This is a genomic window from Dulcicalothrix desertica PCC 7102 (assembly GCF_003991905.1).
GTDB lineage: Bacteria > Cyanobacteriota > Cyanobacteriia > Cyanobacteriales > Nostocaceae > Dulcicalothrix > Dulcicalothrix desertica.
In genome coordinates this window covers 1-57,671 of sequence record NZ_RSCL01000007.1, presented here as the reverse complement: position 1 = coordinate 57,671, position 57,671 = coordinate 1, and the positions used below count along the sequence as shown (strand labels likewise).

Genomic DNA, 57,671 nt, shown 5'->3' with positions numbered 1-57,671 from the left:
AATTATTCCATCTATATAAGATGTAGATTTACCTGAAACTCGGCTAATTAGATTCTGAATATCTAAAGAATTATCAAAAAAAGCTGTGGCGCCAGTTGGAACTGAGAAAGAACCAAAACTATGATATAAATTGGCGCCTGCCGTTGTTCCAGCTTCGATAACTGTTACATTCCCCTGCTGACGAACAGTATTTCTGATTAGGGTTTCATCTGCCGCAATTTGTGCGATTGTTGGATTGGAAGAAAGCAGCGACAATAGATTGCTACCAGCTAGCCAAAATCCAAGAACATGCGATTTCATTGACAAATAGACACCTTAGTATTTATTCTTCAAGAGGTTTGTATATATTTTATTGTACCTACATTATAATCATTTAAAACTTAAGTAAAGTCTAATATTTACAAACCTCTTGTAGCACAGGCATCCTTGCCTGTGGCTTTAAGTTATAATAACTTACAACATCTGAACAATTTCACGGATTTTAGTAATCAAAAAATTCGTTTCTTCCAAATGATGCTTCTCTAGCTCTTTATACCTCTCTTCCCAAGATTTAGTCTCATCATCTTTATAACGCTTGACTTTTATCCAAGTATAGGTATCTAAAATTTCTTGCTTCTGTTCTGGTGTCATACTTATGTTAACTAAAATTTATCATCAGCTAGTTTACATATACTCACACTCATTTCGTCTATAAAACTAATTGCTTCGTTTACGTCATTAGTTGGGTTCATATATTGATTTAAAGCTTTTTCAGCTTGCAATTTATACTGAAAATTGAAAATAAATTTAAAATTAGTATAATTCTCTTAATAAAATTTTAGATTTTGTTCCTGAAATGCACGTTGGCAGGTTCTGTCCAACAGTTAGTAATTAATCGACTCAGTATTTTCTAGCATTTACTTATACATTAAGGTAGGTTATAAATTAAAAATGCGGTATTTAAAAGGAGCTTTTGAAAGAATAATAATTATCGATGTGTAGTCCAGACTTTTGTCTTCTGATGCGTACCTTTTGTAACTGTTAAAATATTAATAATTAACATGAATCAAGAAGCCAAAGAAGAAATTACACTTTTAACGAGTTCTATTACGTTTGAGCAAACTCCATTCATACTATAAAATACTATGTGAGGAAAATTGGTACACTCAACGGCAATAAACCAAAAACCGTTTTCTGTTCAACCATCGGCAAATGCAGCAAATTTTAGTCCGTAAGTATTATTATTGCTAATCTCAAATTTTTCGCTAACTTTGGCATTAAATAATTTTTGGCGCCATTGATAATCCTCGCTTACTTTATAAAGTAGTTCGTGAGCAATATCCTCGGCAATATCCTTAAGAGCAGTACCGAATGTTTCAATTATGATTGTAAGATATTCACTATTGTAGTAATAACCTCGTTAAGTTTTTCTGGTTTCACTTGACCTACTTTTGAAATAATAATTTGTCTATCTGCTGTAAATAATCGATTTGGTCTAATATGGCTACTTTGTTTTAAATTACCTAAACTAAAATCATCGGATTCAAGAGAAATTGCATAATCATCTGCGATTAAGCGGCTAGTTATTTGACAGAGTATAAGGTCACTTCCCTGTAATGTCCCTATTATCAAGGCAGGTCGTCTTTTTGTTTGTGTTAAGTCTGAAAAAGGAAAAGGAACAATAACGACATCACCTTTTACAAGTCTTTCCATGCTTCATCCTCTTCTGGCTTTAACCAATCTTTTGCAAGCGACGATTCACTCATTATAGTTATCTCAATTTTTTCTTGTAAGTGTTTATTTTTGACAAATTGAACGAAATCGAGAATTTCTGTTAACAAATACTCTGGTGTTTGGTCTATTTCTTTAAGTAAAAGGTCTTTTGTACTCATTTTAAAACAAGGATAGTTATTTCTCAAATTATACTATAATGAAATAATTCTGCCAATCACTGTAATTACTATGTTTGAGGAATTGACTTTTGAGTAATTTTAATTAGAAAGCGTAAAGCTTCGTTAACTGCTACAGAGTCGGAAAATATTTCTGCAACATCTGGTTCTAATTCGATTGTTACCTTATTTGGATGTTTTCGTCCTGGTCCTCTTGCGACTACTGGTATACTGTTAAAATCATATTCGTCGCGTAATTCGTCTTCAAATTCGGAGTTATACTTCTGATTCATAAACTTTACGTTCAAACGCGAGTTGCTGTTCTTGCACTAATCAACCGGGTAATTTGACCACGTTCTGTATAAGATACAACCAATAATTGGTTTTGCGTTGATTACCCATTATAATAAAACGTTTTTCGCCAATTGAATGGTCTGGGTCTGGGAAAATTAGATAGAGTGGGTCATCAAACGCAGTTTTTGCTTCATCAAAGGAAACTGCATGTTTTTCTTGGTTCCGTTTCGCTTTGTTTTCATCCCATTCAAACTCCATAATTTGAGCTATCTTAAAAAAATATTACAACTTTATAATGTTTGTAAGTAAGAGAATATTGGAGATGCTACCCTACCCTTCGGATAACGGGAAAACTCCGTTTACGTTTACGTTCACGACTCATGATATTTTATCAATAACACAAATAATAAAGTTTTTTAGCCTGCGTAGGCAGGCTTCGTTCGTATAGTCTCACCCTTCTAGGGTGTATGTACAACATATTTATTAATGATAGTTAAAGATGCTTCGTACCTCAGCATGACAATTTGGAGATGCTACCCTTCGGGAAAACTGCGTTAACGTTCCTCAGCATGACAGTTGAGAGATGCTTCGTACCTCAGCATGACAATATTAAATTAAAATCCTAAGTCGGCTTTTGCTAGTTCTGCTGCTGCGAATACTTCTTCGTCGTCTTTTTCTTCCCAAATTGGATCTCCTATTTCGCGGTAGAATTGTTCATCGTATGGACGTGTACGCACGACTACTGGCATTGGTACTGCGTGACCTAGAATTAATGCTTGTTGTTTTGAGTCTAGTTTTGCTAGTACTGAGCGTAATGCGGTACCACCTGATACTCCGGTAAAGATTGCTTCGATGTCTTTTTCGTCGTTTAGTAATGCAGTAACGCGCGTCCCTATTTGAGACATAACTTCATTATCAATTCCTGATGGTCGCTGGTCTACTACCAATAAAGTTACGAAATATTTCCGCATTTCACGCGCGATGGTTCCAAAGATGGTACTGGCAACAATAGCAGGGTCGAGGAAACGGTGTGCTTCTTCAATCGTAATTACTAGTTGAGTCGGTTTATCTGCCACATTACCTGATTGGAGAAATTTCTCGGCTTTGGCTACATAATGTTGGTGAATACGACGTGTAATCATGTTTGTCACCAGCATGTACGATAACATGTCCGACTGCGAACCAAATTCAATTACTATGTTTTTGCCAGCTTCAAGAGTTTTTAAAATTTGGTTGACATAATTCTGTGGACATGCCGACCGCATGTATTTTAGGTTCTCCATGCGTAACAGTTTGCGCTGTAATGCGGTGATGGAACCTTGGTGTCCGCGTTTTTCTTCGCAAAATGTCTTGATTTCTTCGTTGGTCATGTTGATTAATTGAAGAATCCAAGATTTTCCAAATTCTGCAAAGAGTATATTCGCGTTATCTAGACTTGCTTCCGAAAGTCCAAGGTCACGACTACAAAGACGAATATCTTCTACTTCGATTTGGTCGTAGCTAAGGTATAATTCTTGAGCGTTTTGTACACCTCGACGTTTTGTAGAGGCTGGGTCAAGGGTATATACTTCGACTTTATCAGGGAATAATTGCTTTAACCCTTTTACTGTACTGTATTGTTTTCCTTCGCAAACAGCTTGCCAACCATATTCTGAGTGCATATCAAATATAAGGTTAACCCCGGCATTTTTGCGAACTATCCCAGCTAATAGTAAGCGAGTTAAGAAAGATTTTCCGGTACCTGATTTACCAAATACACCGTTACTGCGTTCAACAAATCTATCTAAGTCGATACATACCGGAACATCCATATCTAATGGTTTGCCAATAGAAAAATTCTTACGATGAATGTCGTCTTCCCAACCAAAAACGCGACGAAAATCTTCTTCGGATGCTTCGTAAACTTGGCTAAAGTGACTGGGAATCGTTTTTACTGGTAACAATTCCATTGTCGTGCTGGTTTGCGGTTCAAATGATGCTAAACCTTTAAGTCCATTTGGGACTTCACGATTTGCAGATTTTCCATTTGTGAATGTTGGTCTCTCCTCAGCTTCGGGGGTAAACATTAACATCGGCGCCAGATTAATAGTGCCATAAGTACCACTACCTGCCAACACTTCACGTAAAAAACTATCTTCCCAATTTGGAGGATTTGCAATAATTCGCTGATTTGCAATACCAAGTGCAACATCAGTCAACATACAAAAGAAACGCGACCGCATCCCCTGCACTACTAAAAATTTCCCGACCCGCATATCTTCAACTGAAATATCGGGGTGCAAACGAACTTCTAGTCCACCTGTAAGCGAACCTTGAGTAATTGAACCTAACGGCTGTCCCAACTGCATGTTAATAAGCACATAATGTTCTCGATATATATTAAATCGAATTTTAATATAAATGTTAAAAAATCAAGAAAAAATGTACTACAACAGAAAAAAGGGGTAAAGGATAAGAAAAAAATGCTCTTTTCGCTCTCCCCCTTCAGTTTGTTTAATCGATTTGAATTGAAGTTGGGGCGCCACCACCAGATATAACTGAGGTGTATGCTAAAGGTTTACGGTAGCGTGCGTACAAATTATCACGCCAAGTGAAAAAGCGTTCATAAGTTAGGCTATTTGCTAATTCGGGTACACCTTTGCCTCTTACACCAATTGGCAAATCTAAATAGTCACCTTCAGGAAATTTTAACAATATAGATAAACCTGCCACGGCAAAGTCGGCTAAAGTCGGCTCATCCCCTGTTAAATATGGACTATCCTGCAATATTAAACATAATGCTTCTAAATCTTGCTTTAAGTCTTCGATTGCACTCTTAATCGCGTCCTGGCTATAACCAACACCTATACCCAAAGCTTTAACAAAATCACTTGGTACCCCCTCTACCAAAGTTCTTAAAATATCTGGTGTCGTTGTTGGTAGTAATGACTTACGCAAATACTGGTCTTGGCTAATGGCGCCAAAAAGTGCCTTTCTTCCTTTTATACCAATCGACTCGTCAGCCCATTCCTCCATCATTAACGTTAAACCCCGACGCTTAGTATCCAATGGTATTAATGGACGGTCGGGATATACTGAATCAAGATATTTTGCAATCTCAGTAGAATCCACAATATATCTACTCCCGTCTTTAAGTACAGGCACTTGCCTTTGTCCAGTTAAGCGAAATAGGTCAACTTGCCCAATACCAGGTGTAACTTCGATTTTGCGGTAATCTAACCCTTTGTAATCGAGAATCAATCGCACCTTTTCTGAGTATTGCGAAAGTTCAAATTGGTACAATTCTAGCATTTTGTATTTCCTACTACTAGTTGACTGGTCGATTGTACAATTTTATCTTTAATATGTGTTAGTCCAATTGACTATTATACTTTGCACTTATTTTTACAGTACAACTATCAAGCGATATATTTACCTTAATTGCAAGCATTTAAGGAGGATAGATTATTACTGAGTTTATACACCAAAATACTAAATTTACAACAATTATCGCCTGAAAAACACTTATACAAGCAATATTTTTCTTAAAAATTAAAATTTGAGGAACAATTTCACACTTGCATCCGTCCTGTACAGTTCTTAATAGTTCAATACTATTTATGAACGTTATCCATGTATCAAAAATGCTTATTCTATGTATTATAGTTTACATATATACTAGGATTTATAATGTGTTATTGACCTATAAGACAAGCGTAGCATTGCTTTGAGAGCTTGGACAAATAAAAAATAAATTACTTGTATAGAATATTACTTTAAAATGTATTGATTAATGCTTTATATTTTTTCGTGGTAGCGAAAAATGTGAGGGGTAGAAATGACGTATTATGGTTTGGCATTGGATATAAGGGGTCAATTGGTTATATAATAAGCCTTGAGCTTCTTGGATTGCTTTTCAATCAATACACGTACATCAAGTAAAAATATTGGTGCCTAAAATTTGTAGATTATGAATACAAGGCGTTTATGAGTAAAAATATTATTCTCGCTCGTTAGATTTTGTGCGTAAAAAAATGTTATAAGTTTCCTATGTAATGTGTGGAAATCTAAGCCAAATATAGATTTATGAAGGTTAATAACAGCAATTTGCTGCCCTTTTTGGCTGGCGTAGTGGGAGTAACGGGCATTGGTCTCTTGATTAACTTGCCAGCAGGCGCCCAAAATAAACTCAATCCAGAACCCAGTATTTTTGCGGAGACAACCTACAACCGCAGTCAGCGTGTACTGACAAACACACAGTATGTACCGAGCGAACCAACGGTCGATACAGAAAAGCAAAATTCCAAGAAAAAGAAGAAAGTAAGCCCAACTGCTCAGAATACAACTCCTGGACCTAAATTAAATCCAGCCCCTAGTATTTTACAGGAGTGCCCTTACAACCGTAGTGCTTGTCCAGGTGGCGGCGCCTCTAGTCCAACTACACCACCCGCACCTGGTGGTGAAGCAAACCCAGAAACTTTACCAGCACCAGTACCAACTGAACCGAGTGTTACACCAACACCACCAGAAACAACACCAAGTCCAGGTACTACACCAACACCACCAGAAACAACACCAGGTACAAAACCAGGAAGTCAAACCGACTCTAATAAAAATATTGTTGCAGTAGCTCAAGCAAACGGTTCATTCAAAACTTTAACCAAAGCACTCCAAGCTGCTGGACTAACTGAAACTTTACAGGGTAAGGGTCCCTTCACTGTTTTTGCACCAACAGACGCAGCATTTGCTGAGTTGCCACAAGATGCAGTTAGAGACTTGTTAAAACCAGAAAATAAAGAAGTATTGGTGAAAATTTTGACCTACCACGTAGTATCAGGTCAAGTACTTTCCAGCGACTTAAAATCTGGCGAAGTCAAGAGTCTGCAAGGTGGACCCATCGGCGTTAAAGTAGACCCATCTACTGGTGTAACTGTAAACGACGCTAAAGTTGTTCAACCTGACGTAAAAGCTAGCAATGGTGTTATCCACGTCATCAACAAAGTGATTTTACCCCCTGATTTGTAAATCGTAGTAAATCGTAGGTTGGGTGGAGCTAAGAGCGCGTAACCTAACATCTTAACAATCCCGGTATCATAAAAGTTACCGGGATTTTTAATTTAGATTTAAGGGACGGGCAAGGATGCGAATGCCACAAGATAATAATAAAAACTTATCTACCCTTACGAGTATTTATGTTGGGTTGCGCCTACGGCATACTACGTAAGAGGATGTTTGAAAAGTCTAGTAAGCTATAAATTGTCATTCTGAGTGGAGCGTAGCGGAACGAAGAATCTAGGGTTTGAAACTATATACTGAGATGCTACCCTGCGGGAAAACTGCGCCCTTCGTTCCTCAGCATGACATAGAATGACACTTTTCAAACAACCTCTAAGCGCAAGCTCCACCCAAGCTACGATTATGATGCATTATAAGTCAAAAGCACCAAGTGTTTTCAGAGTAGCTTTTTGTGCTACAGTTAAACCTGTTATACTTGTGATATTCATGCCTTCATAAGGACGAGGCGCCTGTAAAATATTTTTACACTCTCCTGTATTTATATTCCAAAGTCGAATATTTTGGTCTTGACTAGCACTAGCTAATATTGGTTGTTTAGGGTGGAAGTCTATTCCTAAAATCCAATGTTTATGTCCTACAAGTGTTTTTAGATAATTTCCTGTATAACTCCAAATTTTAATAGTTTGGTCACGACTACAGCTAGCAAATGTATTTCCATCAGGACTACATTTGATATTGGTTATCATATTTGTATGTGCTTGTGGAATTAACTTCGAGTTACCTGTTTTGATATCCCATACTCTCAAACTTAAATCAGTTCCACCACTAACTAATATTTGACTATCTGGACTAATAGCAATGGAGTAAACCCAACTTTGATGTCCTTTTAGAGTGTTGAGACATTCCCAAGTTTTAGTATTCCATAGTTTGATAATACCGTCTCTGCCACTAGCTGCAAAAATTTCCCCGTCAGGACTCCAAACAACAGAAAAAACCCAACCAATTTGTGGGTCTATAGTTTTAAAACATTCTCCTGTCTCAATATCCCATAGCTTAACCGTACTATCTGCACTACCACTAGCTAAAATCCGACCGTTTGGACTACAAGATACAGAAAATACAAAACCTACGTGTCCTTTTATTGTAGAGACGCGATATATCGCGTCTTTGGTGAATGCATTTTTATTATTTGTAAGCAGGCGCCCATGAGCATCTATATTAGTAGTATCCCAAATTCTGATTGTTTGGTCGTAGCTACTGCTAGCGAGTTTTCCATTGTTAGTAAAAGTTAGCGCGCAAACCTCACAGGTGTGACCGTGGAAAGTTTGAAAGCACTTATTATTAGATAAATTCCAAAGTCTAACGGTGTTGTCTGTACCACTGGCTAAAAATTGACCATCTTGACTAAAAGCTACCGTCCAAACTCGACCTGTGTAACCTTGTAAGGTTTTCAAGCATTTCCCTGTGGCAACATCCCATAGTCTTACAGTTTGGTCTCTACTCACACTGGCAAGAATATTTCCTTGAGGGTTAGAAGTAACTGACCAGACACGTCTTGTATGTCCACCGAAAGTTTGCAAACATTGTCCAGTTTCAATATTCCACAAACTAATAACAGATGCTTCACCCCCAGTAACTAAGTCTCCATTGGGACTAAAGGCAACTGTAACAACTGTATCAAGCTGATTACCTTGTAGTGTTTTCCAACATTCCCCTGTATCTAGGCGCCATAATTTTACAGTTTTATCTGCACTTCCGGTAGCGAGAAGGCGCCCCGAAGGACTAAAAGCAAGTGAAAGAACTGCATCAGTATGTTCTGTAAATGTATATAGACATTCAGCGTCCTTAGTATTCCATAATTTTATAGTATGGTCATCGCTTCCACTGGCAATGAATAACCCCGAAGGACTAAAAGCTACCACACGTAAAAGCTTTGTATGTCCATTAAGTATATTTACGCATTGCCAAGTCTTGACATCCCAAATTTTGATAGTTCCATCAACTCCACCACTTGCTAATATTTTTCCATCGGGGCTAAAACTAACCGATGCACATCGTATCGAATAAGCTTGTATAACGTGCAAGCATTCACCACTGCTTATATTCCAGACTCTGATAGTACCATCTTCACCACTACTAACAAGTGTTCCATCAGGACTGAATTTAATAGACCACACCCAACCAACATGACCATGTAAAGACGTTACATGTTTAGTCTCTACATTTAACGTGTGTATGTTACCCACATCCCACAAACAAATATCCCCATTAGCATCACCTGTAGCAAGAAGCTTTCCATCAGAGCTAAAATCTACCGAAAGAATATTTGCTAATGCTTGGCTAAAATTCGATTTACTAATATTGGTATTGGAGAAATTACAGTCATGTAAACAGGCACCTTGTAAGTCAGCTTGCCAAATTGTTAAACCCGAAAAATCATACCCTGTTAAATCAACTTTTAGTTGGCGTAACAAATTAATCAAATTTCCACCACAGTATCCTGGTAGATTTGGGAATTTATCACGTAGGTTGTAAAGATTATTTTTAAGTTTTTGTTCAATTTCAGATTGTAATTTTAAGTCAGATTGTAAATGAGCTAATATTGGTGATAAAATTACGCGAATTTGACTAAAGCGAATATAATCTTTTGCATTAGTCTTGATTAAAGCGTATTTATTTAATAATTCAATCTTACCTGTTTTTATCTCCTCAACGGCGCCTGTAACCAATCGCTCAGTCATATATTCCATGATTACAGGTTGCTGTGTAAATGTGGAAACGTGATTAGTGGAGACGTGATTAATCACGTCTCTACTTTTTTCAATTAAAGAACGCCAAGTTAAAGATTCTAATGATTCTAATATATTCCCTTTCGACACTGCTGGCACAATATCCGTTTGTAATTGACCCACTTGTATGGGTTCGCGATTAATACAAGTCCAGTACATTATATCTTTTTCTTCTTGTGACAACCTCTGAAATTGTCTGTCTAAAAGGTTACGAACACCGTTAAAAACAGTCGTACCTTTGTGTAAAAAGCCAGCAACACTACCATTAAATAAATCAAAAATTGAAGTTGCTGCTATTTTCAGTGCTAGTGGGTTCCCTGCATAACACTTGATTAATTTCTCAATCTCATCCACAGACCCAGTAAGACCCTTCGCAGCTAGAATACCTTGTGCATCATTATTATTCAATCCCGATAACTGCAAAGAACGAACCGGAAGAAATTCTCCAGAGTAAGCAGCTACTTCCGCTGGTTTCTCACGCGAAGTTAATACCAAACAACTAGTATGTGGTATTTCAGAAAGCCTTTGCAGCAGTTCCCCATAATCTTCATGACCTAAGCGATAATTACCCGCGCGCTTACCGCTTGATAGCACAGCATCAAAGTTATCCAGTACTATCAAGCAACGTGAATTACGTAAATATTCAATTAAACGCGAGAGGGAGGCGCCGACTGTTTGCGGTAAGTTAGTTTCCTGCTGGGATGAGAAAAATTTGATTAATGTATCCAATAATTCTTCTATGGTCGGAGCATCGCGGAGACTACGCCATATTACAAAGTCAAATTCCTCTTGTACTAGTTGCGCTAATTTGACTGATAAGGCAGTTTTACCAATTCCACCCATGCCTAAAAGTGCAACCAGACGACATTTGTCTTGTTTTATCCACTGTTGTAGCGTCGTGAGTTCAGATTGGCGCCCGTAGAATATAGATACATCTATCGCTTCTCCCCAATCAATATAATTTTGTTTTCCTGCGGAACACTGCGTGAACACAGCCTGATGGATTGTAGAGACGTTACATGTAACGTCTCTACATTTGATATAACGTAGCAATACGCCCTTGATGTTCAGCTTTGTTACCTTCTCACCGAACAGTTCTGACAGTAATTGCCACAGCTTCGAGCCAGTGTCTTTTATATAGCCATAATCATAGTCGTAAGTCTTAGCAATTTCATTGTAAGACTGACCAGCCCAGGAACAGCGGAAAACAATTTGCTGAACTTTATTTAAATGTCCCTGTGGTAATACCTGCTCAACAACGGCTAATCCTTCTTCAACCGTTAACAATTCCATTATCTCCTTTTGTGTGGGTGATATGACGTATTCATGCTACTTAGCAATACAAAAATATCTAGGCATACCAAAACCCACCTGTATTTCAGGAAATAAAATCCGTAATTACACAAATTAATCAAATGGACACATTAAACAGCATTATTGGAGTGGGAGTCGTACATAAACCGACGACATACTACAAATTTACATGCTTATAAGCGCAAATACTAGCGTACCATTTCCAGTTTTTAAACTAGGTACTGTGCGGTTGTAAGCATATAAGGTTGCTTTTTAGTATAAAGTATGACTTTTTTATGACTTTATCATGACCTTTTATTAGCTGTCAAATAATATACGTCCTGTTAAAGTATTGAGTGACTAATAAATATCTGTCTTAATGTAGATGGCAATATTGGTCTATGACCCATTCAAGTTACTGGGTCAATCTACGCTCCCATCATGCGTGGAGCGGGCATCCCTGCCCGCCTCTGTCCACTTTCACTTAATACAAATAAGCTCACCAAATATTTAAACTCGAAAAATCATATCCAGTCAAGTCAACTTTGAGTTGGCATAAAAGATTAATTAAATTAATATTCCTATATCCTGGCTGATTTGATAATTTATCATCCAGGTTGTAAAGAATGTTTTTAATTTTCTGCTCAACTTGTGATTGAAGTTTTAAATCAGACTGTAAATTAGCTAATATCGGTTCTAAAATCATACGAATCTGGCTTGCTCGAATATAATCTTTAGAGTTAGCCTTAATTAAAGCATATTTATTTAATAACTCAATATTACCTGTCTTTATCTCCTCAGTGGCGCCTGCAACAAGACGTTCAGTCATATATTCCATAATTACAGGTTGTTGCGTAAATGTAGAGATGGGATATATCACGTCTCTGTTTTTTTCAATTAAAGAACGCCAAGTTAAAGATTCTAACGATTCTAATACATTTCCTTTTGATACTGCTGGCAGAATATCTGCTTGTAATTGTGCGACTTGTACAGGTTCGCGATTAATACAAGTCCAATACATTACATCTTCTTCTAAAGGTGATAATCGCTGAAATTGACGGTCTAAAAGATTACGAACACCATTAAAAACAGTCGTTTCTTCGTGTAAAAAGTCAGCAATACTGCCATCAAACAAATCAAATATCGAAGTTGCTGCAATTTTTAGTGCTAATGGGTTCCCTCCATAACACTCGATTAATTTTTCAATCTCTTCCTCCGACCCAGTAAGACCTTTCGCTGCTAAAATTCCTTGTGCATCATCATTATTCAATCCAGACAACTGTAAAGTGCGAACTGGTAGAAATTCTCCTGAGTAAGCTGCCACTTCCGTAGGTTTCTCGCGCGAAGTTAGTACCAAACAACTTTGGTGCGCTGTTTCAGAGAGTCTTTGTAGCAGTTCTCCGTAGTCTTCATATCCAGAGCGATAATTACCCGCGCGCTTACCGCTTGATAGCACAGCATCAAAGTTATCTAGCACTATCAAGCAACGTGCATTACGTAGATATTCAATTAAACGTGAAATTTTGGCGCCGACTGTTTGCGGTAAATTAGTTTCCTGTTGGCATGAGAAAAATTTGATTAATGTATCTAACAGTTCTTCTATGGGAGGAGCATCACGAAGACTACGCCAAATTACAAAGTCAAATTCTTCTTGTACCAGTTGTGCTAACTTTACTGATAAGGCAGTTTTTCCTATTCCACCCATACCTAATAGGGCAACCAGACGACATTTGTCTTGTTTTAGCCAATGTTGTAGGGTGGTGAGTTCAGTGTGGCGCCCGTAGAATATAGATACATCTATCGCTTCTCCCCAATCAACGTGATTTTCAATTGTAGAGACTAAACATGTAACGTCTCTACGATTCGCGGTAACGTTTGTACCTATACTGTGGAATTTATATCCTTTCTTTTCTAATTCTTTGGAAACGTTGCTCCAATTTTTAATGCGGGCGCCTGTTAAACTCTCAATATATCTATATAAACCTCTAGAAAGCTCCACCCGTAAACCATTTGGTTCGCGGTTGAGTTCCCAAGCTATTTCAGTTGGACTGTAACCACGAATCAAGCCTCGTAAACAAGCTTTTTCTGTTGGAGTAAGTTGTTTACGATAAAGTTGCTTCTCTTGCTGCTTGGCAAAAGTAATATCTTTATACAGTTGCTCCAGGTTCCAAGACTCATTCGCTTCAACAAACTTCTGTGCGAACTCTTCGCTCCGTGGTGATGAATGTAATAGCATTACAGTTTTATTATAAAGTTTTTAACTTCAATATCTTAGTCTAAGTGTTAATGTTTATACAAAAAATCACAATTAATTTACAATCCACTATAATTATTGATTAGCAATAGTTATAGACTAAGTGAGTTTAGCAATAAAACGCTGTTTTATTTAATATATTGTTATAAGATATACATAAATTTACGAATATTTACACAGGCAATTAACATAAAAGTTGCACTGTAAGCACAAACTTACACTTGCTTGCTTCGGCAAAGCGTGCGAACTCCTTACCTGGTGAATAAGTGTGTAATGCCATTAAGTAGATAGTTGGAATAACTTTTGATAACTAGTATCTTAAATCACATACACTAAATTTGCTTAAAGCTATACAAAAATTAAATTATTGCCTGTAAAGTTTACCTGGTAATGGTTTTGCTTTTATATCTCGAATGAAGCTGTATGTATTTTTTGGATAAAGATGTTACTTGCTGCACTATAGGTAGTGTGAGCATAGTAGTTAATGCGGCTGTACGTAAAAGCTTCATTTACAAATCTCCTTCTTGAATACGGTATGATTTTGTCTGAACCGAGTTCAACCTAGACTCTTGACTCTGCCAGACCTAATTTATATATTGAGAATACGGAAGTTGTATAAATAAAGCACTACCGAAAACTGTAAACTTGGTTTAGAAAAGTGGAACACGCACTCTACTTTTAATACATACTTACTGCCACTCACCCTGAAGCACAAAAGCAGCCCAATAATAAGGAGAACTCCAGCGTGGGAGAAGAGACATTTCTACTTGTGCTTGTCTCAAAGCAGCCGCAGGCGCCAACTTGTCCTGTAACATCCCTCGATAAAATCGCTTCATTAACTCTGCTGTCGCTTGGTCGTCAACTTTCCACAAACTCACCAGCACGCGCGCGGCGCCTGCGTACATAAACCCTCGCGTTAGTCCAATAATTCCTTCCCCTTTAACTTCCTGACCTTGACCTGTTTGACACGCACTCAAGACAACTAACTCTGCGGGTAAATGCAAATTAAAAATATCGCGCAGTCGCAAAAAACCATTCTGAGGTATTCCTTGCTCATCTACTAACGACATGACAACCCCTGATAACTCTGGACGTACAGTATTGAGAATGCCGTGAGTAGCGAAATGAACGATGCGATACTGAGCTAAATCTGGATTAGTTGCACTGGTTTTACTTGCCTGAAAATCAAAAAACTGAGTTCTTTCTCTATTAGGGACTAAAGCCATAATTGCCTCCGCTTCCGTGCGCGTTCCCAAAAGTCGCGTTAGTTTTATACCTGCATTTCGGAGAGAATCTTTTAATTCTACTTCTGTAATTGGCACATTTTCTAAATTGGGTATTGTGCCATTACTTGAATTAGCTGTATTGTTTTTAAACCGTCCATCGTTTTTACCAAATACGGGGTCTGCAAGTACAGCTATAGTCTTAGGTGCAAGTTGGCGCCCTTTTATTTGATTTCTTAATACAGCTAATGTAGATGCTGAAGGTAAATTAACAATTTCATGATGCATCATCAATGCTACAGAGCTATTTTGATGTTGCGATTTCCCTGAAATTACTAAAGCGCTAAAGGGTATCGTTTGTAACCGACCATCAGCAACAATGACTAATCTTTTATTCCCTAGTTGTTTAGCAACAGGTTTCAGCAAAATTTGACTAAGAGTATCTACTGCTGAAATGCCTTGGGTAGGGCGCCTTCTAATTGGTACTAATTCTTCTTGCTGAAAACTTTGCACAGCTTTTTCGATATCTGCCTGTTTAGGCAATTCATATGTATTGATACTTGTTTTTGTCACTGCCCAAAGATAGCTGCGCTCTTCTCCTAATGAGTATTCTAAAAGCAGTGTGTTATCATCAAGTATAGTCGATTGAATTTCTGATAAAGTTAGAGGTTGCGGTTGAGTGATAGCAGCATAATTAGGACTGGTAGCTTTAATCTTTGCTTTGATTTCTTCACGTTGTTGATGAAGTTGAAAAAGCTCGGTTTCTAAAACAGTTGCTTGTTCAGGAGTATATTGACTATTTAACAGTTCAACTTGACGTTTTTCTAGTTGATCAATTTGCTTGCTAATCATGCTTTCTTGTTGTAGCAACTCTGTGTTAGCACTATTACGAAGGTCTGCTTTTGCTTCAGCAAGTAATTCTATGAGACTGCGCGCGCGCGAACGTTCGCTGGCGTGAAGCGCTTTTGCATCATACCCTGCTGATGTATTGACTTTATGTAACCTCATTAATAAATCTATATAAAAGTCGTATCTATCCCGCCTTATAGAAAAGAAAGAGGTACGAAGCTGCTGACTATAAACGCTGGTTCGCAAATCCTCAGTAATTTTAATAGAAGCCTCCATTTTTATTAGGGCTTCTGCAAGATTATTTCGCTCACTCTCAACACGAGCCATCTGATAAAGTGCATCAGCTTCTCCAAAGCGGTCGCGTGTTGCCTTCTTGATTAATAATGATTGATTTAAAGTATCTAACGCTTTTTGACGTTCACCAATGCGATTGTATAATACACCTAAATCCCATAAAATATTTCCTTCGTCAATCTTTTCGCCTAATTCCCGGTAAGCTAACACTGATTTTTTATAAAATTCAGTTGCTTTTTTAGATTCGTCAAATGACCCATATACTTCTCCAAAATGGCGATACACTCTAGCTAATTCTGAACGATTTCCTAATTCATGATAAAGCTTTTGCGCTTTCATTAGCGCATCTAACGCTAGTTGTTTTTCACCCAAACTTTCATAAACTTGACTAATATGAATAGAAGCACGAGCTTCTCCAGCTTTATAACCTGCTCGCTTTGCAACTTCTATAGCTTGCTTATAGTAATATATCGCTTTTTGATTATCACCATTACCGTCATCATAATAACCCCAGGCTATTTGAACTAAAGTATTAGATTCACCGATGCGATCACCTGCTTTTTGATAAACTTTTAGCGACTGTTCATATAATTCCATTCCTTTTTTTTTAGCACCTAAAAAGAAATAGTGAATCCAGCCCATATTAGAGAAAGTTCGCCCAATTCCAGCTACATCACCTACTTGCTGATAAAGTCTTTGTGCTGCCTCTAAATTATCTAAAACTTTCTGTCTTTCTCCAAAAACGTTATAAAGCATACCCAACTCATGCAAAGTTTTAGCCTGTAAGAGAACTTCGCCTAATTCTGTAAAAATTGGTAGCGCTTGGTTGTAGTATGTTAATGCTTGTTCTGAATCTCCCAAAATTTGATACAGTTTACCAATGCTTCTCATAATTGTCGCCGACTGTAAACGAACCTCTGACGCCGAAGCTTGAGTAGGTGGTATTTTCAAAGCTTGAAGTGCCTCTAGATATTTCTCAATTGCCTGTCGTTTCGATACTGCCGTTCCTTGCTGCGAGAGTTTTTCCGCTTCTGCAACAGCTTTATCTGCTGTGATATGATTACTGTTAGCTTGAGTAATTACTGGTTGTTGAGGAATAGCAAATAGTGGCTCTGATAACGAGAAAACACTTAAAAACACAGTTAACCAAAGCTTGAAAGTTCTCATGTTGAAAAATTTTTAAAAGGATGTTTTAAAAGCCGAATAAACTATAAATTGTCATTCTGAGTGGAGCGCAGCGGAACGTAATGCGAAGCATTTGCCGCAGGCTAGAATCTGGAGTTTGGGATATATATTGAGATGCTTCACTGCGGGACTCATGACACTTTTAATAAATTTTTTAAGGTGTTGATGTAGTTTGTGATTCTGTTGTTTCTAATGCAGTAAGATTTTTTAATAACCCATGAATTACATCTTTCTGTCCTAGTCGCATAGCTTTGCCCAGTGCATCGTACCATAAACCCGCTTCCGCCAAAATATCTACATTGGCTCGGTCATCGCGTTGCATACGCACCTGAGCAGGCATTTTTACCACATCTATTTCTGCCATCGCAACTAAATTATTAGCTGGTTGGTCTGAGTCACACAAAATTACTACCTGCCACAAATACCTTTTACCTACCTTAAGACTTGGCTTATTCTTGGGTAGGGATAAACTCATAATTCCATATTTACTCTGCATTAGAAACTGGTGTTGCAGTTGAGGTTCGCCTTTATCATCATATATATATAGCCTAAATTCTATTGGTAAGGGTTTGGAGTCGGGGACAAACCAAGCGAAGGTAGGATAAATAGAAGCGGTTTGTCCAACGTGCTTTTGAGGAGCTAGTAGCTTTAAAGGTGTCTGTGCATTAGTTTCACATCCTCCTCTACTACCTGTAGTTGTTGTCCGACCACTTGGTGGACGCTGACCGCGCGGGGGTTTATATTCAGCAAGAACAATTGTTGTTGAAGTTAAAAGTAAGCTAGTAATACCAATGGTAACTAGCTGGCGAACTATATAGTTGTTGCTCATAATCTGCTTGAATTTTTTATCTTCAGATAAGTTCTAATATACACTTAAATTCTTAAGTGTTTAGTAAGCGATAATATTTTCTGATATTGAGTTGTAGAAGTATACATATTTACCACAGAGACGCAGAGGGCGCAGAGGAAAGAGTTTATTTGTAGCTTAAGTCATTAATTCTAGGCGGTTGGCGCCAATCTCAACCCCCTCTGTGTACTCTGTGCCACTGTGGTAATAATATTTACCTCTACAACTACTCCCTTCACGCTCAAAGAATATTGAAATAATCGAACCGTAAAGTACGCAAAGTACGCAAAGAAAGAGGGAGAGTTTATAAATAATCTTTTACTTGGAAGGGAGTAGTGACATGAACCAGATTATCTTCTCTTAGATACAGGCCAAGTTAACTCACAGACTGTACCTCTGATAGGTAAAGGCGCCCGCGTAAATTTTCCTTTCAGTTTTCGAGCTAAATTTCTAGATAGCTGTGTTCCTCTACCTTCTAATAAAGAGTCAACACCTTGTCCATTATCTGTAATCCTGAGTGTGTACCAGCCTTCTTCACAAGTGCAAGTGACTTTTAAGCGAGTTACTCCCTTAGCATGTTTTCCAACATTACACAAGGCTTCTTCTAGAAATCGACATAATCCCCGCTTTTGCTCAATAGTTAGGTGTTGGAGGTCTATGGGTTCAAAGCTAGGGACTTTCACCTTGAGAGTTTTAAAGCAGGGGAAGTCTCGCTCTAAGGTTTTATTGTAAACTTCATAGAGAAGCTCATGGATTGGTACTTGTAAGTCAATTTCTATACCTTGTCCTAGATAGAGAATTTCTCTTTGAGTTAAGGTTTCCCGCTTCATCGACTCATAAACCGCGCGTAATTCTTGGTTAAGGTGTTCGAGTTCTGAGACAAGTTGATTGGATGGTAAATCGCTTTCTCTCGCATTTCTCATCAGTTGAGATAGAGTTTGCAACGGGCCATTATGAATAGTATCGAACGCGCGTTCTATAATCAGTTGATGTTCTTTAATTTGAGACTTTAAATTTCGGTCGTATTGATAAAAAGCAGCTAGCCCAACTCCATTTAAAACTAAGATAAATAAAGCTGGTACTACTGGTATCCACCATCCCCATAATATAGATAAATAACTAACTCCAATTAATCCAATACTAGCAACACTAATACTCAAAATATTTTTTAAAGGAGAATGAATCAACCTTCCAAAACCCATCCCTATCATTCCCCAAACGAATATCCACAAGTATTCCCAAGCATCTGTCCAGGTTTGCAAAAGGGGTCGTTTTTCTTTGACTGCACTAATGATTTGGCTAACAGCATGAGCCTGAATTTCTACGCCATAAACTTGACCTGAGCCAGGATTTTCAGATGGGATAGCAGATGTATTGATAATATCTTTAGCACTAATGGCAGTCATACCAATAATCACAATGCGATTCCGCAACCAATTAGGATTAAATTTGCCAGTTTTAATGTCATTAAGACTCAGAGTGCGAAATCGTGCTTGACCACTGCGATAATTGATTAGTACTTGTACTCCACCAGCATCGGCGCCTACATATCCACCAGAATTTGCTAAAAATTGAGGTAGTTCAGTATCACCAAACCTCATTGCTTCTGGATTTTTTATGCCATTTTCGAGGGTAATATCTTCGTTAGCTAAATAAGCTGCGGCTAAACGTATAGACAAAGAAAGTTTGTAGTCATTATTAATTGGCGTTGAAAGTAAGCTGCGCCTAAGACGGTTATCTGCATCTAACATCACATCAGCAAAACCCACTTGTTCAGGTGGTAATGTTGGTGGTGGTGCAATTCTTTCTGGTAATGCTTTCTCAATGGCAATAAGGTTTTTAACACTTTGAAACGCAGCTACCAGTTCAGGATAACCAGGCGCCACTGCTATATCCCTAATGATATCAAGACCAATAACTCTTGGCTCGTATGTTTTTAATTTTATGAGCAATTCTGCTAAATATTTATCTCCTATTGGATAGCCTGCACTTTTGATATCTGTTTCATCAATACCAATAATCACAATTCTTTCATCAATGGGTTCAGATGGGCGTAGGCGGAGAAAACTATCTAAAGCTTGCCATTCTAGATACTGAAGCGAGCCAGTTATACGAGCTAAAATGATAATTATAATCATGGCAATTCCTGGCAGTGTCCCTACACGCCAATTAGCTATTTCTGCTTTAATTCGTTGCCAATTTTTAATTACCAATTCCTATTTCCCTAATCTATTAATCCTTCTTCTCTAGCTCGCATTTCGGTTTGAATGCGGATATTCTTTCCTTCTTCAGGATAAACCTCTAAAACGTCTTGTACCTTAGTCCAATAGTGACGTACCATGCGTTCGGATACGTACATCCGTTCTGCAATCGCCTTGTCTTGCAATCCTTGTTCAAAAGCTAAAGTCAATACTGTGAGCCACTCTGGTTTAACTTCCAATCCAGGTTGCACCGCTTTAATATCCTTAGTATAACTCAATCCCCGTAGTACCCAGTCCACACGGTTTAAAATTTCTTTGCTAGAAAGACTTTTATCAGCCACAGCAAAGGCGCCTTGATGAGCATAAATATTAGCTCTAATCCTAACTAAAGCTTTAATATAAGTACTTTGCACCATCAAATTGAGGGTAGGATAGTTCTTGAGCAAAGTCCTCAGTAGTTGAATACCTGTATCAGTTTTAGCAGAGTCTCCAGGTTTTTCTGGAATAGAAAGATCCATAACAACAAGGTCTGGTTTGGCTTTCTCCACTTGCTCAATAGCCATCTGCGCCGTTTGTGCCGTGAAGATTTCCGCTTCTGGATACTGGCGCCTTAACATACTAAGCGTTCCGTCTAAGAGTAGTTCATGGTCATCAATGACAACAAATTTCAGCTTGGCAGGTGCAGGTGAATCTTGGCTCATTACAGGTTACAGATAAAAGGCAAGCAATCTTTAGGTATTATCGAATACTTATACCAAATTCAAAAAGCTTTGCGACACTTGCCTTACTCCTTCCTGACTATTGCTATATAAAACAAGCTTTTTAGACTTGTGTATACACAGTTGGCAAATTGTATTATAAGTTACAAATAATGCGGTTTTCTTGTCTTGGCAAAAACTTTGCGATTTACTGACTTTTGTAACGCGGTTAGTTCATTTGCACGCTCACACCATTACAAAAAATTGCTAATGATGTTGCTAACGCACATAAGGTGATTTGGCGAGTAACAGAAAACTAATATTAAGTAACGCTCGCTCGGTGAGCTAACTGGGGTGCAAAAGAACGTAACAACTTTAGATCAAAACATTAATACTACTAATAATAGGTGTAACATGAAAAAAATCATCACTCAGCTTTTGGCTACCCAGTTTCAATACTCCATAATCTGATCGCAGGCGCCTTCCCTGCAACTGCTATGTTCTTTCCGTCAGCGCTAAACACAACCGACCAAACAAAGTCAATTAGTTGGCCTTGTAAAGTTCTCCAGCATTTTCCGGTGTTGATATTCCAATATAGTAATTTCAATATTAATACTAGTACAAAAATGATTTTTATATGATGGTGCGATAGAAAAAGCAAACCTTGATTGTCTTGACCCTCTAACTCCAAACTAAGTATACATTTTTGTATAGGTAACTACTGGCGCCAGATACTAATGAAATTGCTAATGCATATTAGGTAATTTTTGCAAGTACTATATTTTAAATTTTATTTAGATGAATCGATCTCTCTCCCGCTCACCAAGGAGTGGATTTTTGTAAGGAACGCTCAGTAAAGTGCTAACGATCAGTATTCTTAGTGCTGCTCTGCCTCTACTTGTGAAAATACAGCCTTCAGCTGCCCAAACGTGCAACGCCTTTGGCTGCTCACAACCGGGCGCAAGTGCCTGTAATCCCTTTGGTTGCCCGTGAGTACATCTCCGAGTTAATTGTAACTCGCCACGTAAATCTACATCTTTGAGCAAAAGGAATTTATGGTTTCTACGACATCATTACTAGAACAGGTTGTTTTGTTTACTAAAGACTTGCTGAAAACCTTGGCTAAGGGTGACGATTTCTCAAACGTGCTTGAGGAATCGTTTGGAGATCGCTTTAGCTGGGAGAAGGCAGAAGCAATCAGGCAAGCTTGGGCAGCAGGAGACTTTACCCAACTGCCTGCAATCCAAATTGAAAGTGGCAGCGTTCTACAAAGAGCGAATGGAGCTTATGCTGCTCAGACTAATAGAATTTATCTCTCACAGAATTTTTTAGAGGTAAACATTGGGAAGCCCAAAGCAATCGCTAATGTGCTTTTAGAAGAAATTGGTCACTTCGTTGATGTACAAATAAATAGTGTGGATTCTTCAGGGGATGAGGGAGCAATTTTTTCAGCGTTGGTGCGGGGTGAAAGCCTAAGTACTGAGCAACTGACATTTTTGCAAGCTGAGGACGACACCTTAACGCTAGCTGATGGAACTGAAATTGAAGCGGCAGCGACTTTGATAGTTGATACGCTTATTGATGAAAGTGACGGCAATTTTAGTGCTGGAGATTTATCGCTCAGAGAAGCGATCGCGCTAGCTACACCTGGAGATACCATTACCTTTGCCAATAGTGGAACGATTACACTAACCCTTGGCGAATTAAACATCAACAAAGCCCTAACGATCAACGGCGATAATGACGGTAACGGTACGCCTGATATTACTGTTAGCGGTAATAATGCCTCTCGCGTGTTTAACATTGATGATGGCAATTTTGGTAATAAGATCGCAGTCAATATTTCTGGATTAAATATTACAAGAGGTAGAAGTAAATTCGGAGGAGGGATTTTAAATCAAGAACTATTGACTATAACCAACAGTAGGATCAGCCATAACTCTGCATTTGAATTCGGCGGTGGTGGTGGAATTATTAATTCTGGTACATTCAACCTGATTAATAGCATTCTTAGTAATAATTTCTCCGCAGATATTGGTGGGGGTATTTGGAACAGCTACTTTCAGGGCATAGTAAACATAAGCAATAGCACTCTGAGTGGTAATATCTCTGAAGTTAGTGGTGGCGGAATTGCAAGTGTAGGTAAGTTAAACCTAACAAACAGTACGCTCATGAACAACTTCGCTAAAAAGTATGGTGGCGGAATAGCCGGTGGTGGCTCGTCCAGCATATTCAACTTGACAAACATTACTCTCAGTAATAACTCTGCTGAAGTTGGTGGTGGTATTTGGAGTAGTGGTACGTTAAACCTGAACAACAGTACTCTTAGCAGTAACTCTGCGGCAGTTGGTGGTGGTATTTGGTATGAAGGTATTGCTGCTACTTTAGCAAACTCAATTATTAGCGGAAGCTCAGGTGGTGGACAAGACTTTTCTGGTAGTGTACCTACACTAAACGGAAATAACTTAATTTCAGATGCCAGTATCAAAGGGGTAGGCGTTATCAACGCTAATCCTCACCTTGGTCTTTTACAGAATAATGGCGGTTCAACTTTTACTCATCAACTTCTAACTGGTTCACCGGCGATTGATGCTGGTGATGATACAGTAGCTCAAGACACCCTTGATATTGATAATGATGGAGATACTATTGAGCTACTTCCATTCGACCAAAGGGGTAAAGAACGCTTTTTTGGAGGAAAAATTGATTTGGGAGCATTTGAAGTTACTCCCTCAGATCAGCTTGTTAGCCTAACAGTTCAGAATCCTTTCGGCTCAACTTATGCATATGAAGCCAAAGATAATTTAGGACAACAAGCAATTTTCACCATTGCTCGTAATACACGCGCAGGAGATTTAGATGTCACTATTAAAGTTAGTGGTGATGCAAGTTTTAATCAGGATTATCAGTTTATTGGTGATAATAATCAACCGATAGTAGTTAGCGAAGATCATTTAAGGATTAAAATTCCGAATGGCTCATACCAAACTTCAGTTGCATTTAAAGCTCTAGACGATAGATTTGTCGAGAACCCCGAAACAATAGTGCTAGATCTAGCAGAAAACTCAACTGGTGAGGTGGCTTATAAAGCCGAGACAGGGAAAGATAGAATAGTACTTAGTATTGAAGATAATGAACCCTCACTTTATGTTGAGGAGTTTGAAAACGGCGCGGAAGATGGTAATAAAAGCGGCAAATTTTTTATTAATTTAACTGAAAGAGCTTCTCAAGATTTCAAGCTATTTTACGACATTAGTGGCAAGGCAACAGAAGTAGAAGATTATACTGTTAATGCTTTAATTAAAATTCAAGAAAAAGATACGGAGCCAGTCTTTGAAAAAGAGATTATAAATTTGACGGGGAACTCACTTGATATACCCGCAAATACCATTTCTGTTGAAATTTCAATAAATGTTGAAGATGATGCCATAGATGAGGATGATGAAACTGTCACATTGGAATTAAAAGAATTGCGAGACCAAGACGGTAGGGTGCTTAACTATGGCGTTCTCGGAAGATACGTTCCAGGAGGAGGTACAGATTATACTTCAACTATTTTGATTAGGGACGATGATAATGCTGGTATTTTAATTAAGCCGATATCTGGTTCTGCGGCTGAAGGTGGGGATGAAGCAAAATTTAATATTAGTCTTACTACTAGACCTCTAGAAAATGTTGTTCTTCTATTTAAGAACTCAAATCCTTCTCAAGGAAGCTTGTCAATTGATTCTTTAACGTTTACTCCTGATAATTTTGATAATAAAGTTGAAAAAACAATTATAATTGAAGCTTTAGATGATGATCTCGTTGAGGGTATTGGCGAATATAAAATCAAGGTAGACGTTAATAGCGAAGACCCAAAATATGATGTATTAGAAGATGAATTTACATATACTATCCAAGATAATGATATTCCTGGCATCAAACTCAATATTCAAGACCAAGAAACTAGCGAGGTAGGTGATACTGCTACCTTTACTGTTGTCCTAGATACTCAATCCACTGATACAGTAAAGATTGATATTTTAGGAGTAGATAATAGCGAAGGAAGACTATCTACTTCGTCATTAACTTTTGATAGCAGTAATTGGAATATCCCTCAAACTGTGACTATCACTGGCGTAGATGACTTGATTGACGATGACGATCAAACCTACACAATTTCGTTTGATGCTTCCAAGAGTTCGGATACTAACTACGCCAAGCTAACTCAACAAAACTTAGACCAGCTTGGCAAAAAAGTTGAGATTAAGAATTTAGATAACGATACAGCAGGTGTCACTCTTTCTCCCATTACTGTTAACGTCAAAGAAGATGGCGGTACGGCAACTTTTACAGTTCAACTAAATAGCCAACCTCTTAAAGAGGTCAAGATTCAGATAATCAGCAGTGATGAGACTGAAGGAACTATTTCTCCTGCTTTTTTAATCTTTAACAATAACAACTTCTCTACACCACAGACGGTAACAATAACGGGAGTTGATGATGGATTGATCGATGGCAATCAACCCTTCACGATTCGCAGCACTATTATCAGTGATGATGAAAAGTACAAAAATCTCAAAGTTGCTGAATTTAACGTTGTCAATATTGATAACGATGTAGTTCCGACTGCAAGTATCAATGCTGGCGAGAACATTACTGAGGGAAATCCAGGAACCTTTACAATTTTTCTGGATCGACCTGCTTTAGAGGGAGGCGCAACGGTACAAGTCGCTATATCTGGTACAGCAACACTGGGCAAGGACTTTAACCTCATCGAAACGATTCAATTGAGCGAAGGTGAAACTGAAAAAACGCTTACCTTAGCAACTATCAATGACCAAATTGCAGAAAATTTAGAAACCATTACGCTCACTTTACTAAGCGTCAATGACGACCGCCAATACATCCCCAGTAGCACTAACAGCACGGCAACCTTAACCCTTAGTGATAATGATGTTGCTGGAGTCAACATAACCACAAGAAATAACAACACCAGCGAATTAGGTGGAAAAAGCGAAATTGAGGTAGTTCTAACTAGCCAATCGGAGTCAAGCGTTGAGATCAACCTGGTTTCCTCTAAACCTAATGAAGGCACACTTTCAGTTTCAAAGCTCACCTTTAAGCCTGAAGAATGGAATAAAGCTCAAATTGTCACAGTAATGGGTGTGGATGACAATATTGCTGATGGTTCCACAACGTTCCAAATTGAAGCTAAGGCTACTAGTTCTGATCCTAAATACAACAATATTACAATTAACCCACTTCAACTCATCAATCAGGACAATGAAAGTTTTGGGGTCTTGATTTTGCCGAGTGACGGTAATGTTGTTGTCAGTGAAGGAGGAACCACAGATACTTACCAGATTGTTTTAACTCAATCTCCAACAGGGACGGTTCAAATAACCGCAACAGCGGATTCGGAAACTGAAATTAGTTTAGATGGAGTTAACTTCGCCCCAACCCAAACCATCTCTCTAAAAGACACAACGCCTCACACCATCACTGTGCGCGCCTTAGCTGATGGAGAAGTGACAGGCGATCGCGCCAGTACCATTGTCCACCGCATTACTGCCAGTAGCGACCCCAATTACCCTACTGATTTAGTGGTAGATGCCCTTCGTGCTGGCGTTAAAGACCAAGACCTACCTACAGTTAGTATTCTTTCCACTGCCAACGGAAGCGAGGAAAGCACGGTTGCAGGTCAATTCAATCTGCTCCTAAGTGCAGCAGCACCGACTGGGGGCATTACGATTAAGTATCAAGTTGAAGCGACTAGCACAGCCACAGCCAGTAACGACGAACCCTTTGAGCTTGGGGAACCAGACTACTTTATTCTCCCTGGCAGTATTTTTATCCCTGAAGGAGCGACGGGAGCAACGATTGAGGTTCTACCCACGCCAGATGATAAAGTGACTGAGCCGTTAGAAACTGCCAATATTACCCTCATTGCTGGCTCCGGTTATCTTATTGATACTGCTAAGGCAAATAATACCGTTTCTATCAGTGACGATGATATTGCTGGGGTTCGTATTACGGAAAGTGGCAACCAGACCAGAGGTTTAGAAGGTACTAGCGATGACTATACTGTTCGTCTAACCAGCCAACCTCGGAGCAATGTAGAGGTTGTGATTGCTACAGACAAAAATAGTGAAACCATTGATAAGCTCACCTTTACCCCAAATAACTGGAATATTCCTCAAACCGTTACTGCTAAATTTATTGATGACGGTATCGTGACTGGCGATCGCGTTAGCGTCATTACTCACCAGGTTAAGAGTGGCGATCCCGACTACCAAAACATTGAAGTTCGTAATGTCGAAGCAACAATTTTGGAAGATGAGGTTGCTTCCGTTACAATCTCGCCAACCACTCAGCTTAAAGAAGGAGAACGGGCAGTTGTTGCCTACACACTGGTTCTCGATACTAAGCCAACTGCCAACGTAACAATTAATTTTAGTCCAGACAGTTTGTTTGAGGCGATCGCACCGATTACTTTTACCCCAGACGACTGGAACAAACCTCAAAACGTTGTAGTGAGTCCGGTTGATGATAATCGGGTAACGGGCAATCGAACAGGGACAATTATTCAAAAAGTTGTAAGTGATGACCCAGCTTTTAACAACCTAGCCATTAAAAATGCTTCGGTCAGCGTGCTGGATAATGACACAGCTAACATTGTTGTCACAGTCAGCGACGGCAATACCCAAGTCAGGGAAGGAAGCCAGACTGACAAATTTACAATTGCCCTCAGTAGTCAACCTGCCAGCGATGTCAAAATAGAGTTTCTAACCACTAGCCCCATAAGCTCGCTCGCCCCCGTTATCTTCACCCCAAAAAATTGGAGTGAACCTCAGACAATTAATGTTGTAGCGGTTAATAATGGTATTTCCCAAGGAAGTATCAGAGAAAAAACTCCCATTCGCCTAAGTGTAACCACTAATGACGCAGGTTATAATGGCTTAAAGTTAAATGATATTCCTGTTGATATAGCAGATGTAGCTGGAGTCACGGTCACTAAAACTTCTCTTCAAGTAGGTGAAGGCGAACGACCAAACACCTATCAAATTCGTCTCAACAGCGAACCTTATAGTGATGTCACAATTAACTTTGCCTCAGCAGGGGGACTACTGGAGGCAATGGCGCCCCTTACTTTTACACGAGGCAATTGGAATCAGCTTCAAACAGTAACCGTTAAAGGTGTTGAAGGTGCGCTTGCTACAGCCGATTTGGTTTCCGGCGCCATTCGCCAAACCATCACTAGTGCCGATCCCGGTTATAACAACTTAAACTTATCTGATGTCAGTGTTAGTGTTCTAAGTGATAACACCTTCCTAACTTGGGAGGAGCTTGTTGCTGCGGTAGGCAAACGGGTTGGCTCTGTGCCGAGTGGGTTAAAATCAACCCTCGAAACTCGATTAGGTAGTCTGTTCTTACCTGTGACTTTAAAGGGGATCGAAGCTGATCGGCTTCTACTATCCTACCCTGAGAATTTAAACACGAATAACCTACTGCAAAAACTACCAAATCTTGCGACCATTGCTACAAATCTGAAGTTAGCAAATTTGCTAGGAACAATTACTAAACCACAGATTGAGGTAGAAGGATTTGATGCTAAACAACCTGAGTTTAACCTTATTGTTCCGGCTCTCGGCGCCGAAAGCATTCGTGGACTGCTAACGAATTTAAAGCCAATACCCGTGGATGAACTGGTTGCTAACGTCCCAGCACTAGATTTACAGGTGGAGCGCGATCGCCTGCGTTTAGGGTATCTCAACAACCAGTCTTTGAACAACTTGTTAGGTAAGACTCCAGGGGTCAAGGATTTAGCCGACACCCTCAAGCTTCCTAACCTGACGGTAGCCACGCCTAGCATCACCATAATCAACCCAGCAACTAATCCACGCTACGAGTTGACCGTTACTTCCATACCCGTCAATAGCCTTCAATCTTGGCTAACGACCCAAATTGACGCTTTAGATTCTGCATTACCTGACGCTGTGCAGAACGCAATTAAAGCTCTAGCAAATACAGCCCAGGATCTCGATTTAGTCTTAAGTGACAATGCAGTCCAAGTTACTTACGGTGGTAATCTGAATATCAGAGGGATTATTAACCAGCTTGCGGATAAACTTGGTTTGAGTAATCCCCTGCCCGCAGAACTTGGGATCGCGAATCCCGCTTTAAAAATTCTTAATCCCGGTGACGATCCTAGCTTTGAATTTATTGTGCCTCGCCTTTCGATTGCTAGCCTTCAGACTTGGCTCACAAGTCAAGTAAATTCTATCCTTCCCAGTGAAATTCAAAAAAATCTAACCAACGAAGCGCAAAACTTAGACCTCATCCTTGCCGAAGACCAATTACGCCTTACCTATTTGGGAGACATTAATGTCGGTTCAGCCCTAAACAAACTAACAGAAACCCTTGGGTTGGATCGTCCCTTTAATAACACACTTGCAGTTAACAATCCTGAAGTCGCAATTGAGAAAAATGATAGCGGTGATTTCACTTATGCCTTTAGTATTCCCCGTCTTGCTATAGCGGATGCAGGAAGTTTACTCAGTGGACTCAATGCACCTAACTTTATTAATAGTATCCTTTCTGAAATTTCTAACCTGGGATTAACTTTTGGCAAAGACAAATTAGAACTTACTTACAATGGTGATTTTGATCTTCGTACTCCGATTAACCAGCTTGCTAACGCATTAGACTTGGGGACACCAATTTCTTTACCTTTGAAGGTCAGTAACCCCAGCATCCGTATTGAAGGTACTGGTAATAAGCGGAGTTTTGAGCTTGCTGTTTCTCGGCTGCCTTTCGATCAATCCCTAAATTTAATGGAGGATGTCTTTGGGCGTAAGTTACCTGATGAGGTGACGGATTCGCTGCGATCAATTGGTAACAAACTGGATAATTTAGAGTTTGTTCTATCACAAAAGCCTCAAGACAAAGAGAATACCTCATCACAATACAGCATTACCCTAAAATATCAGGATGAACTAGATTTTACCGTAGATGTCAACGATATTTTAAAAAATCCCCCCTCTTTTATTGAGAAAGCAATTAAAGCCGCTAACAAAGCATTTTTTGGCTCAGAAGACCTTAAGCTGAAGCTTGCAAACCCCGAATTAAGTGTTGCAACAGGACCAGAGTTAGGATTTGGTGCTGAACTTAACGGAAAGGAATTTGACATTATCTACGATAAAGATGGAGACTTCCAGTTAAGCTACGAATTACCAGACATTATTGACTTTTCCTCCTTTGCAAAAGGGGTACCGATACTAGATTTATTTAAGGTATCAGACCCTGAACTAATTATTTCTAGTGCAGCGAAACGAATTGAAGACCCCAGATTAAGTACAATTACCCTTGTTGAAGGATTTAATTTCATTGGCACTATTGACTTTGAATCTGCTCAGGATGACATTTCAAAATTCATCAACAAACAGTTAGGGATTAAAAGTTTAGGTGTACTAACTGGTTTGGGTTCAGAGGGAGCTAGTCTAGCCGCCGTTGTTCCCCTTAATGCTACCCTTTTCCCTTTGCCTGGTATGCCTTCTGTGGGTGACCTGAAGGCTATACTTAAAAACTTAAAACTGGTTTTAGATGCTAAGTCGGAAACCCAAATAGACTTCGGTTTTGAAAGCAACCTTGAATTATCAGGATACGATCCTTTTCAAGACAATGAGCCAACTCTATTACTTTCTGGTAGCCTAAAGCTAAGTCCTCTTCCAGTAACAACACTAACGGCAGGTTTCGCTTTACAAACTAATAGTCGTTCGTGGGTCAACCCATTCGGCATTCCTGATTCAGAAATTCGCAACCTAGCTTTTGAAGTAGGTGGAACGTATACGCCTCCTTTCATTAATAATATTGGCTTTTTAGGCGATGCCCGTTTCGGAAACTACGATCTTGAAGCTGCGTTTTCCATTGATCGATCAAACTTTAGAAATATTGCACTGTTTCTAAGGGTTAACGAACCATTAACCCTGGTTGATCTGCTAGTGGGGCCCGTAGGCTCGTTTGCGCTTAAGCAAGTTGGCGATGAGATTCCAGTCATTGATAAAACTCTGGATTTGCTTGACACGATTTTAGACGTTACAGTTTCTGGTTTGGATCTTAATAAGGACGGTAAGAATGAACCCACAATTCAGTTTGTTCCGTTTAAGACTGACATTGCTGGAATTCCTTTAGAAGAAGGCTTTGCTATTAATGCACAAGTTGACGCTTACGGCGTAAAAGGAAGACTTTCTTTAAATGCAGAGACAAATCTGTCAGAAATTACTGGCAGTTTAGCGATTTCTAAAATTGATTTAGGCGGTTTAGGTGCTGTTGTTATTGAGGGAGTAAATGATTCAGAGCTTAATTTAAATGTCCAAGTTGGAATAAATACATCTCCTTTAATCTCTGGAGATGGTCGTGTTAAGCTCTTCGGTGCTGAGTTAGCAAGTGCAAAATTCAGTGTGGGACTAGATAAGGTAGATATTGAGGGTAAGATTGCCTTACCTGGATTAGAACTAAACACTGACTTTGCTGCCTCAAACATTACCAAGTCAAATTTTACGTTTAGTGGTTCTGCTAATGCGTCAGTTTTTGGTAATCCTATCATTGGTGCAACTGTCAGTGGCGATCGCAGTCGTTTCGCAGCCACTGGAAATCTCAACTTGCTCGGAATTCCTGGTGTTCTTCAAGGCAGTGCTAATGCTACTATTACGCTTGGAACAAATCTCAATGATTTTGCTTTGACAGGAAGCGGCAGCTTATCTATATTTAATCAATCACTTGCTAACGTCAACTTTAGTGGAAATCGTAATGGCATTTCAGCAACTGGCAGATTAGATTTTCCTGGTATTCCTGGTGTCTTAACAGGAGGAGTGAATGCTAATGTTGCAATAGGGAATAATGATTTTGCGTTAACAGGAAGCGGTAACTTATCTATTTTCAATAACCCGCTTGCTAACGTCAACTTTAGCGGAAATCGTAATGGCATTTCAGCAACTGGCAGATTAGATTTTCCTGGTATTCCTGGTGTCTTAACAGGAGGAGTGAATGCTAATGTTGCAATAGGAAATAGTGATTTTAGCTTATCAGGAAGTGGCGGTTTATCCATTTTCAGTTATCCTATCGCTAACGCTAGCTTTAGTGGAAACCGTAATGCACTGACTGCAACGGGTAGCTTGTCTCTGGGTATTCCAAAAGTTTTACAGGGAAACATTAACTCTACTGTTACCATTGGTTCCAACATAAATAATTTTGCTCTTTCTGGTAACGGTAATATTTCTCTCCTTGGTAAAAATTTATCAAATGTTTCTGTTAGTGGCAGTAAAAATAGTCTAGGCTTCGGTGCTAAGAATAACTTTAATACTCCATTTGGTTCTGCTTCATCCGATTTATTTGTTAAATTAAATTCAAAAGGATTTGATTTAAACGGTAAACTGAATGTTTCTCTTCCTGCCCTTGGCTTTACCGTTTTAGGTAAGCGATTTAATACTAATACTCTAAGCTTTGGAGTTTCACCTGACCTGGACGTTGATAAAAGCGGTCGTATTTCTGGAGGACTCAACGATATCAAATTATCAGTGTTTGGCAAAAGCTTACCTGAGTTTGATATAAATCTTGGTGTTAATAGCGGTTTTGATAGCTTCGACGACATTATCGAAAAAATAAAAAAAGAAGTTGAAGGCAGAGCTAAAGGGATTGCTGAAGGTATTGCTAATCAAGCGATTAAAGCACCAGAGAGAGCTGCGGAAGAAGCGGCAAGGCTTGCAAGAGAAGCTACTAAGCCTCTTGAACAAGGTGTTAAGTCTGTAGGACGATTATTTGGCGGTTCCATTGAAGGCTCGACAATTTGGTTTGACACTAATAATAATGGCATTTTCGATCCTAAAGAACCCAACACAATCACTCAATCAGACGGTACTTATATCCTCGAAATTCCAAAGGGATTTGTTCTTTCAACCGGACTAATTCGCTCTCAAGGTGGCATTGATGCGACAACAGGTTTACCATTTCAGACAACACTTGCAGCTTTACCAGGAAGCAACATTACTCCTCTAACGGTTTTGATGCAGCAACTTGTGACAGAGGGGGCGACAGTTGATGAGGCTTTAGGCATAGTTCAAACTGAATTTGGCATCTCGCCCGACATTGACCTATATGGCTTTGACCACCTTGACGAAACCCTCAACGCTAACCCCGAAGCCAGAGCCGTTATTCTCGCGATCGCTAAGGTTCAAAGCACAGTTTTAGGCGTACAAAATCTTCTTGCTGGTGCAGGTGGCAGTACAGTTGCTGAACAAGAAGCCGCAGTTAACAGCGTTCTGAGTGCTGCTGCTTATTCAGCAGTGGTAGATTTAATTGTTAGTAGCCAACTTAACTTGGAAGATGCTAACCAAGTTGAAACGATTATACGTACTACTGCAACTGAGGCTCAATCCGTCCTGCAAGCAAAGGGCTTGTCATTTAATATTGACTTGAATGTTATTGACCGCGTTGCTGATGAAGCGGCTCAAGTCCTTGCTGCTGGAGCCATCAAGAAACGGATTCTTAGCGACGAAGCAGACGACGGCTTTGACCTGCTGCACCGTGTAACCCAAGCGAAGCGAGTTTCTAACGGAGAAGAAGCCAATGCACTTAACCTCTTGGGTCAAGGACAGCTTACTGAGACTGAAATTTTAGCTTTTGCCAATACGAGTGAGCAGGCACTTGCTGCTATCCGTGCCGTCACTCTCTTACCCCAGTTAGGAGGACTTAGCGACTTTTTCCTTGCTGAAGGCGAACAGCTTGCCGACTTCCCAATTACTCTCTATGACTTTGAAACACCGCAAGACCAGTTAATTATCAATATCACTTCTGATAACGAGGAACTTCTTCCTGCAGGAAATGTAGTGCTTACGCCAGGAATCGATAAACATACTCGCCTCCTTAATATTTCTCCAGTGACCGGTTTGACTGGCAATGCTACCATTGTAATCTCTGTTACTGATGGAGACGGACAGACTATCGATCAGGACTTCGTTATTACCGTTGAGACTAATAAAGCGCCGATATTTTTATCAACAGGATCTTTCGTCGTCAGCCCCAATGCAGAGCGCGGTACAGTAGTTGGTAACTTAGATGCTAATGATGGTAATGGCGGCATTACTGATATTAGTGTCGGCTACTCTATCGCTTCCGGTAACGATGATTTGAATGGCAATGGAGATCAACCCTTCGGCATTGACTTAAACGGCGGAATTTTTGTTAACGATCCAGATGACCTACTGATGGCGACTACTGGCACTCAATTTAACCTTACCGTAGTTGCTGATGACAGCGTTAAAACTGCTGAAACAACCATCTCAATAGCTCTAGCCAGTACCAATACCCCTCCCAATTTAGTCACTCCCATCACTGACCAAATTGCTACTCAAGGCATCTCGTTCACCCTCCAAATTCCTATCACCACTTTCAACGATGCGGATGCAGGTGATACTCTCATCTATACTGCTACGCTTGATGATGGTACACCTCTCCCTGCTTGGTTAAGCTTCGATCCTAATAGCCGTACCTTTAATGGTACTCCCACCAAAAAAGAGTTAGGGACTCTCCAGTTAAAGGTCATTGCTACAGATACCAAAGGGGCAACGGCTGAAGATAGCTTCAACTTACAGGTAATTAATCTCAGCCCAATTCAGGGAAGTTCTGGCAACGATATACTGACTGGAACCGATGGCGATGATTATCTTGTTGGTGGCGCCGGCTCAGGCTGGCCTTCTGATATCCTCAACGGTGGCGTCGGCAATGATACCGCCTCTTACATTACCGCGACATTTGGTGTTGCAGCTAGTTTGGCTGAAGGCACGGGTTGGCAAGGGGATGCCACAGGTGATAAATTTATTTCGATTGAAAACCTTGAAGGCTCACCCTATAACGACTTCCTCATCGGTGATAACGGCGCCAATATCCTCACAGGTTTAGCAGGAAACGATACTCTCGAAGGTCGGGCAGGGGATGATACTTTAGATGGCGGCGCCGGGGAAGATACACTTTGGGGTGGTGACGGTAACGATATTCTTCGAGGTGGTTTTGAAAAAGACACTTTGGTTGGCGACCTTGGTAACGATATCCTCGAAGGCGGTTTCGGTGATGATTCTCTCGATGCCGGTCTTGGTGACGATACCCTGAAAGATTTGGAAGGAAACAACACTTTCTATGCAGGCGAAGGTAATAACCTAGTTACCGCAGGTTCTGGTTCGGATGTTATCTACGCAGGCGCCGGTTTTGACACTATTAACGCAGGAGATGGTATCAACAAAATTTTTGCTGGGGAAGGATTTAACCAAATTACTTCAGGGGAAGGTAACGATATCATCTATACAGGCGCCAGCCGTGACATCATTAATGCAGGCAATGGCAACAACCAAGTTTACGCAGGCGAAGGTCTAAATGAAATCTTTACAGGCTTTGGAGATGACACTATTTATGCTGGCGCCAGTAACGATTTAATTGATGCAGGTAATGGTCGCAACCTAATCTACGCTGCAGAAGGTAACAATCTAATTGGCACAGGTTCCGGTAATGATATTGTTTACGCAGGTTCCGGCAGCGATTGGATATTTACAGGTGCAGGCGATGATATTATATACGCCGCAGAAGGTAACAACTTAATTGCGGCAGGCGCCGACGATAACTTGGTTTATAGTGGCAGCGGTCGCGATTTATTCGTTCTTTCGAGCGGTACTGGGTCAACCACAATTAATCAATTCCAAAGCCACGATCGCCTTGGTCTCATAGGTGGTCTAAGCTACGACCAGCTATCTATCACCCAAAACCAACAGGGCAATGAGTTCTCCACCCATATCGCTATTGCTTCCACTGGGGACTTACTTGCTAGCCTCAAGTGGGTAGAAGTTAGTTCTATCACCCGCAACTCATTTGTTGATGCAGAAAGTTTAGGGATGTTACAACCCAATGGCGCCGCAAGTCGTAGTCTCCTCGCTGGGCTGATGACTTCGGGAGTTGAGACAGGACTAACCGTTCCCTCAGTCCTTGACCTCCAGCAACAGGCAATTACATCTGGTAGTCCTTTCAATCTTGCTAGAGGTATCGTGTAGAGGCTCCTGCGTGTTGCGTCTTTGTATATTGTGTGTTTTCTGGAAAACTTGTGATTTATCTCATGAAATAAACATGGCTTTGCCATCATAGCAATAAGTTAGCTCGCGCTTGTCAAAGGCGAGCTTTTTCATTGTGGGATGGGCATCTCGTCCGTTCAAATGTACTCCATTAACCTGAAACATATTGTATTGTAAACCTTACTAACGCTAAATACTAATGCTGTTACTAATGCACATTAGGTGATTTGCAACGAGCAAATTCTCTAGATTGTTGTATAGGTTTGTATCAGGCTTTCATCTATCACAGTGGTTTTTGTAAATCAATATAAATTTGACTGCTAACCTGCATAAACTTCTGATTTCGTCCGAATAAGTATGCAAGAAAGTAAACGAAACTCACAATCTAGACGATTGAATTAAAAAAATATGCAACTTCAAAGTCCTATTCACGAACAAAGAGAAAATATAGAGAAGCAAATTGAAGTACTAACCAATGAAATGACTCGACTAAAACGAGTTAATCGAAATTGGGATGCAGGCTTGACGATTACAACAATTATTCTGACTTTATTTATTACTATCTTAAGTAATGTAAATACAGTCAAGGAGAATGACAGGAGAATCATCACAAATATTATTGGAGGAGTTATTGTTGCAATTCAATCATTGAATAATGCATTCCCTGTCAAACAAAGGGCTGGTAGTTATCGCCTTCTACAAGCTCAAGCCGGTAATTTACTGCTTGATGTCAGGCATGTTGAAAGCCTCGAAGAATTACATAATATTGAAGTTTGTTTATTCCAACTCCAGACAGAAGCCGCAAAAGTTGAAATGTAATGTTTTTACGTCATTGATATAGTTAAAAGGAGAGTTTTATGGGAATATTTCGTCCAGACTTTAATGGTGTTGGAAGAAGTCCTAGCCGTGAAATTTATGGAGAAAAGAACGGTGATTTAGTGGCGCCAATAGATATTTGTATTTTTGAATTTGGTGACGATAGTGTAGTTAAGTTTAATCAAGTTGACTCTTTGGGTGACTTAGTAGGTGCTGCTGTTAGAAATACTAGTGGAGCTAAAATTGGTACCATCAAGAGTTTTGAGGCGCCTTTCACTTCAATAGATTTTAAACCAGTTGTATTTATTGAACTAGCTGAAGGTTTACTAACTGTTCCATCTTCTCGCGAATTTGCTAATCCTTCAGAGGTGAGTATCGGCGATAGTGTTAGTATAACGATTGATGGAGTAAAAATATCAGGAAGTGTTGAAAAGACAGTAGAAAATTATGCATATTTGAAACCTGGCTTGCAAATTCAAGCTTACACAGTGAAGTTTAAGCAGAGGTTGCTTGATAGGGCGCATGGAGCAGCAGTGGTATTAAATAGCTCAGATAAATTATTAGGTATGTTAATTATCACAGATGATAATAAAAGAGAAGGTACTACTCAAGCTCTTGTCTTTCCAGCACACCTAATATAGTAATTTAATCAAATATCAGTAAATTGATGCTATTACGTCAAATTATCATCTCAATCATTTGCTCCTCACTACTGATTACACAATCTTCAATAACATTAGCTCAAAGTAGCGATAGTTCAGGAGAAACTTCTGGAACGTTACAGCAAAAAAATCAAGAAGAAAAACCATCGATTGAAGCACAGACTGCGCGCGCTATTAGAATTGGATTTACTGATGGAATGATTAGTTTTATTAACGATAGAGCGCGTAGCAAGATTCAATTAGAATGGGAACCGTTGCCCACGGATAAAAGTATAATTGAATCTGCAAGAAAATATGGTTATTCACCCGTTCCAATTAAGATTCGTAATGAAGATTTAGCAAATGGTAAATGGCTGACAAAAATTTCTGCAACAGAACAAAATATATTAAAACAAGCTCTGGGAGTAGCAGACTTAAAGAATATCAGAAACTCTGACAGTAATTTTAGACAGCTTTGGAATCTTCAAAATCCGATTATTCAAGATTTATTAAGAGCAAAATCAATCGAAGCATCAGATTACCTTGCAGTGGTAAGAGATAGAAACATACTTGCGACATTACTTGAAAGCAATGGTATATCTTACTCACTTGAAGTAAAATCAGATAGTTTAGGTACATCATCACAATTACCACGTATCTCGGATAAAAAAATAAATTGGCAGATTAACGTTTACAAATTTGTTGTTAAGCAACAGCCGAAAGTTACACTTTATCGTTTTGCTGTTAAAGCTGTAGTAGAACCATTTGAGATTTTCTTTCCAACTCAAGTTTCAGAGGCAACAAAAGTAAATCTAGAAGCTGGAATTAGTTTTAAACAGAGCGATAAAAATATTGGTTTGTTGGATGATGTACGCTATATTTCCTTTTCTGAGGAAACAAATATAGCACTTGAGCCAAGAAAAGAAGACTTAATAAATAAGTTAAATCAAGAAGATGCATCTAATAAACTAGAAGGAATTTTAACATTTGCTGGTGGCTCTAAAAAGCTAGGAGAAGTTGTTAGTCAAGGTTTGCTTGGAGGTAGTAAAAATATCAGTATCGTCAGTGGAGGAGTTATAGATTTTGGTGGAGGTGAAATTTCTCCTTTAGTTGGGGTGAACAGCGAAATAACTAATTTTGGTGATGCTTCTGCTGGATTTTTATTTGGTGCAGGATTAGGTGATCAAACTAGCCTTTTTATTGGACCTAGCTTACAAGCATCAATATTTACATTATCTGCTGGTGGTCTTGCTGTCCAGGGTAAGAAAGACACAGAAGTCCACCTTGCAGGCTTAATTTCTGTTGATTTATCACGTCTCACAGGAAGTAAAAAAGTTACTAACACAATTAATCTTAGAGATAAAGAAATTGGTGGCAACTGGGGGAAAGCCAGCGGAGAGCTTTTGAAGGACTTGACCTTATTAGAATGGACATTTACTTCCAGCAATAGTCAATTTCGTAGTTTTAGCTTAAGAAAAGTGTGCGATAGCAAAAGATTGCCAGTTCCAGAAGAAAAACAAACTGTTTTAACTATAAATGCTAATGATAATAAAATTATCAAATTTATACCCAAAGGTATTTACAAGTATGAGGTTCCTCCTGGTTTTCAACTAGTAACTCCAACATTAGCAGGTAGTGAGTCTGTTCTTACTCCCGCTCCCATTAACCCTGATAGCGACCCACTGGAAATGAGAGAAAGTACTTTGGAATCAATAACATTGCAAGGAGTAGAAATGAAGAAAAGTCCAAATGCAAAAATAAATGATGGCGAAAACAAAGTTAATAACTTTTGCAAAGAGCAAGAAAAACCTAAAAATAGTCCTTAGTCTGAACAAAATACTTTCTCAGGTTATTAGAACTTTTAGCTTTATTATATGATGCAAGGAATGGAATTGGAGTTAGCCAATTTGGTGATTTCTACTTTTACTAATATGAAGTCACAAAATGAAACAGTATTAAAAAACCAAGAAAAGATTTTAGAGAAACTTGATGAAGTTCAAGATAGTTTACAAAGCCTTGGTCAAAAAATAGATGAGCAAGTTTTGAGGAATGCAAGAGCAGGAATGCGCCATCTGATTGATGGTATAAATTCAGGTGTTACAAAGATTCGAGATAGCGAATTTCAACTAGCACGTCAAAAATTTAGTGTTCTTATAGAGCTTAACCCTAATGAGAATACACACGGAACCTCTGGTGAAATTGACAATAAAATATTGATTGCTTTTGGCTATTATGGTAGTTTTCATTACTTTAATCTACAAGGTGACAAGCGAAGCGCTGCAATTCAAGTATATGAATGTGTAGAAAAGTGGTCAGAGTGGGGAAGTCCTCTGTTTGCTTTGCAAATGTTTTCTCCCAAATTTTTCAGTAAAAATTATGCTCAAATCATCGAAACGCTTGTTAAGCAGATTTCTGAGATTCAGGTAAGTTCAGGAAATGTTACGGAAGAAGTGGGAACTTTAGGTTCGGTAGCTGGTACTGCAACTGGAGTTGGAGTTATGATGGGATTGGGAGCCGCATCTGGCATTGGTGCAGGGGCAGGTGGTATTGGATTATTATTGGCTGGTCCTGTTGGGTGGGGCATACTGGGTGTTGGAGTGCTTTCTGCGGGAATTGTAGGAAATATGTTTCCCAAAAAACAAAAGCAAGTTGAGATTAGCGCTAGCGATAAAGCAAAGTATGAGCAATTGCTCAAAGAATTGCAAGCTATAAATACTGAGCTTTATGAAGAATGTAAAAGACGTAAACGAATGTTTCAAAATACGACACTTGACGGCTTGTTAAGTATTGGAATGAAAGCATACGTCATGCCTTTTACGCTTGAAGTAGAAAATGTTATAAGGCGGTCTGATTTAAGAATTTCTAACAGTGATAAAGTAACTTTAAAAAGAGAAGTTGGACAATTAAACAGTGCCGTTAACCAAAAAAGTGCAAGTCAAGCTGAGGTAGCTTTGTTTAATATTGGAAACCTTCTGAGAGGGCTGAGTGGTGTGGTTCAAGAGTTTGCAAATCTACTTGATAAATGGAATGGGTTAACTGAGCAGTTGAACAAGAGTGGACTTTTACGTTAGCTAAAAACAGTAAGAAGCTCTGAACCATAGATTTTTATCTATCATAATCTAATTTGTAAACAAATGTAAATTTAAATGCAAACCCGCATAAGTGCTAAAAGTTAACAAGATAAATAAGCAAGGGTGACAAATCAAGTTTTTTTAGTTATAGGAGGAAATTATATGGGATGCTTTCAAGCAAGTTATAAAAACAGTTGTGAATGCTGACTAAAAATGTTATTTCCTCTGCTTTTCCGGAATGTATGTAAAAGCATCTGATTCAATACTTAGAAAAAAGATAATCTAAAAAATTGCATTCTTCTTGCGGAATGCACGATTATCTGAGTGTATGGCATTGTAATTATTTGCATTTAAAAGGAGATATATAGCAATGGTTTACGACGTTCCAGGTCGCGCGGATATACTTAGTCTTGAACTTGTCCAAAAATGGAATGAGGCAATTCAAGCAGCTTACAACAATTTACAAGCTGATTTAGGCAGTCGCTTTTTTAGTCTCGACCCTAAAAGCTTGAGCGAATCAGTTTTAGCTGCAATTCAGTGGTTTGGTGACCCGGCAGAACCTGCTTTTTGTTTGGGGTCAGATGTTGGGCAGAAATTATCTGATTGGGGTTCTCGTGGTAGGCATGTTTTACACAATGAATACTGCGAATATCGGGTTATTGAACGGGCTGATGCTACAGGTCGGATGCGTCCGAAAAGAGTTCAAATTACAACCGAACTTCGGGAATACTGGGTTTGCATTGCCAAGCATGACCCCCAAACTCTGCGTTCTATGGCACAAAGCATTCTTGGATTTGAGCCAGGTTGGGAAGACTTGTATGGAGTTAGCGACCCCGAAAGTTTAAGTGAAGACGAAAGAGAGATTGCATTTTCAACATTGGTTGCAGGTCACGGTAATGATAACAAGATGGTGGAAGCTAATGTACCCAGACAACCGACGGGCAAGATAAATACCGAAAATGCACTGTTTATGACTCATCCAATCAACGGACTGGATGACCTGCTGTACATTGTAATGTTTGGTGCAAAACCCTACGCTAATCGCACTGATAACGGTTTGGAAAAAGCAACGCGCGAACAGCTTTTCCGTCAATTTAGTGTAGAACAGTTAGCTTGTCGCCATGCAGACCCGGCAGCAGCAATGGGTGCGTTAGGTGCAGCGTTTAATGGTCAAACTGTTGCTTTTGCTAATCCTTTAGGGATGTACATTCGTTCTTTCACCAAAGATGTATTTTTGTTTGAAGGAGATACTATTCCCTCTGAGTGGGTGCGCTGGAGCCGAGGTTCTGAGGAGGGCATGTTCCAGCATCTTGAATTTGGTCCTAGTGACTCGGATGAGGCATTTTTGGATGATATTACCTTAGTTGTCGGTTCTAGAGAAGAACCCGTGATCGGTGGTTTTCAGGTTGTGCAGCAAATTGAAGTAGGACCATTAGTTATTGCAGGAAAACCCACCCCTGTAGCTGATGATGAATATGTCGTCCTTACTGCCAGCAGCGAATCAATTGATTGCCAGCAAGCTGAAGTGTGTGAAATTATTAGGAACCTTAAAGAAGAATTTGATAATGCTCTGCAAATGGTTCGCGTGGCGCCCAGAACAATGGGATTTCGGAGGGAAAGCTAGTGAAACTCCAAGAAGGAATCTATCATGCTCCGGGAGTGCGACCAGGTAAGTTTTTTAACATCCTATTCCTAAGAGCTGCATCGGGTCAAAATGCTCGCCAAGTTGGAGAAGCGTTTGCCCAGTTGTGGCAGATGTACCAAGAACTCAAAAGTGGTAAAGTGCGCGACCTACCCAACCAAGAAGTCCCTAGTGGCGATTTAACGGTTTTAGTTGGTTACGGCGCCAATACCTTTAAACTCCCCGAAGTGCGGCGTACATTACCAAACCACCTTCAAGACTTTGGCTTATTCCGTTCACCTCTACCTGCGGGAGGCGGTTCCTTCCTAATTGGTTCGGGTCTTAAATATGCTGCGGATGTTAAAATTAATTCCGCCACCGAAGAAATTACCGTTCAATTTATTGCTGAAACCCAGCTTGCTGTTGACCGTGCCATCGTCGAAACTTGGAAAGTTCTTTCTGGCATGACCGACCCAACAACCGAAAGCGCGCCATTGCTAATCACGGGCTTTTACAGCGGATTTCAACGCGATGACAAACGCAGTTGGATTGATTTCCACGATGGCATTTCTAATATGAAAAGCTCCGAACGCGAAGGAGCAATTACTATTAAACGCAGTCCCTTACCAGAAGAAAAATGGATAGAGGGAGGTACTTATTTAGCATTTGTCCGTCTGGGAATCGATTTAAGCATTTGGCAGGCACTAGAACGAGGGCAACAAGAACTTTTGGTCGGTCGGGATAAGCTGACTGGCTGCCCTATAGAATCCCTCGATAGCCAAAACAACCTCACAGTGAGAACGGGCTGTCCTTTTACTGGGCAAGCATCCGATTTTAGCAATCGAGCTTTTGAAGACTTTAAAGAACCTCCAAATGTCAACGCATTAAGCTTAAAGCAAAGCCACGTCCAGCGAGCCAATCAGCACGTTACACCAGTCAGCGATCGTAATTCATCGCGGGTGTTTCGGCAGGGTTATGAATTCCTCGAACCTACAGATAGTGCCCCTAGTTTTCGGACTGGGTTGAACTTTGTAAGCTTCCAAGATACTCCCGAACGTTTATTCCGCATATTGACGCAAGATAAGTGGTTGGGCAGAACAAATTTCGGTGGCGACCCCGATAAACCCCTACCTGGAATGGATAGGTTTTTAACGGTGCGCGCTGGAGGAATTTTTCTAGTACCACCAGTCGTAGAAGGAGAGCTTTTTCCTGGCTCAAGTATTTTTATCTAGTGAGATAGCTCGGACTTAAATATTTGCCCTTCGGAGTTACCTAGCGGGGGGCGAATACAAAATTGTAATCATACCAAAAGAAAAATATATTTTATGAAACAACCAATATCCCAAATAGTAAAACTACTTAGTATTTTAGTATTTACTATTGCTGGAATTTTATTCTCAACACTTCCCGCATATGCTCAAACGCCCCAGTGCATTCACGGCATGAGGATAATTGGAGAAAAAACAATTTATCTTTCACATATGCCCCTATTTAACAGTACTTGCCATAGCTACCAAGTTTTATTAGAAGCTACTTTTCAAGAAATTAATATGAATTGGATAAGTAAAGTATACTCATAATATACTTGTATAACTCTAACGCCGATGCAATACTGCTCGGTTAAGGATTTTTTGCGTTGATTCCGGGCACGTAGAGACGCGATTAATCGCGTCTCTACAAGGTTTATGGTTTTATCGAATTTTCTTAACCGAGCAGTATTGAACGCCGATGAGCCAAGCAGGAGAAACAAAACAACTACATTTTAATGTGTCACCTGAACAAGAAGAGCAAATAGAGTGGTTGCGGCAAGCGATGGGACTGACTACTGCAAAAGAAACAATTTTACGTTCAATATCGGTGGTAACGGTTCTCCACAATTATCTGCAACAAGGCTACCAAGTTAGAATTGCAACGCCCAACAAGCAAATTCATCTGGTCGTACCTGAATTAGAAGGGGAACCACAGCCAACTTGGAAATATTTAGTATCCCGTCCCCATCCTTGGAGACGACAGCTTCATGTGAAAGGACGGTGCCTTTTAGCATCTGTAGTTTGGCAAGATATGCTAGAAAACGAACTAAACAGCGAAGAAGCAGCAGAGAACTTTGATTTACCATTAGATGCAATTGATGAAATTATTCGTTACTGCGAAGCGAATAAAGAACTAATTAAGATGGAAGATCAAGAAGAACTTTATCGATTGAAAGAATGGGTTGTTAATATTAAGTCTAATTATATTGGTTAATGAAGGCACACTCTTCTCGTCGTTTTGTTGAAATGCTACGGGCAGATTAACTCGCTTGATAAAACTAAGTAGTGGGCGCCTTTTATGAGCGTACTGCTTGTTACAACGATACTGGCGCCAATTCAAAAAACTAGAAATGTTAAATAAAAGTGCGGAATTATGCTGGTTGCGGTTGTAGCAATTGGAATACTGTTTCGAGGTGCATGGGGTAAAAAGATGATTGATAAAGTTGAACAAGAAATAATTGATGCATTTTCTTGGCTAGAAGTACCAAAGCTGGCAAATTTATTAAGACCATCTACAGGTGATTGGGAGGAGGAACAGGAAATAGGACAAAAGCTTGTCGGTAAAAACTGGTTGAGTCTCGAACAATAATTTTTGGTGGAAGAATGGTCTTCGTTTTGTTATTTAAGCGCTGAGGGTTATCGTTATTATCTACCGTCTCTATTAACTAAATGCCTTTCTAATTTTTCAGAAGATAACGACCTTATTCATTCAACAGTTTTTAGTTTAAATCCTAGCTTTCATAGTTTATATTATTGTGGTAAAGATGAAGACTTTGAGTATCAGACCTCGCTGTTTACCTCAGAACAGTATAAAGCAGTTTGCTCGTTTTTAGGGCTAGTATTTGACACGCTGCCTCAATTAAAATTTTTGAGCGCGCAGGCTTTGAGATGGGGTTGGAATAAACAAACACATCCGGCTCAAGCAAAAAGTGAAGAGTTTTATCGAAGTCTCCATAATTACCAGTATCCACTTTCCAAAGACCCACAAGTAAGAGAACTTCAACAGCAAATCAACGTAGCTTTTGAAAAAACTCCATATCCGGGAGATAATAGCCTTTGCGGTTCAGATTTGGGTGATGAGCCTGCGGAGTATGCAATGGAGTTTCGAGGATTAAATTGGAAAACGCTTCACCCGGATTTTCTTGCTGTAAACTCCGCAGCTTTAAGCTTTTTCACTGATGAAGGATTTAGATACTTTCTAAGTGCCTTCCTGATTGCCGATTTAATCATACCTGAAATCGAAGGAGCTTGGTCTAATGCTGACGCAGTGTTCCATCTAACATACGGGTTAGTTGACGAGGAATTTGAGAGGGAAGATAACTTTAATTGGTATGAAATAGCAACAAGAAAGTTTTCACATTTTAACCAAGAGGAAAGACAAGCAATCGTTTCATATCTCGAATATTGTTCTCTAAAGGACGAATATTCAAGAGAAACAATTAACAAAGCATTAGAAAATTATTGGTTAAAAACACTCTTATAAAAAGAATTGCTACCTCAACTCTAGTAGTCCTCTGCGTCTCTGTGGTAAAATTAATTACTTGTAATCACTGCACAGGCGAGACGCCTATGCTACAACTCGGCGCCCTGCATTTTTTTGCAGCAAGAAAACACCAACAACAATTAGCCAAATTTCCCATAACATAAACCCAATAGGCGCCGTTTCTAAAACTGGTACATGTTCAATAACTGTTGCAAAAAACTCATCATGGTTGTAAAACTCCTATCTGTGTAAGTTGTTGATGTTGTTGCAGTTCCAATAACTTAAAGATATTCGGTTGTTTTAATTAGAAGTTGACCGATGGCGCCATAAAATTGACTCGATGTGCCATTTTGAAAAATGCTTGAGGGGAGATGAAAGAGGCAACCTTCTCTATATCTTTGATTCGGAACTCTGTACAATACGCAGCAGCAGTACATGGCATTGATACTAACCGCTTGTGTGCTGCTGTTGGTATTGACCCTCGTTTGTTGACGATGCCAGATAGTTATGTTTCTGGGGAAACCAGTCTAGCTCTGTGGCACGAAATTGTTAAGCAGACAGGTGACTCAGATATTGGTTTACATATGGGAGAGAAATTCAACCTGTCAGTAATTGGCATTGTTGGCTACGTATTATTTAACTGCCAAACGTTCGGACAGGTGCTTGATAAGCTTTCTCGCTATATGTGCTTGTTCAGCCAAGGTGTGTCAATGCATTACACTGTTTCACGAGGACAAGTACTTTGCGAGTGGGAAATAGTAAATCATCTAAAAAACTATTTAGTCGAAGAACCTCGGCAACCAATCGAAGTAAGTTTTTCAACCTTGCTGACTGCTGCTAAAACACTTACAGGTAAATCTCTTTGTCCCTACGAAGTTTGGTTTCAATACCCCCGTCCCGATAATATATCCGAACATCAACGCATTTTTGAGGCGCCTGTTTATTTCTCCCAATCAAAAAATCGACTAGTTTTTGACGCTACTTGTTTGGAGTGGTCAGTTATTTCTGCCAATCTGAAGCTACTTTCAGCTTTTGAGCAACATGCTCAGGCAATGCTGTCTAATCTTAGCCAGGAAAATACCTATAGCTACCAAGTGGTTCGAGAAATAACGCATAATCTGAAGGGAGAAGTACCATCAATCGAATTAATCGCACGTAATTTAACTATAAGCGTTCGCAATTTACAACGAGAGCTTCAAAGTGAAGGGACTTCATATCAACAAATTTTAGACAACACACGCAAGGAATTAGCGCTGCGGTATCTTAAAAAACCTGATACATCAATTCATGATGTTGCTTTTATACTGGGTTTTTCTGAACCAAGTGCTTTTCATCGCGCTTTCAAACGGTGGACAGGTCAAACACCAAAAGCATATTTTTCCTCATAGCCAAATTGGTGGAAAAAGTCTATCAACTTCTAACCTCCAACCTGGCAAAGCAAGGGGGGCTTCCGCAATTTCTCCCCGTCGATAAATAATAGGATTACGCGGATCGCTCGACTGATAAGCTTTTATTAATTCCCCTTTAAGAACATCTACATCCCACACTACTAACGTTCCTGCATCAAAGTAATCTACCCGCTTTTTAGCCATCTCCTTCTCAGCTTTTTCGCCATAATCACTTTCGCTTCTTACTTCTGCTGCAAAAATTGGCGCCCCTTCTAAAAATTTCCCCAGGTTTTCCGGAAGCGTTCCTGCAAAAAATGCAGCATCGGGACTAAAAGACTCACGTTTGGGTAGATTTGTAGTAAATTCCTGCCAACCATTAGCTGATTCCCACCAAACACTGACTTTTGGGCGAACTGGCAAATTAACAATGTATCCCACATTATCCGGTAATCCATAACCACGCCGAGTTGCAAATCCATAGTCACGCAAGCTACTGTAGATTTCCCCCCCAGCAAATCCAGGTAGAAACCCGGTTGCTGCCATAACTACAATTTCTCCATTTACCAACTCAGCTTTTCCGTTATCTGGAACTCGGTACAAGTCTGCAATTTTAGCTGTAGTTTTGAGACTCATAAACTTACATCCGATATTATTTCCAAGATATTTGTTTTTACTATAACCTATAACTACATCTCCTCCTAATGAAATGAGTGGAATACTCAAAGTAGCAGCTATACCAGCAGCCATAGAATTTTATAGCAGTATTGGGTTTGAAGAGAACCCAGATGGCTCTAGAGAGATGATACTTACAAGAGAAAAAGCGCTACAATTTTTAGAAGCACATCAATTGCGTTGGAGAAGATAGACATGACACCTGAACAAGCACATGCCTGGATTGAAAAAGTAGAAGAGCTTGAAGGTAATGCTTTCGCTGGAAAAGAAGTATCAGATGAGGAAGTGCTGCGATTAGGCAATTATTATTTAAGTGGTCAATACCTCCTTCGTAACTTAGAGATAGTGCAAAAAAAGAAACAAGAAACACTATTAGGACTTGCTCACTTAGAAGTGGCAGAAAAACAGATTATAGATAGGATGCGAGAGCAAAAAGTTAATCTCAAACCAGACCAAAGCAATGAGTGATTATGTGTATTGCCGGATTATCAGTAGCAGCAGGAAAAGTTTGCCTGTTTGAGAGCGGTTATAATCGGTGCCAAGACTTATGCCTTGGCACCGACGAGCGTAACCACATTTTTTGCGGGTCAATTTCTTGTTATAAATCATTAATTAAATCTAAGCGCCATAAATACTTTCAAGTTTGTCAGCCAGATTTCACAAATTATGGTAATGCAATTGCATTGTCAGCGTCAAGAGTAGTTTCTTCGATTAAATGGAATGGGCGCCCTCAGTACCCGTTAACTAACGACTTTACGCTAAAATTAGACCAAGCTATTACACAAATGCCATGACTGCCATTACCATCAACTTTAATAATGTAGTCAAGCTTACAGATGACCAATTTTATCAACTGTGTCGGGATAATCCTGAACTCAAATTTGAACGTAATCAATGGGGACAACTAATAGTGGCGCCACCAACAGGAGGAGAAACTCTTAAACGCAATGCATCGGTGATTGCGGATTTTGTAATTTGGAACCGTCAAACTCAACTAGGAGAAGTATTTGACTCTTCAACTTGCTTTAAACTCCCCAATGGTCCCGACCGTTCCCCCGATGTATCATGGATACAAATAGACAGATGGAATGCGCTTACACCTTCTCAACGAGAAAAATTTCCCCCCATTGCTCCTGACTTTGTATTGGAGTTAATGTCCCCATCTGATAGTTTGAGCGTTGTAGAGACGCGATTAAATCGCGTCTCTACGAAAATGCGCTAATATATAGCAGCAAAAGTTAGATTAGGTTGGTTAATAGATAGAAAAAATCGTCGTGTAGAAATTTATCGCTTGGGACAAGAAGTAGAAATACTAGATTCTCCTGCAACATTATCAGGAGAAGATGTACTACCAGGTTTTGTTTTAGATATGAGGCTAGTGTGGTAATAATAACATGCTTAATCTTCAATTTCTATAGAAACCGAGTCTAATTCTGCTTCTAACTGCTCAATAGTTGGTAAATTTGTTTGTAACTCTTTTGGTAGCGACTTAGTAAGTTGAGTTTGCCACTCGGCAATGCCAATTGGTTTGTTTACATCACGTAACGCATACTCAGCAATCACATTATCTTTACTTGCACATAATATTAAACCAATTGAAGGATTATCCACGGAAGATTTGAGTAAATCATCTACCGCCGAGAGATAAAAATTTATCTTTCCTGTGTACTCCGGTTGAAATTTGCCCGCTTTGAGTTCAATCACAACATAGCAATGTAGTTTTACATGGTAAAAAAGCAAGTCAATATAAAAATTCTCGGCACCGACTTTTAAAGGATACTGTTTCCCTACAAAAGCAAACCCAACACCTAGCTCTAAAAGAAATTTGGTAATATGTTCGACAAGTTGTTTTTCTACTTCCCTTTCTTGAACTTCTTCTCCTAAGCTTAAAAAGTCAAATATATAAGGGTCTTTTAAAGTTTCTCTGGCAAGGTCTGATTGAGAAGTTGGTAAAGTCGTATTAAAGTTAGTAACTGCTTTTCCTTGACGTTCAAAAAGTCTATTTTCAATCTGCATGGTCAAAATATTTCTACTCCAACCATTTTCTATAGTTTTTTTAATATACCATTCACGTTCAACATTATTTTTTACCTTATCTAAAATGACACAGTTATGGAACCAAGGAATTTGTGCAGCAGCCTGCTGCACAAATTGTTCATCTAAGTAGACTTCAGCAAACGCGCGCATATATTTAAGGTTACGTGCTGAGAAACCTTCATTTCAGGAAAAGCCTCTTTTAAATCTCTTGCAAGATGTTCAATGACTTTTGCCCCCCATCCCTGCTGTTGCTGTCGTGTCAAAATTTCGCGCCCAATTTGCCAGTAAAGTAATACTAACTCGCGGTTAACAGACAATGATGCCCTAATTTGGGCGCCCCGAACACGTTCTTTTATTTCCCGCAAAAAGTCATCATAACCATCTATCTGTGACAACTTATTCGCCATAACTTAACCTACTTAAATATCCTAGCATTTTTGCCTTTACTTATAGTAACATTGACTAGTTTACTCAAATTAATTCCAATAGTAATAAGTTTGGCTCAAACAAGTTTATAGACAGTTTTATACAATACTCCTGTAAAAATTTCAGCCCATGATGATCCCCCCTAACCCCCGCGAGTTCGAGGGGAACAAGAAAGGTTCGCGCTCTTACTAATTAAAACGCTAAAATAATTCAATTCTTAGCCCCCCTTATTAAGGGGGGTTGGGGGGATTACTACGCCCGTGTATACCTATGTTTTACACCTATGGGGAAGTATTCGGCATCGCCATGTAATTTTAAAGTAACCTGCGGCGCCTGATATTCGGCAGGTACATAGTTAGCAAATTCACTATTAAGGCGCCTTAGTTTTGTCAATATAGATGTTGTTATTGCTTGTTTTTTATCTTCGCTAACTTCAATATTTGGCGCCAGTTCTACGGTAACAGTTAAATGTCTATTTTTATCGCTGTCTTCTATTACTTGCAATACAAATTTGCCTGTTACCCATTCTCTAATTTCTGGTACTTCTAAACCTACTGTGACGTTTTCTGGGTATATGTTGGCGCCGAAGTATGAAACTGTAAAGTTTGAGCGTCCGAATACGTATACAAATGGTAGGTTTCTGATGCCTCTTTGACTGCACAGGCAGGATGCCTGTGCTACATTGAATTCCCGTTCTGCTAGAAATTTAAGCATGGCATCGTATGTAATTATGCCACCGTTATCTAGAATATTATACCTGATTAATGGGATGCCGTTGTTGCCTGAGAAAAGTAGGGCGCCGTCTTCTACTTCAAAGAAGCGGCTAATTGGGTCATATTGTAGAAGTGTGGGTAAACGTGATTCTCCAAATAATGCGCGTGCGGCTTCAGGTGTTTCTGCTAAAAATCTACGAATACATATAGATAGTGGTGTTTCGTTGCCTAATACTCCAGCGTCGGCGGTTCCATATAATGATGCAAAATCATAACAGGGGTTTTGTGAACCTATTCTTTCTGCTACTAAACTTCGCCATTCTTCGCTGAATACTTCTCCTGCTGTCACTAGTTTAATGTTGTACTGGCGCCACTCAACACCTCGTGCTATTCCTGTATCTATTACATCTTTGAGGAATGGTGGATATCCTAATAAAACTACTTGCTCAAAATTGGCGCCGAGTTCCGAGACAACACGTAAAATTTCTTCTTTATTATTACCAGGAGTAATAACTGTAATTGGATAGCCTTTCATTGCAAGGTAGCGACAGCAGTTAGTTGTGAACATTCCACCTACCCAAGTACCGAGGGTAAAACAAATAACTGCGAGAGTGCGACGAGTATCTGCAAAAAAGCTATCGTGGAAGATTTGCTCGAAGCGTGTAGTAATTTCTAACTCGTCAGCAAAAAATCTACACCAATATGTTGGTTTACCTGTTGAACCAGATGATGCTGCTATCATATCGCTGGTTTCGATTTGTCCGTAACGACACAAATCAGGTAGAGAATGTTTTTGTAGGTAGTTTTGCTTTGTTAGGGGTGGAAGCGTTTGAAAATCGCTCTCTGTTTGAATGTTGGCAGGATTAATACCGTTTTGTGATAGGAAGGTCTTGTATGCGGGCACAGTTACAGCGACATTATTAAATAGCTTTAAAGCTGCGTCTGTCGGTTTGATGTCACTATGCTGCTGAATTCGAGTATCTAGGGAGGTATTTAAAAAATCTAAAAATGCCTGCTGTGCATACTGTTTTTTTTCTTCTGGATTAATCATAGTTGTCAATGTAGTAATTTGATGGTAAAAAGTGATATTTCCGTAATAGCGACGTTTAACGTTGTAGCAATTTACTAAAAACCCCCCTTAATTGTCCTTACTGCGCTATGCACATCTATTGCAGCAAACAACACGCGAATACTAATGGTAATCGTTTTTGTATCCAATGCGGTGAGTCTTTGCCACTACCGCAAGGGGAGATTATTACTGGTCGCTATAAAATTTTACGTCAGTTAGGGCAAGGTGGGTTTGGACGTACTTATTTGGCTGAAGATTCTCAGTTAAACCAAATGTGTGTACTCAAAGAGTTTGCACCCCAGGTAGAAAAACCAGAAGATATCCAAAAAGCCAAAGAATTGTTTGAACGCGAAGCAAATGTTCTTAAAAAACTGCAACATTCACAGATTCCTAAATTTCACGCTTCGCTCTCAACTAAGTTTGGACAAAAGGACTTTTTCTTTTTGGTGCAAGACTATATTGAGGGTGATACTTACTGGGATTTATTAGATAAGCGTCTTTCTCATGGGCAAAATGGCTTTAGCGAGGAAGAAATTATTTCTTTACTAAAGCAAATGTTACCTGTATTGCACTATATCCATTCAAGAGATGTAATTCACCGTGATATTTCTCCTGATAATATAATTTTACGGAGTTCAGATAATCTACCTGTACTAATAGACTTTGGTGGAGTTAAGCAAGTCCCCGCTTCGCAAGGGTTTTGGATGACGCAACTAGGCGCCAACCGCACTTTATTGGGCAAAAAAGGTTACGCACCCGAAGAACAACTACGTCAAGGTAAAGCTTTTCCTTGTAGTGATTTATATTCACTCGTTGTAAGCACTTTAGTGCTTCTCACCGGAAAAGAACCACAAAACCTCTACGATAGCTACCAAGGAACTTGGCGTTGGGGTACAGATATAAAAGTTAGCCAAGGACTTGAAAAAATATTAAAAAAAACGCTTGCATATAAACCAAGCGACCGCTATCAAAACGCAGAACAAGTTATAAAAGATTTACAAAAACTCTCACCCGCACACTCACCTGCTGTGAACAAAGCCAATACAAATATTACAAAAATTAAAACAATGATAGCGGCGCCTGCACGACGGGCAGGGAATTTGCATTCTAGAACACAAATGGCAGTCCATGCTTTACCCTTACCAGTGTGGATGCGTCCATTTGCCGTTAGTGCTGTAACTACAACAGCGATAGTTTTAGTTTGTGCTGGAACTTGGGGAGTAGTTAATGCGGTAGTCAAAGGTGTATCATCTATATCACTGCCGAGCATTTCCTTACCTAGTTTGCCTGGTGGTGGTAATTCAGATTCTTCTTCTGAAACCACTACAAGCAATAATGGTAGTCGTGGTAATATAGCGAGTCGCCGTGCATCATTACAAATTCCCGAAGGCTTCTTTACTCAAACGGTTAATTCTATTTTTTACTCTAGAAACCCACAATTACAGGGTCGAAATTTAGGCACTGGCGCCGAAGATGAAGCCTTACGCCAACAATGGGTAAGTATTGGACAAGAATTACTAGATAAATTAGAACAAGCTAAACTCAGTAGCACAGCGCGTCAAAAGCTGGGAAGCTATGGAGGGCAAGATTATCAAGAATGGGAGCAAAGAGCTTCTAATGGTGATTTTGGGAACTATACAATAAAACAACTCAACACCGATACCAACCGTAAATTTGATGACTTGTTCCCAGGACAACGACGTGGGAAACTCAACCAACCAACATTTGGTCAAATTTGGTATGCAATTGCGGCAGACAAGGTGAGTAAACTGGAAGCGAGAAATTAATATAGGGAAGTATGTATTGTTCCAAAGGACACGAAAACCCGGCAGGTAGTAAATTTTGCTTGCATTGTGGTGAAAAAATGGAAACGGGAGTGCAGCTAAGTATTCAACCGGGGGTTGCTTTGGGAGAACGCTATTTAGTTGTACGACAAATTGGACAGGGTGGGTTTGGAAAAACTTACTTAGCTGAGGATATCAACCGCTTTCGCGAACTTTGTGTTATTAAAGAATTTTCACCGCAAGTTCAAACAGCTTACGTTTTGCAAAAAGCTGAAGAGTTGTTTCAACGCGAAGCTACGGTTTTATATAAACTTCAACATCCGCAAATTCCACGTTTTCGTGAACTGTTCCGCAGCAACTTGGGTGGTAAAGAGTATTTATTTATAGTTCAAGATTATGTTGAGGGGCAAACTTATCGTTCGTTACTAGACACTCGGTTAATACAGGGGATGCGGTTTAGTGAAGCAGAAGTCAAGGTATTATTGCAGCAAATCTTGCCTGTTTTAGATTATATTCACTCGATGGGTGTAATTCATCGTGATATATCTCCTGATAATTTAATTCTACGCTCTGTAGACCAATTACCTATACTTATAGATTTTGGTGGTGTTAAACAAGTTGTCGCTGCTGTTGCCTCGCAGTACTATGAAACTGGTGGAAATATTGCTTCTTCGCCGGCGACACTGCTAGGTAAAATTGGTTATGCTCCTCCAGAACAAATGCAAACGGGTATTGTTGAACCGCATAGTGATTTGTATGCATTGGCAGTTACGCTATTAGTATTGCTCACAGGAAAACAACCGCAGGAACTTATTGATAATTACAATTTAACTTGGCAATGGCGCCGGGAAGTTGATTTAACTCCTAATTTTGGGCAAATGCTTGATAGAATGTTGGCGCCAGTTCCGGGTGAACGGTATCAAAGTGCAAGACAAGTAATGTTAGCACTCAACTCACCTATTAATTATCCTGCCACGCAATATCCATCTACAGACTTTCCACCAACACAGTTACCACCACAACAACAGAGTACAAAAGCAACAGTAGCTGTATCTCCCTCTAATTCCCCAATTTCTCAACCCACAGCACAAAGAACTGCTAATAGTCCCCCATCTCCAATTCCTGCTCCCGCACCTTGGTGGACACCTGGAAAAGTTGCCGTTGCATTGGTGGTTGCTGCTAGTGTTGTTGGTGCTGGTGTATGGGGTGCAAAAAACTTGATAGGTTCACCTGATATATCTGGTAACGGTACAACGCAACCAATTGCTTCAGGTAGTCCAACTCCTACTAATAACCAACCTACAGACCCCGAAGCTAACTACTCACCCGAAGAAAGAGCAAGAAAAGAAAGATTAAAAACGCGGCGCCAGCAATTAGGTATAGACTTTAATTTCTATGTAAATTTAGTCAATCAACTGTTTTGGGATAAAAACCCCAGCCAAAAAGGACGTTCATTAAGTGATGCTCCTTCTGATGCAGCTTTACGAGCTAAATGGGATGAAACAGCAGCAAGCGTTTTAGAAAAGCTTTCTCCATTAAGTACAGACTCACGCCAAAAACTCGGTACTTTTACTGCTGCGGAACGTGACCGTTGGAAAATTGAGGTTAATAAGATTAATGTAGGTAGTCGTTCGCTTTACGATTTAGGAGACGCTGCATTCTATCGACAATTTCCTGAACAACGCGGTAAAAACTTTATCGACCAACCTATTGGACAAGTTTGGCAAGGGTTCGTCAACGATAAACTAACTGCTATTATAGCTGGCAGTGCATTTAGAAAACTTACATTTGCTCCCGGCGCCACAAGTACTTCTTCGGGTGGTACGCTCAAACCAGGTGATGGTAGAGTATTTATTGCTAGCCTTACAAAAGATCAACAGTTCGATTTGAAACTAAATGCTAACAGTAAAGTTTTGCTATCAGCATATTCACCAAGCGGTAGTCAAAGATTTTTAGAAGACTCACGAGCGCGTAGTTTATCACTAATATTACCCGAAGATGGATTTTATGAGTTTGTTGTAGCTTCTTCTGGCTCAGATGAATTAGGTTATTCGCTTAATATATCTGCTACTAACCCTGTGGCGCCAACACCTACACCCACACCTACACCCACACCTACATTAACATCAACACCGACACCAACGGTGACTCCAACATTGTCACCGTCTCCAACACCAACACCTACACCAACAGTGACGGTAATACCCACAGCAATACCAACATCCACGCCTTAATTTTTTATGACTTAATTATAAATTTTGATAAGTAAAATAAATAATGTAGAGACCAAATATATTCAGCCTCTACATTATCGCGAAATTAATAAAATGGAATACTAATTGCTAAAAGCGTCTTTGATGTTTTCAACGGTGCGTTGAACTGCGTTCATATTTTTGTCTATAGCTTTTTCAGTTTTAGCAGCATCTTCCTCTGCTCTTTCCTGAATTGTAGCTGCATCGCTCTTAGCTTTACGCGCAATAGGGTTATCATCATCTGTTGCGTTGTCTACTTTAGAAGCGTTGCTCTTTGCAGCATCCTTGACGAAATCTTTTGTATTTTCAACAAAACCTTTAGATTTTCCTTTGGTTTCACTAGCTGCTTCTTGAGCTTGATCAGCTGCGTCTCTTGATGCGATTAAAATTTGATTCTGAGAAGCTAATGCTGCGGTGTTTGAAAAATAAGCACCCTGCCAAACAAAGGTGAATGCTGATACACAAAATAGAGTTGTAGCTATCCAGCGTCCTATCGTCGAAAGCCCTTTTGTTAAGTAATTTAGTTTCATCGGATACAATTATTGTTACATTTGACATTTCATTTTTACTTCATCTGGCTTACTGCATAAATCTTTCTCCAGAAAGAGGTTGCTTCATCGTAGGTTAATAGATGAATTCACTATTTAGATAGATTGTACTCGGCGCCGTGGTATGAGTAATTCGGGATAAACCGGACACTCGCTTTGTGATCCTGTTCGATACACCAATCGAAAAGACGACGGAACTAGCCGCTACTTTATACGATGGTATCTCGTTACCAATGTAACACTACGCACAAGACCAAGCAGGAATAACCACATTCCCTTTACCCACAGGCTCTCTTAGCCAAACAACACAACCTGTGGGTAAACCTGCATTTTTAAAAACTACAGGCTTTTCAAACTTCGCGGCCAGGTATTTTAAACCAATGTTCCGAGCCGCGTTCTCACCAGAACATAATATTTTATTATCCGGTGTTAATACTAATTTTCCTAATCCAGAATCACTCCATAAATAAAGGTTAAGTACACCAACTTGTGAACCTCTTAAACATTTGCCACCGGTAAGCGAATCGGTAATGCTGGTATATGCTGGATTGACTCTAACAGTATAAATTGAGTACCTATTTAAAGCTTTCTGCTCAACTCGTTTTTGTATTTTCTTTGCAACCCAAAACGAACGCTTTGCGTTGCTCCGATGCGAGTACTTACCACGTTGAGGCTTTAAAGTTTTCAGGTTTTCAAAAACAATTACATTACAATTGTGAACATTCGCAATTTCCACAATTGAGTACGAAATCGTTTCAACAAGTTCCTTTTCCAAATTTTTGATTCGCTTCCATAGCTTGGCACATAAGTTTTCAGGAGGTAATACACCTAGTTCAGTTTTAGTATTAGTTAAACTTTTGGCTTTGGCAATTTTACCTAGATAACGCTTCCTAAGATGATGGAGTCGATTGTTTCCTTTTATCCGTAGATTGGCTAACTCTACAACAACGCCCGTATCTTCGTATCCTTCTAATACCTTACCCACAACTATCGGGTCATCTAAGTTGAGGTCAATGCTTAGAATTCGGAGCTTACCATAAGCTTTTATATGGTCTACTAACTTTCCTTTTGAGGGTGTATTTTTCTGAATTACCCAAACCAATTTTAGTTTACTTTCATCATAAATTAAAGAAAAAGTCCCTTTAACGTAATCAGGTGGTAATTCTCGACACTTATAGCTAACTTTCTGGAATTGCCATACTTTTCCTGTCCACAGTTTTACAACTAGGGTTTCT

The 57,671-nt window shown here is 39.5% G+C and carries 37 protein-coding genes and 2 pseudogenes (1 of these 39 running past the window's edge); 19 read left to right on the top strand and 20 right to left on the bottom strand.

Features of this window, described 5'->3' with window-relative positions; translation table 11 throughout:
• The 8 genes from DSM106972_RS15925 to DSM106972_RS15895 all read right to left on the bottom strand — a co-directional run.
• On the bottom strand, window positions 1-300 hold the 5' end (the start) of the coding sequence (locus DSM106972_RS15925; protein ID WP_127081629.1) for a filamentous hemagglutinin N-terminal domain-containing protein. 348 nt of this gene lie to the left of the window's left edge; only the first 300 of its 648 coding nucleotides appear in the window; it begins with the start codon at window positions 298-300; its stop codon lies off the left edge, out of view.
• Window positions 301-453: 153 nt separating this feature from the next.
• Window positions 454-630, bottom strand: coding sequence for a hypothetical protein (locus DSM106972_RS51395; RefSeq protein ID WP_158632828.1), 177 nt, complete (start codon window positions 628-630; stop codon window positions 454-456).
• Window positions 631-1,359: 729 nt separating this feature from the next.
• A complete protein-coding gene (locus tag DSM106972_RS15920) occupies window positions 1,360-1,692 on the bottom strand; it encodes a type II toxin-antitoxin system PemK/MazF family toxin (RefSeq protein WP_127081628.1) in 333 nt (110 codons plus the stop codon).
• Entirely contained in the window at window positions 1,677-1,871 is a 195-nt protein-coding gene (locus DSM106972_RS15915; protein WP_127081627.1) for a DUF2281 domain-containing protein, read from the bottom strand. The genes DSM106972_RS15920 and DSM106972_RS15915 overlap by 16 nt, the downstream gene beginning before the upstream one ends.
• A 68-nt stretch (window positions 1,872-1,939) precedes the next feature.
• Window positions 1,940-2,161: a hypothetical protein gene (locus DSM106972_RS15910; RefSeq protein ID WP_127081626.1), complete on the bottom strand. Its 222-nt coding sequence runs from the start codon at window positions 2,159-2,161 to the stop codon at window positions 1,940-1,942.
• Window positions 2,162-2,201: 40 nt separating this feature from the next.
• Window positions 2,202-2,420, bottom strand: coding sequence for a BrnT family toxin (locus DSM106972_RS15905; RefSeq protein ID WP_325052188.1), 219 nt, complete (start codon window positions 2,418-2,420; stop codon window positions 2,202-2,204).
• Between the two features lie 356 nt (window positions 2,421-2,776).
• The gene (locus DSM106972_RS15900) at window positions 2,777-4,510 is read right to left on the bottom strand and encodes a helicase HerA domain-containing protein (RefSeq protein ID WP_127081903.1); all 1,734 of its coding nucleotides are present in this window, start codon (window positions 4,508-4,510) and stop codon (window positions 2,777-2,779) included.
• 145 nt (window positions 4,511-4,655) lie between these two features.
• Window positions 4,656-5,453, bottom strand: coding sequence for a glutathione S-transferase family protein (locus tag DSM106972_RS15895; RefSeq protein WP_073624068.1), 798 nt, complete (start codon window positions 5,451-5,453; stop codon window positions 4,656-4,658).
• A gap of 774 nt (window positions 5,454-6,227) precedes the next feature.
• Between DSM106972_RS15895 and DSM106972_RS15890 the strand changes: the two genes are divergently transcribed.
• A complete protein-coding gene (locus DSM106972_RS15890; RefSeq protein WP_127081625.1) occupies window positions 6,228-7,166 on the top strand; it encodes a fasciclin domain-containing protein in 939 nt (312 codons plus the stop codon).
• A gap of 401 nt (window positions 7,167-7,567) precedes the next feature.
• Here the strand turns inward: DSM106972_RS15890 and DSM106972_RS15885 are convergent, their stop codons facing one another.
• The 6 genes from DSM106972_RS15885 to DSM106972_RS15860 all read right to left on the bottom strand — a co-directional run bounded on the left by DSM106972_RS15885 (window position 7,568) and on the right by DSM106972_RS15860 (window position 20,793).
• The gene (locus tag DSM106972_RS15885) at window positions 7,568-11,239 is read right to left on the bottom strand and encodes a WD40 domain-containing protein (RefSeq protein ID WP_127081624.1); all 3,672 of its coding nucleotides are present in this window, start codon (window positions 11,237-11,239) and stop codon (window positions 7,568-7,570) included.
• 499 nt (window positions 11,240-11,738) lie between these two features.
• On the bottom strand, window positions 11,739-13,475 hold the full coding sequence (locus tag DSM106972_RS15880; RefSeq protein WP_127081623.1) for an NB-ARC domain-containing protein: 1,737 nt from the start codon (window positions 13,473-13,475) through the stop codon (window positions 11,739-11,741).
• Window positions 13,476-14,182: 707 nt separating this feature from the next.
• Window positions 14,183-17,026 carry a CHAT domain-containing tetratricopeptide repeat protein gene (locus tag DSM106972_RS15875; protein ID WP_127081622.1) on the bottom strand — a complete coding sequence of 948 codons (2,844 nt, stop codon included), beginning with the start codon at window positions 17,024-17,026 and terminating at the stop codon, window positions 14,183-14,185.
• 172 nt (window positions 17,027-17,198) lie between these two features.
• Entirely contained in the window at window positions 17,199-17,873 is a 675-nt protein-coding gene (locus DSM106972_RS15870; RefSeq protein WP_127081621.1) for a DUF928 domain-containing protein, read from the bottom strand.
• Between the two features lie 368 nt (window positions 17,874-18,241).
• Window positions 18,242-20,104, bottom strand: a complete 1,863-nt coding sequence (locus DSM106972_RS15865; RefSeq protein WP_233787100.1) for a sensor histidine kinase — start codon at window positions 20,102-20,104, stop codon at window positions 18,242-18,244.
• Window positions 20,105-20,115: 11 nt separating this feature from the next.
• The gene (locus DSM106972_RS15860) at window positions 20,116-20,793 is read right to left on the bottom strand and encodes a response regulator (protein ID WP_127081620.1); all 678 of its coding nucleotides are present in this window, start codon (window positions 20,791-20,793) and stop codon (window positions 20,116-20,118) included.
• Window positions 20,794-21,845: 1,052 nt separating this feature from the next.
• Here DSM106972_RS15860 and DSM106972_RS15855 point away from each other — a divergent pair.
• The 12 genes from DSM106972_RS15855 (at window position 21,846) to DSM106972_RS15795 (ending at window position 46,935) form a co-directional block, all read left to right on the top strand.
• Window positions 21,846-35,867 carry a putative Ig domain-containing protein gene (locus tag DSM106972_RS15855; protein WP_127081619.1) on the top strand — a complete coding sequence of 4,674 codons (14,022 nt, stop codon included), beginning with the start codon at window positions 21,846-21,848 and terminating at the stop codon, window positions 35,865-35,867.
• 426 nt (window positions 35,868-36,293) lie between these two features.
• Window positions 36,294-36,704 (top strand): hypothetical protein, encoded by a 411-nt coding sequence (locus DSM106972_RS15850; RefSeq protein WP_127081618.1) that lies wholly within the window; start codon window positions 36,294-36,296, stop codon window positions 36,702-36,704.
• A gap of 38 nt (window positions 36,705-36,742) precedes the next feature.
• Window positions 36,743-37,342: a hypothetical protein gene (locus tag DSM106972_RS15845; RefSeq protein WP_127081617.1), complete on the top strand. Its 600-nt coding sequence runs from the start codon at window positions 36,743-36,745 to the stop codon at window positions 37,340-37,342.
• A 26-nt stretch (window positions 37,343-37,368) separates the two neighbouring features.
• Window positions 37,369-39,168, top strand: coding sequence for a hypothetical protein (locus tag DSM106972_RS15840; protein WP_127081616.1), 1,800 nt, complete (start codon window positions 37,369-37,371; stop codon window positions 39,166-39,168).
• Window positions 39,169-39,216: 48 nt separating this feature from the next.
• Complete coding sequence (locus DSM106972_RS15835; protein WP_127081615.1) at window positions 39,217-40,413, top strand: hypothetical protein; 1,197 nt, start codon at window positions 39,217-39,219, stop codon at window positions 40,411-40,413.
• A gap of 370 nt (window positions 40,414-40,783) precedes the next feature.
• On the top strand, window positions 40,784-42,037 hold the full coding sequence (locus DSM106972_RS15830; protein WP_127081614.1) for a DUF8225 domain-containing protein: 1,254 nt from the start codon (window positions 40,784-40,786) through the stop codon (window positions 42,035-42,037).
• Window positions 42,037-43,266, top strand: a complete 1,230-nt coding sequence (locus DSM106972_RS15825; RefSeq protein ID WP_127081613.1) for a Dyp-type peroxidase — start codon at window positions 42,037-42,039, stop codon at window positions 43,264-43,266. The genes DSM106972_RS15830 and DSM106972_RS15825 overlap by 1 nt, the downstream gene beginning before the upstream one ends.
• A gap of 93 nt (window positions 43,267-43,359) precedes the next feature.
• Window positions 43,360-43,614 (top strand): hypothetical protein, encoded by a 255-nt coding sequence (locus tag DSM106972_RS53480; protein WP_127081612.1) that lies wholly within the window; start codon window positions 43,360-43,362, stop codon window positions 43,612-43,614.
• Between the two features lie 148 nt (window positions 43,615-43,762).
• Window positions 43,763-44,278 carry a hypothetical protein gene (locus DSM106972_RS52535; protein ID WP_201800735.1) on the top strand — a complete coding sequence of 172 codons (516 nt, stop codon included), beginning with the start codon at window positions 43,763-43,765 and terminating at the stop codon, window positions 44,276-44,278.
• Window positions 44,279-44,437: 159 nt separating this feature from the next.
• Window positions 44,438-44,653, top strand: a complete 216-nt coding sequence (locus DSM106972_RS15810) for a hypothetical protein (protein WP_127081611.1) — start codon at window positions 44,438-44,440, stop codon at window positions 44,651-44,653.
• 6 nt (window positions 44,654-44,659) lie between these two features.
• Entirely contained in the window at window positions 44,660-45,547 is an 888-nt protein-coding gene (locus tag DSM106972_RS15805) for a DUF6714 family protein (RefSeq protein ID WP_127081610.1), read from the top strand.
• Between the two features lie 371 nt (window positions 45,548-45,918).
• On the top strand, window positions 45,919-46,935 hold the full coding sequence (locus DSM106972_RS15795) for an AraC family transcriptional regulator (protein ID WP_127081609.1): 1,017 nt from the start codon (window positions 45,919-45,921) through the stop codon (window positions 46,933-46,935).
• Here the strand turns inward: DSM106972_RS15795 and DSM106972_RS15790 are convergent.
• The gene (locus DSM106972_RS15790; protein ID WP_127081608.1) at window positions 46,930-47,568 is read right to left on the bottom strand and encodes a Uma2 family endonuclease; all 639 of its coding nucleotides are present in this window, start codon (window positions 47,566-47,568) and stop codon (window positions 46,930-46,932) included. The genes DSM106972_RS15795 and DSM106972_RS15790 overlap by 6 nt on opposite strands.
• Before the next feature lie 73 nt (window positions 47,569-47,641).
• On the opposite strand from DSM106972_RS15790, the gene DSM106972_RS51390 reads away from it, so the two are divergent.
• From DSM106972_RS51390 to DSM106972_RS15775, 4 genes and pseudogenes are all read left to right on the top strand, one after another.
• On the top strand, window positions 47,642-47,800 hold the full coding sequence (locus tag DSM106972_RS51390) for a VOC family protein (RefSeq protein ID WP_158632827.1): 159 nt from the start codon (window positions 47,642-47,644) through the stop codon (window positions 47,798-47,800).
• A 2-nt stretch (window positions 47,801-47,802) separates the two neighbouring features.
• Window positions 47,803-48,075: a hypothetical protein gene (locus DSM106972_RS15785; protein WP_127081607.1), complete on the top strand. Its 273-nt coding sequence runs from the start codon at window positions 47,803-47,805 to the stop codon at window positions 48,073-48,075.
• 2 nt (window positions 48,076-48,077) lie between these two features.
• Entirely contained in the window at window positions 48,078-48,401 is a 324-nt protein-coding gene (locus DSM106972_RS15780) for a hypothetical protein (RefSeq protein ID WP_127081606.1), read from the top strand.
• A pseudogene (locus DSM106972_RS15775) lies at window positions 48,398-48,994 on the top strand (Uma2 family endonuclease). The gene DSM106972_RS15780 and the pseudogene DSM106972_RS15775 overlap by 4 nt, the downstream one beginning before the upstream one ends.
• A gap of 11 nt (window positions 48,995-49,005) precedes the next feature.
• On the opposite strand, the gene DSM106972_RS53475 reads toward DSM106972_RS15775, so the two are convergent.
• The 3 genes from DSM106972_RS53475 to DSM106972_RS15765 form a co-directional block, all read right to left on the bottom strand.
• Window positions 49,006-49,794, bottom strand: coding sequence for a PDDEXK nuclease domain-containing protein (locus DSM106972_RS53475; RefSeq protein ID WP_233787101.1), 789 nt, complete (start codon window positions 49,792-49,794; stop codon window positions 49,006-49,008).
• The gene (locus DSM106972_RS53470; RefSeq protein WP_233787102.1) at window positions 49,767-50,051 is read right to left on the bottom strand and encodes a DUF1016 N-terminal domain-containing protein; all 285 of its coding nucleotides are present in this window, start codon (window positions 50,049-50,051) and stop codon (window positions 49,767-49,769) included. The genes DSM106972_RS53475 and DSM106972_RS53470 overlap by 28 nt, the downstream gene beginning before the upstream one ends.
• A gap of 271 nt (window positions 50,052-50,322) precedes the next feature.
• Window positions 50,323-51,834 carry a phenylacetate--CoA ligase family protein gene (locus tag DSM106972_RS15765; RefSeq protein WP_186538413.1) on the bottom strand — a complete coding sequence of 504 codons (1,512 nt, stop codon included), beginning with the start codon at window positions 51,832-51,834 and terminating at the stop codon, window positions 50,323-50,325.
• Window positions 51,835-51,941: 107 nt separating this feature from the next.
• Between DSM106972_RS15765 and DSM106972_RS15760 the strand changes: the two genes are divergently transcribed.
• Entirely contained in the window at window positions 51,942-53,639 is a 1,698-nt protein-coding gene (locus tag DSM106972_RS15760; protein ID WP_127081605.1) for a serine/threonine-protein kinase, read from the top strand.
• 11 nt (window positions 53,640-53,650) lie between these two features.
• On the top strand, window positions 53,651-55,870 hold the full coding sequence (locus DSM106972_RS15755; RefSeq protein WP_127081604.1) for a serine/threonine-protein kinase: 2,220 nt from the start codon (window positions 53,651-53,653) through the stop codon (window positions 55,868-55,870).
• 101 nt (window positions 55,871-55,971) lie between these two features.
• On the opposite strand, the gene DSM106972_RS15750 is transcribed toward DSM106972_RS15755, so the two are convergent.
• Window positions 55,972-56,418: a hypothetical protein gene (locus DSM106972_RS15750; RefSeq protein WP_127081603.1), complete on the bottom strand. Its 447-nt coding sequence runs from the start codon at window positions 56,416-56,418 to the stop codon at window positions 55,972-55,974.
• A gap of 259 nt (window positions 56,419-56,677) precedes the next feature.
• Window positions 56,678-57,671 (bottom strand): annotated as a pseudogene (locus tag DSM106972_RS15745) (IS200/IS605 family element transposase accessory protein TnpB); the annotation flags it as partial.

Excerpts from the sequence above, each read along its gene's own strand:
- DSM106972_RS51395 (WP_158632828.1), bottom strand. The coding sequence starts at position 630 with ATGACACCAGAACAGAAGCAAGAAATTTTAGATACCTATACTTGGATA.
- DSM106972_RS15920 (WP_127081628.1), bottom strand. The coding sequence starts at position 1,692 with ATGGAAAGACTTGTAAAAGGTGATGTCGTTATTGTTCCTTTTCCTTTT.
- DSM106972_RS15915 (WP_127081627.1), bottom strand. The coding sequence starts at position 1,871 with ATGAGTACAAAAGACCTTTTACTTAAAGAAATAGACCAAACACCAGAG.
- DSM106972_RS15910 (WP_127081626.1), bottom strand. The coding sequence starts at position 2,161 with ATGAATCAGAAGTATAACTCCGAATTTGAAGACGAATTACGCGACGAA.
- DSM106972_RS15905 (WP_325052188.1), bottom strand. The coding sequence starts at position 2,420 with ATGGAGTTTGAATGGGATGAAAACAAAGCGAAACGGAACCAAGAAAAA.
- DSM106972_RS15900 (WP_127081903.1), bottom strand. The coding sequence starts at position 4,510 with ATGCAGTTGGGACAGCCGTTAGGTTCAATTACTCAAGGTTCGCTTACA.
- DSM106972_RS15895 (WP_073624068.1), bottom strand. The coding sequence starts at position 5,453 with ATGCTAGAATTGTACCAATTTGAACTTTCGCAATACTCAGAAAAGGTG.
- DSM106972_RS15890 (WP_127081625.1), top strand. The coding sequence starts at position 6,228 with ATGAAGGTTAATAACAGCAATTTGCTGCCCTTTTTGGCTGGCGTAGTG.
- DSM106972_RS15885 (WP_127081624.1), bottom strand. The coding sequence starts at position 11,239 with ATGGAATTGTTAACGGTTGAAGAAGGATTAGCCGTTGTTGAGCAGGTA.
- DSM106972_RS15880 (WP_127081623.1), bottom strand. The coding sequence starts at position 13,475 with ATGCTATTACATTCATCACCACGGAGCGAAGAGTTCGCACAGAAGTTT.
- DSM106972_RS15875 (WP_127081622.1), bottom strand. The coding sequence starts at position 17,026 with ATGAGAACTTTCAAGCTTTGGTTAACTGTGTTTTTAAGTGTTTTCTCG.
- DSM106972_RS15870 (WP_127081621.1), bottom strand. The coding sequence starts at position 17,873 with ATGAGCAACAACTATATAGTTCGCCAGCTAGTTACCATTGGTATTACT.
- DSM106972_RS15860 (WP_127081620.1), bottom strand. The coding sequence starts at position 20,793 with ATGAGCCAAGATTCACCTGCACCTGCCAAGCTGAAATTTGTTGTCATT.
- DSM106972_RS15855 (WP_127081619.1), top strand. The coding sequence starts at position 21,846 with ATGGTTTCTACGACATCATTACTAGAACAGGTTGTTTTGTTTACTAAA.
- DSM106972_RS15850 (WP_127081618.1), top strand. The coding sequence starts at position 36,294 with ATGCAACTTCAAAGTCCTATTCACGAACAAAGAGAAAATATAGAGAAG.
- DSM106972_RS15845 (WP_127081617.1), top strand. The coding sequence starts at position 36,743 with ATGGGAATATTTCGTCCAGACTTTAATGGTGTTGGAAGAAGTCCTAGC.
- DSM106972_RS15840 (WP_127081616.1), top strand. The coding sequence starts at position 37,369 with ATGCTATTACGTCAAATTATCATCTCAATCATTTGCTCCTCACTACTG.
- DSM106972_RS15835 (WP_127081615.1), top strand. The coding sequence starts at position 39,217 with ATGATGCAAGGAATGGAATTGGAGTTAGCCAATTTGGTGATTTCTACT.
- DSM106972_RS15830 (WP_127081614.1), top strand. The coding sequence starts at position 40,784 with ATGGTTTACGACGTTCCAGGTCGCGCGGATATACTTAGTCTTGAACTT.
- DSM106972_RS53480 (WP_127081612.1), top strand. The coding sequence starts at position 43,360 with ATGAAACAACCAATATCCCAAATAGTAAAACTACTTAGTATTTTAGTA.
- DSM106972_RS52535 (WP_201800735.1), top strand. The coding sequence starts at position 43,763 with ATGAGCCAAGCAGGAGAAACAAAACAACTACATTTTAATGTGTCACCT.
- DSM106972_RS15810 (WP_127081611.1), top strand. The coding sequence starts at position 44,438 with ATGCTGGTTGCGGTTGTAGCAATTGGAATACTGTTTCGAGGTGCATGG.
- DSM106972_RS15795 (WP_127081609.1), top strand. The coding sequence starts at position 45,919 with ATGAAAGAGGCAACCTTCTCTATATCTTTGATTCGGAACTCTGTACAA.
- DSM106972_RS15790 (WP_127081608.1), bottom strand. The coding sequence starts at position 47,568 with ATGAGTCTCAAAACTACAGCTAAAATTGCAGACTTGTACCGAGTTCCA.
- DSM106972_RS51390 (WP_158632827.1), top strand. The coding sequence starts at position 47,642 with ATGAGTGGAATACTCAAAGTAGCAGCTATACCAGCAGCCATAGAATTT.
- DSM106972_RS15785 (WP_127081607.1), top strand. The coding sequence starts at position 47,803 with ATGACACCTGAACAAGCACATGCCTGGATTGAAAAAGTAGAAGAGCTT.
- DSM106972_RS15780 (WP_127081606.1), top strand. The coding sequence starts at position 48,078 with ATGTGTATTGCCGGATTATCAGTAGCAGCAGGAAAAGTTTGCCTGTTT.
- DSM106972_RS53475 (WP_233787101.1), bottom strand. The coding sequence starts at position 49,794 with ATGCGCGCGTTTGCTGAAGTCTACTTAGATGAACAATTTGTGCAGCAG.
- DSM106972_RS53470 (WP_233787102.1), bottom strand. The coding sequence starts at position 50,051 with ATGGCGAATAAGTTGTCACAGATAGATGGTTATGATGACTTTTTGCGG.
- DSM106972_RS15765 (WP_186538413.1), bottom strand. The coding sequence starts at position 51,834 with ATGATTAATCCAGAAGAAAAAAAACAGTATGCACAGCAGGCATTTTTA.
- DSM106972_RS15760 (WP_127081605.1), top strand. The coding sequence starts at position 51,942 with ATGCACATCTATTGCAGCAAACAACACGCGAATACTAATGGTAATCGT.
- DSM106972_RS15755 (WP_127081604.1), top strand. The coding sequence starts at position 53,651 with ATGTATTGTTCCAAAGGACACGAAAACCCGGCAGGTAGTAAATTTTGC.
- DSM106972_RS15750 (WP_127081603.1), bottom strand. The coding sequence starts at position 56,418 with ATGAAACTAAATTACTTAACAAAAGGGCTTTCGACGATAGGACGCTGG.